We start from the raw sequence: 56,311 nt of genomic DNA, 5'->3' as shown, positions 1-56,311 counted from the left end.
GGAGGGCGGCATCGACTGGCTCGGCGACGCCGACGTCACCCGCCCGGCCGTCGCCTTCGTCGTGTTCTGGCGCTACCTGGGCTGGAACCTGGTGCTCTACCTGTCGGCGCTGCAGGTCATCGACAAGGACCTCTACGAGGCCGCGACGCTGGATGGCGCGAGCGAGTGGCAGCAGTTCCGCCATGTCACGCTACCGCTGCTCAAGCCGATGATGTTCTTCGCGGTGACGCTGACGATCATCGGCAACCTGCAGCTGTTCGAGGAGCCCTTCATCCTGGTGGACGGCGAGAAGGGCGTGGCCTCGTCGGTGATGACGACGGCGATCTTCATGTACCGCACCGCCTTCTCCGACGGCGACTTCGGCACCGCCTCGGCGATGTCCTGGCTGATGTTCGTGCTGATCGCCGCGCTGACCTGGCTCAACGCGAAGCTGTTCGGCCGCGATCCGGGAGGCCGCCATGGCGCGCGCTGACGGCCTGCCGATGCGGCCCGCGCCGACGCGCGACGGCCCGCGCCGCCCCGCGGGCCGGCCCTGGCTCGCCTGGGGCCTGGTGATCGCGGGCGCGCTGGTGCTGGTCTCGCCGCTGTACTTCACCTTCGTCTTCGCGACGCAGGACCGCGCGGCCATCTTCGACACGCCGCCACCGCTGTGGTTCGGCGATGCGGCAGGGTCCAACCTGCGGCTGCTGCAGGAGCGCCTGCCGTTCTGGCGCAACCTCGGCATGAGCCTGTACGTCGCGTCGATGACGACGGCGCTGAACCTGCTGCTGTGCTCGCTGGCCGGCTACGCCTTCGCGATCTACGAGTTCCGCTTCAAGCGCGCGCTCTTCGCGATCGTGCTGGGCTCGATGATGCTGCCGGCCTTCCTGCACATGATCCCGAGCTTCATGGTCATGGACGCGCTGGGCTGGATCGATGAGCCGCGCGCGCTCTACGTGCCGGCGGCCGCCAGCGCGCTGGGCATCTTCCTGATGCGGCAGTACATCGGCTCGGCCATCCCGCCGGACCTGATCGACGCCGCGCGCATCGACGGCTGCGGCGAGTTCCGCATCTTCTGGTCCATCGTGCTGCCGCTGCTCAAGCCCGCGCTGGGCACGCTGGGCCTGATCACCTTCATCGCGAGCTGGAACAACTTCGTCGCGCCGCTGGTCGTGATGCGCTCGGCCGAGCACTACACGCTGCCGCTGGCGCTGCGCTCGATGCAGGCCCCCAACAACACCGAATGGGGTGCGCTCATGATGGGCAGCGCCATCGCGATGCTGCCGCTGCTGGTGGCCTACCTCTTCAGCGCCCGGCGGCTGGTCGCCGGGCTGACCTCCGGCGCCGTGCGCGGCTGACCGGCCTCGCCGCCAGTGACCCCCTCGCCATGACCACCGCCCCGACACCCACCGGACCCGCGACGCCCCCGGCGCTCCCGCCGTCCAGGGACCCTCGCGGCGACCCTCCTTCCACGATTCACACGACCACGACGCTGAACACCATGAACGCGAACGACGCCACCCCCGCCGCCGACACCGCCACCTTCCACGCGCTGATCCAGTCGCTGCCCGCGGACTTCCAGTGGGGCTCCGCGACCAGCGCCGCGCAGATCGAGGGCGCCGGCCGCGAGGACGGCAAGGGCGAGTCCATCTGGGACCGCTTCTGCGCCCAGCCGGGCCGCATCAAGGACAGCTCCAACATCGACGTCGCCTGCGACCATTACCGCCGCTATCCGGAGGACGTGAAGCTGATGCGATGGCTGGGGCTGGACGCCTACCGCTTCTCGTTCTCCTGGCCGCGGGTGCAGCCGCTGGGCCGCGGCGCCTGGAACGAGGCCGGCTTCGACTTCTACGACCGCCTGATCGACGAACTGCTCCAGGCCGGCATCAAGCCCAACGCGACCCTGTACCACTGGGACCTGCCGCAGGCGCTGGACGACTCGATCGGCGGGCTGCTGTCGCGCGAGGTGGTGCCGCTGTTCGCCGACTACGCCGCCGAGATCGCGCGCCGCTTCGGCGACCGGCTGGCGACGATCGCCACGCTGAACGAGCCGTGGTGCTCGGCGACGCTGGGCTACGAGACCGCGCAGTTCGCGCCCGGCCACACCAGCCGCGCCGAGGCCTACCAGGTCTCGCACCACCTGCTGATGATGCATGGCGCGGCGATGCAGGCCATGCGCGCGGTCGGCTCGAAGGCGCAGCTGGGCATCGTGCTCAACCACACGCCGTCCTTCCCGGCCGACCCGCTCAGCGAGGAGGACCGCCGCGCCGCGCGCATCGACGACGGCACCAACGTGCGCTGGTACATGGACCCGGTGTTCCGCGGCCAGTACCCGGCCGACATCGTCGAGTACCTCGGCGCCGACGCGCCGCGCGTGCAGGACGGCGACCTGGCGCTGATCCAGCAGCCGCTGGACTTCCTGGGCATCAACTTCTACACCCGCAGCGTGCTCAACGGCCGCCAGCAGTTCGTGACGCCGCCCGGGGAACTGGGCTTCACCGACATGGGCTGGGAGATCTATCCGCAGGCGCTGACCCAGCACCTGCTGCGCATCACCCGCGAGTACACGCCGCCGCCGCTGGTCATCACCGAGAACGGCATGGCCAACGCCGACAGCATCGTCGACGGTCGCGTGCCCGACGCAGCGCGCATCGCCTACCTGCGCGGCCACCTCGAGGCGCTGGCCCAGGCGGTGGCGCTGGGCGCGGACGTGCGGGGCTACTTCTACTGGAGCCTGCTCGACAACTTCGAATGGAACTCGGGATACCAGAAGCGCTTCGGCCTGTTCCACGTCGACTACGCGACCCAGCAGCGCCTGGCCAAGGACAGCGCCCACTGGTACCGCGACGCGATCGCCGCCTTCAAGGCCGGGCGTTGAGCGCCAGGGACTGAACCTCGGGCGCGGCGACACCGTCCGGCCCGAGGCCGGGACGGACTGTGGCAGCATCCGAGGCTTTCGCGCACGGGGCGGGCACGGCTCCTGCCGCGTCGCGGAACGGAGGCATCGGTGAAGGAGCAGAAGGCATGAGTCAGGGCGGAACGGCGCCAATGCGGTTGCTGGCGGACGTGGGCGCGACGCATGTGCGCTTCGCCAGCCAGGGCGGTGCGGCGGAGCCGCTGCAACACGTCGCGCGCTACGTGTGCCGCGACTTCGACACGCTCGCGGACGCTATCTTCTATCACCTGCATCGCGAGGGCCTGCCCCGTCCGCGCAGCTGCGCGATCGGCATCGCCACCGCGGTCACCGGCGACCATGTCCGCATGACCAACCACCACTGGAGCTTCTCCACGCGGGCGCTGCAATCGGCGCTGGGCGCGGAGCGGGTCCTGGTGATCAACGACTTCACCGCGCTGGCGCTGGCGTTGCCGGTGCTGGGCCCGCAGTCGATGCGCAAGGTCGGCGGCGGCGAGCCGGTGGCCGGCGCGGCCAAGGGACTGGTCGGGCCCGGGACCGGGCTGGGGGTGTCGGGGCTGCTGCGGTCCGACGACGGCAACACGCAGGTCGCGGTCGGCGGGGAGGGCGGGCACGCCACGCTGTCGTCCTACGAGCCCGAGGAGCGGGCCGTGCTCGACCTGCTGCACCGGCGCTTCGGGCATGTGTCGGCGGAGCGGGCGGTGTCGGGGCCCGGCCTGGAAAACCTCTACATGGCGCTGGCCGAGTTGCGCGGGCTCAAGCTCGCTCCCGGCGAAGGCCGCGCCGCGCCGGCGATCACGGCGGCGGCGCTGGCGGGCGAGCCCTTCAGCAGCGAGGTCGTCACCATGTTCTGCGCGCTGCTGGGCGACATCGCGGGGCATGTCGCGCTCACGCTGGGCGCGCGCGGCGGGCTCTACATCGGCGGCGGCATCGTGCCGCGACTGGGCGAGTGGTTCGACCGCAGCCCGTTCAGGGCGCGCTTCGAGTCCTGCGGCCGGCTGACGTCCTATTTGCGGGCGATCCCGACCTACGTCGTGCAGGAGGCGGATCAGGCGCCGTTGCTCGGGGCCAGTCGGGCGCTGGATCGGGATGTGCTGACGCACTGAGGTCAGCTGGCGCTGAGACCGCCTACCTGCGCCGACCAGCGCGTTGGCCGCCAGGGCGCAGGATTCCCGCGGCAAGCGCCGGAACCCCGCGCCCTGCCGTCCCCGATCACCGGCTCACTGCGCTGGGGCGGTGGCGGGCGGGGGGCTGGGCTCTGAAATGAAAAAAGCGGCCGGGATGGCCGCTTTGTCGGGAGGTCCGGGTTACCAGATCCGGATGCGGTCCTCGCTGGGCTTGAACATCTTGTCGCCCGGCTTGGTCTTGAAGGCCTCGTGGAAGCCGTCGTGGTTGACGGCGGCGCCGTTGGCCCGGAACTCCGGCGGCGAGTGCGGGTCGATGGTCAGCAGCTGCAGCTTGCGCTCTTCGCGCGCCTTCTCTCGCCAGGCCTGCGACCAGCCCATGAAGAAGCGCTGCTCGCCGGTGTAGCCGTCGATCACCGGCGCCGGCTTGCCGCCCAGTGAGCGCAGGTAGGCCTTGTAGGCGATCTGCAGGCCCGAGAGGTCGGCGATGTTCTCGCCCAGCGTCAGCTTGCCGTTGAGGTGCTTGCCCGGGATCGGCTCGTAACCCTCGTACTGCGCGACCAGCTTGGCGCCGATGGCGTCGAAGGCCTTGCGGTCGTCGTCGGTCCACCAGTTGCGCAGCTTGCCGTCGCCATCGAACTGGCTGCCCTGGTCGTCGAAGCCGTGGCTGATCTCATGCCCGATGACCGCGCCGATCGCGCCGTAGTTCACCGCGTCGTCGGCCTTCGTGTTGTAGAAGGGCGGCTGCAGGATGGCGGCGGGGAAGACGATCTCGTTGAGGGTCGGGTTGTAGTAGGCGTTGACCGTCTGCGGCGTCATCAGCCACTCGCGGCGATCGACCGGCTTGCTGGCCTTGGCGGCCTGGCGCTTCCACTCGAAGGTGGCCGCGCGCAGGTTGTTGCCCACCGGGTCGCCGGCCTTGACCTCCAGCGCGCCGTAGTCGCGCCAGACATCCGGGTAGCCGATCTTGACCATGTACTTGGACAGCTTGTCCTGGGCTTGCGCCTTGGTGGCGGGCGTCATCCAGCTGAGCTTGTCGATGGACTCCTTGTAGGAGGCCAGCAGGTTGTTGACCAGCTGCAGCATCCGGGCCTTGTCGGCGGCCGGGAAGTAGCGCTTGACGTAGACCTCGCCGACCGCCTCGCCGAGCGCGCCGTTGACGTTGCCCACCGCCTGCTGCCAGCGCGGCAGCGGGCTCTTCGCGCCGGTCAGTGCCGCGCCGTGGAACTGGAAGTGGGCGTCGCGGTAGACCTTGGGCAGCGTCGGCGCATTGGCGTCGATGGCGCGGAAGCTGAGGTAGAGCTTGAGGTCCTCCAGCGGCGCCTCGCCCAGGAGCTTGGCCGCGCCGGTGAGGTAGCTCGGCTGCGAGGCGGACAGCTTGTCCAGGCCCGGCAGGGAGGCCGCGGTGAAGAAGGCGTTCCAGTCGAAGCCCGGCGCCTTCTGCGCCAGCTCGGCCGGCGTCATCGGGTTGTAGGTCTTCTGCGGATCGCGCAGCGAGACCTTGTCCCACTGCACCTCGGCCAGCCGCTCCTCGAGCGCCAGCACCCGCTGCGCGCTGCCGGCCGGATCGGCGATGCCGGCGGCCTTGGCCAGCGTCTGCAGGTAGTCGACGTAGGCGGCGCGGGCCTTGGCCAGGCGCTCGTCGTCCTTCTTGAGGTAGTAGTCGCGGTCGGGCAGGCCCAGGCCGCCCTGCCAGGTCTGCAGGCGGTTGATGGTGGGGTCCTGGTAGTCGGCCTCGATGCCCAGCGGCACCGGGGTGTCGAGGACACCGGTCTGCGCGCCCAGCCAGGTCGCGAGCTGCGTCCGCGTCTGGATGGCGGCGATGCTGTCCAACAGCGGCTTGATCGGGGCCAGGCCAGCCTTGTCGATCGCCGCGGTGTTCATGTAGGCGGCGTAGTAGTCGCCGATCTTCTGCTCGACGCTGCCGCCCTGGGCCTTCTTCTTCGACAGGTCCTCGATGATGGCGCGGGCACGCTTGTCGGAGAGGTCCGCCAGCAGGTGGAAGGCGCCGTAGGAGGCCTTGTCCGCGGGGATCTCGGTGGTCGACAGCCAGTGGCCGTTGGCGGCGCGGAACAGGTCGTCCTGGGGACGCACGGTCTTGTCGTAGCCCTTGAGGTCGAGGCCCGATTGCGGCTGCGCCGCCATCGCGAGGCCGCCCAGCTGCATCAGCAGGGCGAGGGTGGTGAGGCGGAGGACGTTCTTCATCGCAAGCAGATCTGGAGTGCGGGCCGGGCCCGTCGGAGCCGGAAGCCTATGCCACAAGGCAGACCCGTGACAAAAGCCATGAGGCCGCTTGTGGCGGCCGTCGCACCGGGGCTTTCCAGCTTGCCGGCAGGCCCTTCAAGTGGCTGGACAACGCCCGTCGGCACCGGCCGCCGCCCGCGTCTTCACGCCCTCTTGAGGCAATGGGCGCGGGGCCGGCGCGGGAGCGCGCGTGCTCAGGGTCAGCGCCGCGATCACCAGCGCCGCGCCGATCCACTCCTGCGCCGCCGGATGCTGGCCGAGCGCGACGCTCATCAGCAGCGCCGAGACCGGGACGCCATTGAGGAACAGCGTGCCGCGCGACGCGCCGAGTTGCCGCACGCCGAAGTTGAAAGCCACGACCGCGGCGACGGTCGGCACCGCGGCGATGTAGAGCAGGTGCGGCGCGACCGGCGTCAGGTCCTGCCAGCTAGGCGCCTCGACCCAGCCGCCGGCCGTCATGGCGACGGCGAAGAGCAGTTGCCACGGCAGCGCCGCGATCGCGGTCAGGCCGGTGTATTCCAGTGGGCTCAGCGCGGGCAGCCGGGCCGCGCCTCGCGTGTAGAGCACCCAGCCGATCGTGCCCAGCAGCGTCAGCGCGTCGCCCAGCAGCATGTGGGGCGGACCGTCGCCGCGACCGAGCACGCCCGACACCATCACCACGCCGCCCAGCGCCAGCACCGCCGCGCCGGCCACGCCCAGTCCGGGCCGGTGGCCGTCCAGCAGCCAGCGCAGCAGGATCGTCGTCATCGGCATCGTGGCCATCAGCACCGCGCCGTGCGAGGGCAGGGACAGCTTCAGGCCCTCCAGCACCAGCACGCCGAAGAAGCCGTAGCCCAGCACGCCGTGGCCGGTGAGCGTGACCCAGTGCGTCCTCAGCTTGTCCCAAGGGCGCTGGCCGAAGCGCATCACCAGCAGCGTCATGCCGACGCCGGCCAGCAGGTAGCGGACCGCGGTGAACCAGACCGGGTCCAGCCGTCCCAGCACCGGCTTGCCGACGAGGAACAGGCTGCCCCAGGAGATCGCCGCGAACAGCATCGCGACGGTGGCGGCAATGGGAGAGGAGGTGGGCGTCATGGCGACCGGCCTTCTTGGCAACTGCGATGGGAGGGCAGTCTGGGCGCCGTCCCGCGCGCGGTCCATGCGCTTGTTTGGAACAGGCGTTTGAAGAATCCGAACGCGGCCGGCCCGGCGGCTGGTCACAATCCCGCCCCATGGAGCTGTACCAGCTGAAGAGCTTTCTGGCCGTCGTGGCCGAACGGAACCTGACCCGCGCCGCGGAGAAGGTGTTCACCAGCGTGCCCGCCGTGAGCGCGCAGATCAAGGCGCTGGAGGAGGAGCTGGGCGTGCAGCTGTTCGAGCGCAGCTCGCGCGGCATGACGCTGACGGCCGCGGGCGAGAAGCTGGCCGAGGAAGCGCGCCGCACGCTCGACGCGGCGCAGCGCCTGCGCCAGGCTGCCGCGCAGATCCGCGGCGAGGTGCAGGGGCGGCTGCGCATGGGCACCGTCACCGACCCGCTGGCGCTGCGCCTGGGCGAGGTGCTGGTGAAGCTGGCGGAGCGCCATCCCGGCATCGGGTTGCAGCTGATGCAGCGCCTGTCGCTGCACAGCGTGCAGGCGCTGCGCCGCGGCGAGGTCGACTGCGCTTACGTGCTTTACGACGGCGAGGTGGCCGACGGGCTGGTGGTCGAGCGCCTGCGCCGGATGGAACTGGCCGTGGCGGTGCCGCGCCGCTTCGCCGACCGGGCGTGGCCGGTGTCGCGGGAGGCGCTGCTGTCGCTGCCCTGGATCGGCACGCCGCCCGACTGCGGCCTGCGTCCGGCGGCCGAGCGGCTGTTCCAGAGCGCCGGCCGCGAGCCGCCGCACAGCCTGATGGCGGAGACCGAGGCCGCCGTGCGCGGCATGGTCGCCAGCGGCCTGGGCGCCGCGGTGCTACGCAAGGACCAGGCGCAGGCGGCGGTCGACGCCGGCGAGCTGCGCATCTGGCCGCATTGGCAGGACGAGACCTGGCTGTGCTGGCTCCAGCAGGAACAGGCCGAGGACCACGCGCTGCAGGCGCTGCGCGAGCTGGTGCACGAGGTCTGGCAGGACTGATCCCGCCGTGGCGCTCGACGCGTCGCCATTCTTCTGAGGCCCACCGGGGCGCTCCCGCGGCACGGCTCGGCTCGGCGGGTCCGAGTCCGAGTCCGAGTCCGAGTCCGAGTCCGGGTCCGGGTGGACGTGAGGGGCTTTTTCGACCGACCGGTCGGGCTGCGATACTCCGCCGATCACAAGGAGACTCGCACGTGGAAACCCTGCAGATGGCGACCGATGCGCGCGGCGTGACGCGCGTGACGATGAACCGGCCCGAGGTGTTCAACGCCTTCGACGAGGCCATGATCGCGGACCTCGACGCCGCCTTCGACCGCCTGGGCCGGGACCCCGCCGTGCGGATCGTCGTGCTCGAAGGCGCCGGCAAGGCCTTCAGCGCCGGCGCCGACCTCCAGTGGATGAAGCGAGCGTCGGAAGCGACGCAGGACTGGAACGTCGAGGACGCGCGCCGCTTCGCCGCCATGCTGGACCGCATCGCGCGCTGCCCCAAGCCGACGATCGCCAAGGTCCACGGCGTGGCGCTGGGCGGCGGCGTGGGCCTGACCCTCGCCTGCGACATCGCCGTCGCCGCGGCGGGCGCGCAGTTCGCGGTCAGCGAGGCGCGCTTCGGGATCTTGCCGTCGGTCATCGGCCCCTACGTGGTCAATGCCGTGGGCCCGCGCGAGGCGCGCCGGCTCGCGCTCACCGCCAGCCGCATTCCCGCCGCCGAGGCGCTGCGCATCGGCCTGCTGCACGAGGTCGTGGAGAGCGATGCCGCCGGCGGGCTCGACGCGGCCGTCGAGCGCTGGGTCGCGGAGCTGTTGATGAACGGCCCGCAGGCGCAGGCCGAGATCAAGGCGCTGTTCGCGCAACTCGACGTGGGGCCGGTGGACGGCGAGGTGCGTGAACTCACCGCGCAGACCATCGCCCGCGTGCGCATGGGGGCCGAAGCCAAGGAAGGCTTCGCGGCCTTCCTGGGCAAGCGCCCCGCAGCCTGGGTGCCGAAGACCGACGCGGCGTCCTGAAGGCGAGGCAGCGCCGCGCACAAGATTCGAAACAGATGATGGAGACAGCAATGACGGCATCGACGGGAACCTGGCGCATCGCGAGCGCCGACGCGGCGCAGGCACCGGTGGCGGTGATCGGCGCCGGCGTGATGGGCGCGGGCATCGCGCAGGTGGCGGCGCAGGCGGGCCATCCGGTCCGGCTCATGGACCTGCGCGAAGGCGCCGCCGCGGCGGCGATCGCGCAGATCGGCAAGGCGCTCGACGGCCTGGTGGCGAAGGGCCGCCTGGAACAGGACGCGCGCGACGCGGCGCTGGCGCGCCTGTCGCCGGCGGCCTCGACCGCGGAGCTGGCGGACGCCGCGCTCGTCATCGAGGTGATCGTCGAGAAGCTCGAACCCAAGCAGGCGCTGCTGCGCGAGCTCGACGCGCTGCTGCCGCCCGACGCGCTGATCGCGTCCAACACCTCGTCGATCAGCATCACCGCGCTGGCCAACGGCATGGCGAATCCGCGCCGGCTCGTCGGCATGCACTTCTTCAACCCGGTGCCGCTGATGAAGCTGGTCGAGGTCGTCTGGGGCGCGGAGACGGATGCCTCCGCCGCGCGGGCGATCGAGGCGCTGTCGCGCCGCTGGGGCAAGACGCCGGTGCATGCGAAGTCGACGCCCGGCTTCATCGTCAACCGCATCGCGCGCCCCTATTACGCCGAGACGCTGCAGTTGCTGCAGGAGCAGGCCGGCAGTCCGGCCCAGCTCGATCGCGCGCTGCGCGGCGCCGGCTTCCGCATGGGTCCTTGCGAGCTGATGGACTTGATCGGCCACGACACCAACTACCTGGTCACGCAGTCGGTCTTCGAAGCCAACTTCGGCGACAAGCGCTATCAGCCCTCGCTGGTGCAGAAGGCGCTCGTCGATGGCGGACGCCTCGGACGCAAGGCAGGGAAGGGCTTCTACGAGGGCACGCCCGAGAGCGCCGCGCCTGTCGCGGTGATCGATGGCGACGTCGGCGCGGTGACCTTGTCGGGTCGCGGCCCGCTGGTGGAGTTGCTGGGCGGCTGGATGGCGACCCGAGGCCTCACGTTCGAGCGCGACGAGACGGCTGACTGGCAGGGCGTCGCGGTCGAAGGCGTTCAACTGCATTTCACGCGCGGACGCTGCGCCGCCCAGCTCGCGCGTGAGCGCAGCCAACCCGGCCTCGCGGTGATCGACTGGCCGCTCGCGCCCGATCGGATCGAGGGGCTGGCGATCGCCTTCGGGCCGCGCGTGGACAACGTCCAGCAGACCCATGCCGAGACGCTGCTGCGGCGCCTCGGCTGGGAGCCGCTGGTGCTGCGCGACCTGCCGGGCCTGGCCGTCGCCCGCACGATCGCGATGCTGATCAACGAGGGCGCCGATGCCGTCTGGCAGGGCGTCTGCGACGAGGCCGGCGCCGACACCGCGATGAAGCTGGGCGTGAACTATCCCGCCGGGCCCTTCGAGTGGCTCGCGCAACTGGGCGCGCCGCTCGTGGTCGATGCGCTCGAGGGGCTCTTCGAGGCCTATCGCAGCGAGCGCTACCGGATCAGTCCGCTGCTGCGCCAGCGTCTCTGGGCCTGAACGCGACCCTTGCGGTCGCACAAGCAAAAAGCGCCCCTCGGGGCGCTTCTTCGTTGAGCCGCAACGGCCTCAGAGCAGCATGCGCAGATGCGCTTGCGCCTGCAGCAGCGGGGGCAGGCAGTGCTCGACCATCTGCTCCATGCTCATGCGGGTGGCGTGGACGCTGATGGCCATCGCGGCGACGGTGTCGCCCTTGTAGTTCTTCAGCGGCACGGCCACCGAGCGCAGGCCTTGCTCCAGCTCCTGGTCGATCAGCGCGTAGCCCTGGGCGCGGGCGCGGGCGATCTCGATGCGCAGGCGCTCCGGGTGCGTGATCGTGTGCGGGGTCAGCGCGGTCAACTCCTGGCGGGCGATGAAGGCATCGACTTCCGCCTGCGGCTGCGCCGCCAGCAGCACGCGGCCATTGCCGGTGCAGTAGGCCGGCACGCGGGTGCCCGGCTGCAGCGTCGGCGAGACCACGCGGCCCGCGCTCGTCGCGGAGATGCAGATCACGTCGTTGCCATCGAGCACGCCGGCCGAGGAGGCTTCCTTCATCGCATAGGCCAGCTTGTGCAGCTCGGGCTCGATGATGCGGGGCAGGCGGGCGGAGTGCATGTAGCTCTGGCCCAGGCGCAGCACCTTGGGGGTCAGCGCGAACATCTTGCGGTCCTGCGAGACGAAACCCAGGTGGGTCAGCGTCAGCAGGTAGCGGCGGGCGGCCGCGCGGGTCAGGCCGGTGCGGCCGGCGACCTCGCTGATGGTCAGGCGGGGACGTTCCTGATCGAAGGCTTCGATCACGGCCAGGCCTTTTTCCAGGCCGGCGACCAGGTCGCGTTTCAGCGGACCGGTGCGGACTTCAGCTTCGGGGGAGGGGGCGACCACCGGAATGGCGGTCAGGTCTTCATCGTGGGCTCGAGCAGCGGACATGGTGGGGAGGTGGTCGTGCGTTTGACGCCCAAATCTGCTGGGCGTAAGCAGGTGATGTCCAAAACTATAGGGACAACCCTGTGAAGAATGTTTGCCAGGGCAATTGTTTTGTTCCGCTATTCGCACCTCAATGCATTATTTTGGTGCATTTGCTGCGCACAGCGCCCCACCGGCTGCGGGAAGCGGTGTGGTCGGGCGGTCAGCGGGGAAAAGGTGCGCGGAATCGCGATCGGAGCGTCGCTAAGCAAGCCGTCAATAGTCAGACATCATGCCTGTGACGATGCCGCCCTACATATATGAGCGGTATGCGCCATCAAACTCGGTCAGTATCCCACGCGATGTGCGATTGGCGCCTACGTGGTCCTACGGGCGCCCATGACTATTTCTTTAGCGCCCCCAACTTTTGGATATGGGCGAAACGCCGCACAAGGCCGCTCTTGGCGGGGTTGGATGCACCAAAAAGAGGTCAGACAACCGAGGGCGGCGAAGTCAATCGTCTGACTATTGAAAACGGCCGCCCCGTATCGATCCGGGGTGGCCGTTGATTGGCGCCTGGGCCCGCGCTCAGGCGCCGGGCCGAAGCGGAGAGGCTCAGACGCGTTCGACGACGACCGCGATGCCCTGGCCGACGCCGATGCACATCGTGCACAGCGCATAACGGCCATTCGAGCGATGCAACTGGTTGATCGCCGTCATGACCAGCCGGGCGCCGCTGGCGCCAAGCGGATGGCCCAGCGCGATCGCGCCGCCATTGGGGTTGACGCGCGGATCGTCGTCGCGAAGGCCCAGGTCGCGCAGCACCGCCAGGCCCTGCGCCGCGAAGGCCTCGTTCAGCTCGATGACGTCCATCTGCTCAAGTGTCAGGCCGACCTGCGCCAGCACCTTGCGCGCCGCCGGCGCCGGGCCGATGCCCATGATGCGCGGCGCCACACCGGCGGTGGCCATGCCGAGCACCCGCGCGCGCGGGGTCAGGCCGTGCCGGGCGATCGCCGCCTCGCTGGCCATCAGCAGCGCGCAGCTGCCGTCATTGACGCCCGACGCGTTACCAGCGGTCACGCTACCGTCCGGTCGGACGACGCCTTTCAGCTTGGCCAGCGCCTCCAGGCTGGTCTCGCGCGGATGCTCGTCCTGGCGGACGACCACCGCCTCGCCCTTCTTCTGGGGGATCGTCACCGGGCAGATCTCGGCATCGAAGAATCCGCTGCGCTGCGCGGCCAGCGCCTTGGTCTGGCTCGCCAGCGCCATGCGGTCCTGCGCCTCGCGCTCGATGCCGAAATCGACGGCGACGTTCTCCGCCGTCTCCGGCATCGCGTCGACGCCGTACTGGGCCTTCATCTTCGGATTGACGAAGCGCCAGCCGATGGTGGTGTCGTAGATCGCATTCGCCCGCGAGAAGGCGCTTTCCGCCTTGGGCATCACGAACGGTGCGCGGCTCATGCTCTCGACGCCGCCGGCGATCAGCAACTGCGCCTCGCCCGCGCGGATCGCCCGGGCCGCGGTGCCGACGGCATCCATGCCGGAGCCGCACAGGCGGTTCAGCGTCACGCCCGGCACCGCGATCGGCAGGCCGGCGAGCAGCGCCGACATCCGCGCCACGTTGCGGTTGTCCTCGCCGGCCTGGTTGGCGCAACCGTAGAACACGTCGTCGAGCGCCTCCCAGTCCAGCCCCGCATGGCGGGCCATCAAGGCCTGGATGGGCACCGCGCCCAGGTCATCCGCCCGGACCGCCGACAGGGCGCCGCCGTACCGCCCGAAAGGGGTGCGCTGCGCATCGCAAACAAAGGCATGCATGAAAGTCTCCTGAATATTTATGAGAATGCGGGCTGCGCGGGATCATAGGGGTCCTCAGGAAAAACCCGTGACAAGTTGCACGCACAGTCCGGGATCATGCGCGGCGCCGCGCGATGGACGCGCTTTTCATTTAAGTTGCGGCCCTGGGCAGCCGAAGCTGCTGACGAGGGCGTCTGAACCGGGCGCGGAACTACAAGAATGAAGGACAGATCGGCCGATCCGCTCATCGATGTGAACCAGCTGAAAGTGGGGATGTTCATTCATCTCGACCTCGGCTGGATGTCGCATCCCTTCCCGCTCAGCAGCTTCAAGCTGAGTTCGGAGGAGCAGTTGCTGATCCTGCGCCGGCTGGGCCTGAAGCAGGTGCGCTGGAGCCCGGGCAAGAGCGAGCTCCCGCTGGAAGCCACGCCGATGCCGCCGACGGCCGCCGCTCCGGCCGTGGTCGCCGAGGCCGCTCACGACGCCGAGGACGATGCCCGCGAGCGTCATCGTCGGCTGCTGGCCGAGCAGCGCGAGGCGCTGCTGCTGTGCGAGCGCCAGTACGCCGAGGCGGCCACCGCCCTGCGCGACCTGATCGACCTGGTGCCGCGCGAGCCGACCGACGCCCGCGACCGGTCCGCCGCGCTGTCCCGCGCGCTGCTGGACAAGATGCTGGTCGAGGGCGACATCAACATCCGCCTGCTCAACGAGGGTGCCGGCGACCGCGGCACCGCGCATGCGCTGAACGTCGCGGTGATCGCGATGCTGCTGGGCCGGGCCTTCGGCCTGGGGCGCGACGAGATGCTGGACCTCGGCCAGGGCGCGCTGCTGCACGACATCGGCAAGATGGAGCTGACGCCCCGCTTCCGCCATCGCGACGACAGCTTCACCGCCGCCGAGGTCGCCGCGTACCAGCAGCACGTCGCCAAGGGCGTGATGGTGGGCCAGAAGATGGGGGTGGGCGCCGGCCCGCTGCTGATCATCGCCCAGCACCATGAACACGCCGACGGCAGCGGCTTCCCGCAGCGCCTGAACGCCGACCGCATGAGCATCGGCGCCCGCATCGTGGCACTGGTCAACCGCTTCGACGGGCTGTGCAATCCGCTGCTCAGCTCCAAGGCGATGACGCCGCACGAGGCGCTCTCGCTGATGTTCGCGCAGGGGCGCAGCCGTTTCGACGCCACGATGCTCAATGCCTTCATCCGCATGATGGGGGTGTACCCGCCGGGCTCCGTCGTGCAGCTGACCGACGACCGCTATGCGCTGGTCGTGGCGGTGAACTCCTCGCGGCCGCTCAAGCCCCGGGTCATGGTCCATGACGCCAAGGTGCCGCGCGAGGAGGCCCTGGTCCTGAACCTGGAAGAACTGCCCGACCTCGGCATCCGCCGCAGCGTCAAGCCGCAGCAACTGCCGCGGGCATCGCTGGACTACCTCAGCCCGCGCAGCCGCATCGCCTATTTCTTCGAGTCGGCCGGCCCGCAGCCCATGCCGCCCGGGGAGATGGCCGCGTGAACTTCCCCGCCCGATCACCGGTCGCAGCGCCCGCCGCGTTCAACACCGCTTTCCTGCCGTTGATCGACGGCCTGCAGGAAGCGGTGTGGCTCGTCGATGCGCGCACCCATTGCGTGGTCGCGGTGAATGCGGCGTCGCAGCAGCTGCTGGGCATGGCATCGAAGGATCTGGTCGGCGCGAGCGTCGAGTCGCTGGCCTCGACGCCGGAGGATGCGCTGTTCTGGATGGACGCCGCCGTCGGTCGCCGCGAGAGCCTGCACACCGACACGATGATGCGTCACGCCGATGGACGCATGCTGTGGGTCTCGCGTCGCATCAGCCACGTGGCGCAGCCGCAGGGCGACGGGCTGTGGCTGGTCGCCATGCGCGACCAGACCCAGCAGCGCCAACACGACGAGGAGCGGGAGACGCTGCTCGCCGAACTGCGCGCGACGCTGGAATCCACCGCCGACGGCATCCTGGTGACCGACCTGGCGGGACGCATCCGCAGCTTCAACCAGCGGCTGGCGTCGCTGTGGGGCATTCCCGAAGACCTGCTCAACGACCGCAACGACGAGGCCGTGCAGGCCTGGATGCGTCGCAGCGTCGTCGACGGCGCCGCCTACGCGATGCGCCTGGGCGCGATCCAGGAATCGCCGCTGCTGCACACCAGCGACAACCTCAAGCTGATCGACGGCCGCGTGCTGGAGCGCGTGTCGCTGCCGCAGTGGAGCCGCGGTCGGCCGATCGGCCGCGTCTACTCGTTCCGCGACCTGAGCGAGAAGCTCGCGGCGCACCAGCGCATCGAGGAGCTGTCCCACAACGACATGCTCACCGGCCTGCCCAACCGGCGCGCGCTGATGGAGCGCGTCGACTACGCGCAGGCCATGGCGCGGCGCGAGACGAGCCCGTTCGCGCTGCTCAACGTCGACCTGGACCGCTTCAAGCAGATCAACGACACGCTGGGCCATGCCTATGGCGACCGCGTGCTCAAGGAAGTCGCGCTGCGTCTGAAGGAGTCGCTGCGCGAGGTCGACACGGTCGCCCGCCTGGACGGCGACGAGTTCGCGCTGCTGATCCATCAGGCCGATGCCCGCGGCGCGGAGCACGCGGCGCGTCGCGTTCAGGAGGCGATGTCGCGCCCCTTCTGCTTCGACACCCTGAGCTTCACCGTCACCTGCAGCACCGGCATCGCGCTGTTCCCGGGCGACGGCGCCAGCGCCGAGGAACTGCTCGCCAGCGCCGAACGCGCGATGCACTGGGTCAAGGAAAGCGGCCGCAGCGCGTTCCGCTTCCACCAGCCGCGCAAGGACGTGGACCTGCTGTCGCGCATGCGGCTGGACCACGCGATGCGCCAGGCGCTGCAGGAACACGAGTTCCGGCTGCACTTCCAGCCGCAGGTGTCGCTCGAGACCGGCGAGCTGATCGGCGCCGAGGCGCTGATCCGCTGGCGCGACCCGCTGCGCGGCGACGTGCCGCCGTCCGAGTTCATCCCGGTCGCCGAGGAGAGCGGCTTCATCGTCGCGATCGGCCAATGGGTGCTGCAGCAGGCGGTGGCGCAGGCGGCGGCATGGCTGGAGAAAGGCCTGCGCGTGCCGGTGGCGGTCAACGTGTCGGCGCTGCAGTTCCAGCAGACGCAGTTCGTCGAGCAGGTCGCCCAGGCGCTGCGCGCCTATGACCTGCCGCCGTCGCTGCTGGAACTGGAACTGACCGAATCCGTGCTGCTGCGCGACGCGGACGAGGCGCTGCATCGCATGCAGGCGCTGTCGGAGCTCGGCGTGCTGATGGCGATCGACGACTTCGGCACCGGTTATTCCAGCCTCGGCTACCTGAAGCGCTTCCCGATCCAGCGGCTCAAGATCGACCGCAGCTTCGTCAAGGGCCTGCCGGGCGACGCCAGCGACGCCGGCATCGTCAACGCCATCGTGCAGATGGGCCGCGCGCTGAACCTGCAGGTCATCGCCGAGGGCGTGGAGACCGAGGCGCAGCGCGACTTCCTCGCCCGCTGCGGATGCCACGAGTACCAGGGCTTCCTGTGCGCGCCGGCGCTGGAGACGCGGGCCTTCGAAGAGCGCCATGCCCAGATCGCCGCGCAGGCCCAGGCCGGGCAGGCGGCGCGCGCGCAGACCGCGGTGCTGCGTCCGGCGCGCGCGTCGGTGCACCTGCTGCGCGGCGCCTGACGCGGACGGCCGCGCGCGGGCGCGGATCGGGAGACCTCTCCACTGGCGTTCCAACGACGACGGCACAATGCGCCGGTGGCCGCCGTCGACGGCCGGGAGACAAGCGTGCTGTACAAGTTCAAGTCGAAGGCGGGCGCCGACGTCATCATGCTGGCGGCCCATGGCGATCAGGCGCTGAAGGCGCTGGGACGCGAGCCCGCGGCGCAGGGCATCTTCCAGGCCGGGGACCTGCCGGCGCTGATCGCGCGCGGCGAGGCGGCCATCGCCGAGGAACAGCAGGCGCTGGACCGCGCCGCGCAGGAGGCGCAGGCCGAGGGCCGCAAGGCGCCGCCCAAGCCGGAGGTGATGCTGCGTCAGCGGCTGTGGCCGCTGCTGGAGCTGCTGCGCGCCGCGCAATCCGCCAATGCCGATGTGGTCTGGGGCGTCTGAGTGGAATCGACCCAGATCCTGGCGATCCGGCACGGCGAGACCGCGTGGAACCGCGAAGGCCGGCTGCAAGGCCACCTCGACCTGCCGTTGAACGCGATGGGGATGCGCCAGGCCGAGCGGCTCGGCGCCGCGCTTGCCGAGCACGCGATCGACGCGGTCTACGCCAGCGACCTCGCCCGGGCCGCGGTGACCGCCCGGCATGTCGCGGCGCCGCATGGGTTGGAGGTCCGCCACGATAAGCGCCTGCGCGAGCGGGCGTTCGGCGTCCATGAAGGCAAGCTCTGGACCGAGGTCGAGGCCGCGTTCCCCGAGGACGCGCTGCGTTGGCGCCGCCGCGATCCGGACTTCGAGCCGTCCGGCGGCGAGAGCCTGACCGCGCTCTATGCGCGCTGCATCGCCGTGGTGTCCGAGCTGGCCGCGGCGCACGCCGGGCAGACGATCGCCATCGTCGCGCACGGCGGCGTCCTGGACTGCCTCTATCGCGCCGCGACCCGCATCGACCTGCAGGCGCCGCGCAGCTGGGTCCTGGGCAATGCCAGCATCAACCGGCTGCTGCATTCACCGCAAGGCTTCAGCCTGGTGGGCTGGAACGACGACCATCACCTGCACGGCCTGGCGCTGGACGATCCCGGCGTGCCCGGATTCATGCCCACCGCGCCGCAGACGGCCAAGGCCTGAGCCTGCGGACCGCGGCGACCGGACGCCTCAGGCGTCGGACCGTGGCCGCGACATCGACAGAAGCGCCGCATCGAGCGCTCATCGAGGAGACACATGACCGACGCACAGATCATCGTGCTGGCCACGCCGGTGTTCTTCGCCCTGATCGGGCTGGAGTACTGGATCGGCCTGCGCCGCGGCCGCAACACCTACCGGCTCAACGACGCGATCAGCAGCATCGCACTGGGCATGCTCAGCCAGGTCGTGGGCGTGCTGACCAAGCTCTTCACGCTGGGCATCTACACCTGGGTCTTCGAGCATGCCGCGCTGGCGAAGCTGGACGCGGGGGCCTGGTGGGTCTGGCTGCTGGGACTGCTGTTCTACGACTTCCTCTATTACTGGCATCACCGGCTCGGCCACACCACGGCGCTGCTGTGGGCGGCCCATGCGGTGCATCACCAGAGCGAGGACTACAACCTGTCCACCGCGCTGCGCCAGACCGGCAGCGGCTGGCTGGTCGGATGGATCTTCTACATGCCGATGGCGATCCTGGGTTTCCCACCGCTGGTCTACGCCGTGGTCGCCCTGGTCGACCTGCTCTACCAGTTCTGGGTGCACACCCAGCAGATCGGCAAGTTGGGCTGGTTCGACCGCTGGTCCTGCTCCCCGTCGAACCACCGCGTGCATCACGCCGTCAACGACCCCTATCTCGATCGCAACTACGGCGGAATCCTGGTGATCTGGGACCGCTTGTTCGGCAGCTTCCAGGAGGAACTGGACCACGAGCCCTGCGTCTACGGCACCCGTGACGCGCTGCGGAGCTGGAATCCCTGGACGGCGAACGTCCAGGTCTACGCCCGGCTGATCGGCAAGATGCGACGCACGCTGCGCTGGCGGGACAAGCTGCGGCTCTGGTGGGAGCCGGCGCATTGGGAGCCCGGCCTCGGTGCTCGCATAGCGCCCGGCTACGACCCCCGGGCGCGGGCGCTCTTCGACCCGGCGGTCGCGCCCTCGCGCGCGTGGGCGGCCGCGGCGATGTTCCTGTTGATGCTCGGCGCGGTGGCGCTGTTCCTCTGGAACGCCCACAGGCTCGGGGCCGCAGGGCAGCTTGCCGTGCTGGTCGGACTGCTCGCCGGACAGGTGCTGACGGCCCGTCTGCTTACACCTTTGCCGCCTGGATCCCACCCCTAACGGGGAACTGTTGCAATTTCGCGTCGAGTGTTATGGGTGCGTGCAACGCACTTCTATACTCCGCACACCTTGCAGTACCGCCATTGAGCCAGACCGGCTGAAACCTCCAACTGATGAAGGTGGATATGAAGAAGATTGCAATCGCTGCGGCCATCGCGGCTCTCTCCGCACCGGTGTTCGCGCAAAGCTCCGTCACGCTCTGGGGCCGCATCAACACCTCGGTGGAAAGCATCAAGACCGGCAACCGCGACCGCGTTGCCTCGGTGATCAACAACAACTCCCGTCTGGGCTTCAAGGGTACGGAAGACCTGGGTGGCGGCCTGAAGGCCAGCTTCGCCCTGGAGCACGGCCTGAACTCGGACGACGGCCGCCAGACCAACTCGGCGTTCTGGAACCGTGAAGCCAGCGTGCAGCTGTCCGGTGACTTTGGCGCCGTCCGTCTGGGCCGCTGGACCCCGGGCTCCTACTACGCCACCGCCGACTACGTGTCGATGCACAACCACGACACCGGCACGTCGGAAGACAAGCTGTACTCGGGCGCCGGCTTCACGCAGACCAACAAGGTCGGCTACTTCACCCCGAACGTCAGCGGCTTCAACGCCGAGTTCGCGCTGCACGCCGGTGAAGGCGTCGATCCGCGCGGCTACGACGTGGCGCTGAACTACGACCAGGGCCCGCTGCACCTGGGCGCTGGCTACAGCAAGCAGGGCGACGCCAACCAGTGGGCCATCCGCGGCCTGTACGAACTGGGTGCCTTCACCTTCGGCGGCTACGCGCAGCGTGAAGACGACTCGCGTTCGCTGGGCAAGGACAAGCGCTGGATCGGCCGCGCCGCCGTGATGTACACGATGGGCCAGTCGGAATTCCACCTGAACGTCGGTGGCACCAAGGCCGGTGGCTCCTCGTTCAACAGCGGCCGCAACGGCGGCAAGCAGTACACGCTGGCCTACAACTACAACCTGAGCAAGCGCACCAAGCTCTACGCCTTCTACACCGCCGTGGACGCCACCACCGCGAACAAGGCCGACGACCTGAACTCGTTCGCTCTGGGCATTCGCCACAACTTCTGATCCCCGGATCAGGAACGACAAAGGCGCTCTTCGGAGCGCCTTTTTCATTGGTGCCGTCGTTCGGTGGCGCGGCGCTCGCCGCCGCGTGCCTTGCCCGGTCCCCTGATTCGATTACTCGAGGTCGAACAGCTGCCCCGCCTGCTTGGGCGGCGCCACGCCGAGGTGGCGATAGGCCGCCAGCGTCGCGATCCGTCCCCGCGGCGTGCGCTGCAGGAAGCCCTGCTGGATCAGATAGGGCTCGATGACGTCCTCGATGGTGCCGGGCTCCTCGCCGATCGCGGCGGCGACGTTGTCCAGACCCACCGGCCCGCCGTCGAAGCGATGCACCACCGCCTCCAGCAGCTTGCGGTCCATCAGGTCGAATCCCAGCGGATCGACATCCAGCATCGCCAGCGCCTTCTCCGCGATCGTGCGTGTGATGGTGCCGTCGGCCTTGACCTCGGCGTAGTCGCGCACGCGGCGCAGCAGCCGGTTGGCGATCCGCGGCGTGCCCCGCGAGCGCCGCGCCACCTCCAGCGCCCCGGCCGGCTCGATCGCCGCGCCGAGCAGCGAGGCCGAGCGCGTCACGATGCGCTGCAGCTCGTCGGCGGTGTAGAACTCCAGCCGCGCCACGATGCCGAAGCGATCGCGCAGCGGGTTGGTCAGCATGCCGGCGCGCGTCGTGGCCCCGACCAGCGTGAAGGGCTGCAGGTCCAGCTTGATCGAGCGGGCCGCCGGGCCCTCGCCGATCATGATGTCGATCTGGTAGTCCTCCAGCGCCGGGTACAGGATTTCCTCGACGACCGGCGACAGCCGGTGGATCTCGTCGATGAAGAGCACGTCGTTGCGCTCGAGGTTGGTCAGGATGGCCGCCAGGTCCTTGGGTTTCTCCAGCACCGGCCCGCTGGTCTGGCGCAGGTTCACGCCCAGCTCCGCGGCGACGATGTGGCTCAGCGTGGTCTTGCCCAGGCCGGGGGGGCCGAACAGCAGCACATGGTCGAGCGCCTCGCGCCGCTTCTTGGCGGCGCCGATGAAGATCTCCAGTTGCTCCCGCGCCTTGGCCTGGCCGACGTATTCATCGAGCAGCTTGGGCCGCAGCGCACGCTCGATCGCGTCCTCGTTGGGCGAGGCGGGATGGGCGCTGATCAGGCGGGCCTGCTGCGGCGCGGGGGTGAAGTCGTCGGTCTGGATGCTCATGGCGAGGGGCAGGGCGGCTGGGGGCCGATCATGACAGGTGCTTCATCGCCAGCTTGATGCCGTCGCTGACGCCGACGTCCGCCGGCAGCGTCTTGAGCGCGGCGCCGGCTTCCTTTTCGCTGTAGCCCAGGGCCACCAGCGCCTGCAGGATGTCCGCCTGCGCGTCGTTCGCGATCGCCACCGGTTGCGACAGGTCGGGGCTGAGCTTGCCCTTGAGTTCCAGCAGCAGCCGCTCGGCGGTCTTCTTGCCGATGCCCGGCACCTTGACCAGCCGTCCGGCCTCCTGGCGTGACACCGCCTGCGCCAGGTCGCCGACCGACATGCCCGACAGCAGCGACAGCGCCATCTTCGGTCCCACGCCGCTGATCTTGATCAGCAGGCGGAAGGTGGCGCGTTCCTCGGCGGTGAGGAAGCCGAACAGCACATGGGCGTCCTCGCGGATGCTGAGGTGGGTCAACAGCGTCGCGCGCTCGCCCAGGTTCGGCAGGTTGAAGAAGGTGCTCATCGGCACGTCGACTTCGTAGCCGACGCCTTGCACGTCGATGAGAACCTGCGGGGGCGACTTTTCCGCGATGACGCCGGTGAGCTTGCCGATCATGGGCGCGGATTATCCGCGTTCGGCGGCGCCCGGCGGGCGTTTCGCTGGATGTTTGTCCAGTATTTTCCCGAGGCCGGCGAACCCCGCCCGGCGCGCGGCCGGCGCGGCGCTCAGTTGCGGCCGAACAGGCCCAGGCGCTGCGCTTCGAGAGCCGCCTCGGCGCGCGAGCTCACGTTGAGCTTGCGATAGATCTGCTTGACGTAGTCCGCGATCGTGTGGCGCGACAGGCCCAGCTGCACGCCGATCTCCGGCAGCGTGAAGCCCTTGGCCACGCGCAGCAGCACCTCGGTTTCGCGGTCGGTCAGCGAGACCTCGTGCAGCACCTGCGCCGCCTGCGGCCGGCGCTGCGAGGTGAAGTAGGCGATGACCTTGCGCGCGATCGACGGCGACAGCGGCGGCTCGCCCTGGCTGATGCGCTGCAGCTGCTCGACCAGCAGCTCGCGCGACTGTTCCTTGAGCAGGTAGCCGAAGGCGCCGGCCTGCAGCGCGGGGAAGAGGTGCTCGTCGTCGTCGTGGATGGTGACGATGACCGACTGGACCTCCGGCTGCTTCTCGCGCAGCGCCGAGATCACGTCGACGCCGGAGCCGTCGGGCAGGCCCAGGTCCAGCAGCGCCAGCGTGAAGCGCTGCGTGCTGACCTGCTGCAGCGCGTCCTGCACCCGCGAGCATTCGGTGACCACCGCGTTGGCGAAGACCTGTTTGACCAGGACCTTGAGCCAGGCGCGGATTTCGGGAATGTCTTCGAGCAGCAGGATGTGGTTCATGGCGCGGGATTCTTGCTCAGGAATGAGGCGCCGGCAGCCTGCCTGGCGGGTGTTTGCAACGGTACGGCTTTCTCGGCGGGCTGACCATCCGGATCGGCGCCGGAGTGTGGCGTCGTCGGCAATGGATCACGCCGCGGGCGGCTTTGCAGCCAGCGCGCCTCAAAGCGGGATGGTCAGCCGGATCACCGTGCCCCAGCCGGGGCCGGACTCGACCAGGCACTGGCCATGCATCTGCTTGGCGCGCGCCTTCATGCTGGCCATGCCGTGTCCCTTGTCCAGGCGACCTTCCAGCTCGAGCGGGATGCCCTGGCCGTTGTCCTGGATCACCACCGAGAAGTAGCCGTCCTGGGCCGAGCAGCTGATCACGCAGTGCGTCGCGCCGCTGTGCTTGATGATGTTGCTGACCGACTCGCGCAGGATGCGCGTGGTCTGCACGTAGGCGCGCGCGGGGAAGGTGTGCTCGATGTCCTCGGCCGGCGATTTCCATTCCGCCAGGATGTTGGCCTGGGCCAGGCGGGACACCACCTCGGCGCGCCAGTCGCCGAGCGCGTCCAGCAGCTGGACCGGCTTGCCGGTCAGGCCGCGCACCGACAGCCGCATTTCCTCGAGCGCCTCGCGCGCCAGCGTCGAGATGCGGTCCGACTCGCTGGTGTGGACGATGGTGAGCAGCTTGGCGCCGAGGTCGTCGTGCAGGTCGGCGGCGATGCGCTTGCGCTCGCGCTCGGTGACCTGCTCCAGCTTGGCCTCGGCGACCTGGTCGAAATGGCGCTCCAGTTCCGCGATGCGCTCCTGCAGGCGCAGTTCCCCCTGCAGCACGGCGAGCTCGGCCTGCGTCAGCGCGCGGGCGAACTCGCGCACGCGATGCAGGCCCAGGCCCAGCAGCGACAGCGGGCCGAGGATGCCGGCCAGCCCGCTGCCCGGCAGGAACCAGGCCGACAGCACCGCCAGCGCGCCGAAGCCGATCAGCACGCAACTCAGGACGAAATCGAAGCGCGGGTAGCGCTCCTCGAGCGTCGGCAGGAACATGTCCTGCCACAGCTGCCAGAGATGCCATCCCATGGTCACCAGCAACTGGGCACCCAGCCACCACAGCGCGAAGCCGGCCACGCGCGAAGCCGGCACCGGCAGCAGCAGGGCGGCGGGGAAGAGCAGGGCCTGCGCCAGCAGCAGGCGATGCAGGCGCCGGTCGCGGCGCCGCGTGCGACGCATCAGGTAATGGACCGCGCACCAGAGCAGCCACGGCGCCAGGACCACCGCGATCGCCGTCTGCCAGGAGGACAGCGGCGACAGGCCGACCATGACCACCCAGCCCGGCATCAGCGCCAGCAGCCAGGCGATGTGGCGCTGGGCGCGGCGCTGCCAGATCAGCAGGCCCAGCGCGAAGGCCATCAACACCAGCGCGGACTGCAGGCCGTAAGCCAGCTGCGGCGCGAGCTTGCTCCAGAGCGTCGCGAAGGACCAGGTGGAGATGCCCTCGCCACCGGCGGCCGCGGCGCCCGCCACCTGGGCGAGGCAGACCGGCACCGCCAGGGTCAGGGCGGCCGCGGTGCCGGCGGCGAACTGCCTCGCGGCGCCCGGTGCCGCCGCGGCCGAGTTACGGCCGGCGGCCTCCCCGTGTTGTTCTGTGGTCCGGTGCATGGGGCGCGATTGTGCAGGCGCGGCACGCGCGTGGCACATCGACGCGCGACAATACCGCCCTCAACCCCCCTGAATACGGAGCTTCCTCCGCCTTGAACCTGCGCCACGCCTTCACCCCCGCCGACAACCGGCGCCTGTCGCACCTGTGCGGCCCGCTGGACGAGCACCTCCGCCAGATCGAGGCGGCCCTGTCCGTGCGGATCACCCATCGCGCCGAGCACTTCAACATCGAGGGCGAACGCGCCGCGGCGCAGCGCACGCTGGCCTTGATGGAGGCGCTCTACGCGCGGGCCGACCGGGCCATTCCCGGCGAGACGTTGCGGCTGGCGATCGTCGAGGCGGCCAACGACGTGGGCGCGCCGGCCCGGTCCGGCCCGGCCACGCCGGACGACGAGGACAACGTGGTGCTACGCACGCGCCGCGCCGACCTGGCCGGACGCACGGCCAACCAGCATCACTACCTGCGCCGGATCCTGTCGCATGACATCAGCTTCGGCATCGGCCCGGCGGGCACCGGCAAGACCTTCCTCGCGGTGGCTTGCGCGGTGGACGCGCTCGAGCGTTCGACGGTGCAGCGCATCATCCTGACGCGTCCGGCCGTGGAGGCCGGCGAGCGGCTGGGTTTCCTGCCCGGCGACCTGACCCAGAAGGTCGATCCCTACCTGCGCCCGCTGTACGACGCGCTCTATGACCTGATGGGTTTCGACCGCGTCACCAAGGCCTTCGAGAAGGGCCAGCTCGAGATCGCGCCGCTGGCCTTCATGCGGGGCCGCACGCTGAACCATGCGTTCGTCATCCTCGACGAGGCCCAGAACACCACGCCCGAGCAGATGAAGATGTTCCTGACCCGCATCGGCTTCGGCAGCAAGTGCGTGGTGACCGGCGACACCAGCCAGATCGACCTGCCGCGCGGCATGCACAGCGGGCTGGTCGATGCCGAGCAGGTGCTGGACGGCGTCGACGGCATCGCGATCACGCGCTTCAACCGGACCGATGTGGTGCGCCATCCGCTGGTGGCGCGCATCGTCCAGGCCTACGAGGACCGGGACGAAGTGGCGGCCCGCGAGGAGGCCCGCGAGCAGCAGGAGCGCGAAGCCCGCTTCGCCGAGGAGCGCGAGGAGCGCCGCCTGCGCGCCATCCAGCTGCGCGAAGCGTCGGCGGCCCGCTTTGACGACGCAGCCGCGCCGGGGCCTGCGCCTGCGAAGCCTGCTGCGAAGAAGGCGGCGGCAAGGCCGGCGGTCGCAAAGCCGGCGGTCGCCACGAAGGCCGTGGCCAAGGCGCCTGCCGTGAAGAAGCCCGCCATCAAGAAGCCTGCGCTGAAGAAGTCCGCGCCGAAGAAGCCGGCGGCGAAGACATCCGCCGCAAAGCCGGCTCGCAAGGGAGTCGCGCGATGAGCCGTCCGGAACTGAGCCTGTCGCTGCAATTCGCCGATCCGCGCCACAAGGCGCAGTTGCCGCGGCACAAGGTCATCCGCTGGATGCGCGCGGCGCTCGAGCTGCCGGGCGAGATCACGGTGCGCATCGTCGACGCGGAGGAAGGACAGGCGCTCAACCGCGAGTACCGGTCGAAGGACTACGCGACCAACGTGCTGACCTTCGACTACACGCACGAGCCGGTGGTCGCCGCGGACCTGGTGATCTGCGCCGAGGTCGTCGAGCGCGAAGCCAGGGAGATGGGACTGGACCTCGCCGCGCATTACGCGCACATGCTGGTCCACGGCACGCTGCACGCGCAGGGCTACGACCACGAGGAAGACGACGAGGCCGAGTGCATGGAAGCGCGCGAGACCGAGATCATGCTCGGCCTGGGTTTCGCCGACCCCTACGCGAAGCGCTGAGGCGGGGCGCCGAGGCCGGCGCCCGAGCGCTACTGCTCGCTACTGCTGGGAGCCGAGATAGCGCTTGCGCCAGAAGAAGGCGCCGAGCGCCAGCGCGGTGACCACCATCACGCCGACGGCGATCCAGAAGCCGGTGGCGGCGTGGATCAGCGGCAGGTTGTCGAAGTTCATGCCGAAGACGCCGGTGATCAGGTTCAACGGCAGGAAGATGGCCGTGAGCACGGTCAGCGTCCGCATGATGTTGTTGGTGCGCTCGCCGGTGAGCGAGAAGTGCATCTGCACCGAGGTCTCCGCGGAGGTCTCCAGCCGCCGGACATGGGTCAGCACCCGCTCGATGTGCTCGAGCACGTCCCGCGAGCGCACGCGCAGCAGTTCGCGCTCGCGCTCCGCGCGGGCATCGCCGGCCGGCCATTCGCCCAGGGCGTCGATCCACTCCTGCACCGCGCTGCGCTGGTCCTCGCAGAGGTCCTCCAGCCGCGAGAGCGTGTCGCGCGCATGCAGCACGACGGACCAGTCCCGGAAGTGGCCGCGGCGGTCCAGCAGCAGGCCCTGCAGCGTCGTCAGCTGGCGGGTCAGCAGCCGGCGCAGGTCCAGGTAGCTGTCCACCATGTGGTTGACCATGCGCAGCATCAGCTCGGCCGGGCTGGTCGGGAGCCGCGTGCTGCCGCGCAGGTCGCGGCCCTCCTGCTGCGCGCCGAGCTTGCCGGCGAAGTAGTCGCGCAGCGAGCACTCGCCCGGATGCACCGTGATCAGGATGCGGTCGAAGACGGCGAAACCGACGGGACTGGTGTCGATCGCCTTCAGCGCGTCGTTGACGCCCGCGGCGTTGCGCGGTTCGTCGTCGGCCAGGAGCTGCTGGCTGCCCGGTATCGTCGCCAGCCGGCGGAAGACCATGAGGTCGTACCAGCTGGTGTAGTCGAAGTGCGAGGGCAGCTGCGGATTCATCAGGTCCGAGACATGCAGGTCGAGCAGCTGCGCGCCCGACCAGCGTGTCAGCCGCTGCTGCAGCGCGCCGAGTTGCAGTTCGAACTCGCGTCGCGGCAGGCCGATCCACAGGAAGCCCTCCGGGGGGAGGTCCTCGGGCAGCGCGGCCAGTTCCTCGTAGAGCGCGTCGCTGAGATGGAAGATGCGCATGCGTCGGTCGGGCAGGCCGCGTGCCGCGGCCTCAGGCACCGGCGCGCAGCAGACGCGCCGCGTCCATCGCGAAGTAGGTCAGGATGCCGTCGGCCCCGGCGCGCTTGAAGGCCAGCAGCGCCTCGAGCATCACCGCGTCGTGGTCCAGCCAGCCATTGGCGGCGGCGGCCTTGATCATGGCGTACTCGCCGCTGACCTGGTACGCGAAGGTCGGGACGCGGAATTCCTCCTTCACCAGGCGCACGATGTCCAGGTAAGGCATGCCGGGCTTGACCATCACCATGTCGGCGCCCTCGGCCAGATCCAGGCCGACCTCGCGCAGCGCCTCGGCGCTGTTGCCCGGGTCCATCTGGTAGGTTTTCTTGTCGGCCTTGCCCAGGTTGGCGCGCGAGCCCACCGCGTCGCGGAACGGGCCGTAGAAGGCGCTGGCGTACTTGGCGCTGTAGGCCATGATCCGCGTGTGGATGTGCTCGTCAGCCTCCAGCGCGGCGCGGATGGCGCCGATGCGGCCGTCCATCATGTCGCTGGGGGCGACGATGTCCACGCCCGCGCGCGCCTGGACCAGCGCCTGCGCCTTGAGCAGTTCCACGGTGCGGTCGTTCATGATGTAGCCCTGCTCGTCCAGCACGCCGTCCTGGCCATGGCTGGTGTAGGGGTCGAGCGCGACGTCGGTCAGCACGCCCAGGCCCGGGACCTGTTCCTTGAGCGCTCGCACGACGCGCGGGATGAGGCCGTCGGGATTGGTCGCCTCGATGCCGTCGGGCGTCTTCAGCGCCGGGTCGATCGCCGGGAACAGCGCTATCACGGGGATGCCCAGTTCCACGCATTCCTGGGCGACGGGGATCAGCCGGTCCAGGCTCAGCCGCGACACCCCGGGCATGGACGCGATCGGTTCGACGCGGTTGTCCCCCTCATGGACGAAGACCGGAAAGATCAGGTCGCTGGCGTGCAGGCGGTGTTCGCGGACCAGCGCCCGGGTGTAGGCATCGCGACGCAGGCGACGTGGGCGGCTGGCGGGATAAGGTGCGGGAAGTTGCATGGTTTCCGAGAAATACCACCGGGTTGGGGGGCGCTAGGGGAAAGCCGAGATTCCGAAATTCGGCAGATCTGTTAAAGTCGCTCCTGAATGATAGCCGTTCGGCTGTCGTTCCCTGCTTTTCCTCCCTGAGCAGGAGCCTTAGCGTGATGACAGCGATAAGGCTTTCCGACCCCGGCTGTGAAGCCGGGGTTTTTTTTCGCGCCATCCATAATGCCGCGATGCTCTGGATCAAAGCGCTTCATATCATTTTCGTCGCCGCGTGGTTCGCCGGCCTGTTCTACCTGCCGCGGATCTTCGTGAACCTGGCCATGGTGCCGGCCGACAGCCATGCCGAACGCGAGCGACTGCTGCTGATGGCCCTGAAGCTCTACCGCTTCAGCAGCGGGTTGATGCTGCTGGCGCTGCTCTTCGGCGGCATTCTCTGGCTTTATTACGGCATCGGTCGCGGTCCGGGCAATGGCTGGATGCATGCCAAGCTGGCGCTGGTGGTGGTGGTGATCGGCTACCACCACATGTGTCGCGCCTTCCTGCGCAAGTTCGAGCTGATCGCCAACCGCCGCAGCCACAAGTGGTTCCGCGTCTTCAACGAGGTCTCGGTGCTGCTGTTCGCGGCGATCGTGATCCTGGTCGTCGTCAAGCCTTTCTGATCCCGTGATGCAGCGGCGCAGCTCCGCCACCTGGCTGGCCCTGTGCTACGCCGTGCTGGTGGTCTACGCCAGCCTCTACCCCTTCTGGCCCTGGCGGATGCCGCCGAGCCTGCCCTGGCCCGGCGTCATCGGCCTGCCTTGGCCGCGCTACTGGGGCAAGTTCGACCTCTGGATCAACGTCGCCGGCTACTGGCCGCTGGGCCTGCTGTGCTTTTCCGCGGTGATCCGCAGTGGCGGCGGCCTGTGGCGCGCGCTGCTGCTGACGCTGGTCGGCCTGCCGCTGCTGTCGTTCGCGATGGAGACGCTGCAGTACTTCCTCCCTGGCCGCGTTCCTTCTCTGGCGGACTTCCTGCTCAACAGCGCCGGCGCCTGGCTGGGCGCGTTCTGCGCCTGGGGCGTGCTGCGACTGGACGGTCTGGCGCGCTGGAACGGTTGGCGCGAGCGCTGGTTCGTGCCGCACAGCGCCGGCGCGCTGGCGCTGCTGGCGCTGTGGCCGGTGGGCCTGCTGTATCCGGCGCCGCTGCCGCTGGGCCTGGGCCAGCTGTTTCCCCGCCTGCGCGAATGGGCGGAGCTGCTGCTCCAGAACACGCCCTGGGAGCTGGTGCCCCGGGAACTAGCCGACGATCCGCCGCTGCCACCCGGCCTGGAAGCGATCGCCATCGCGATGGGGCTGCTGGCGCCTTGCCTGCTGGCCTTGTCGGTGGCCCGGCCGGGCCGGCGGCGGGCGCTGCTGGTGCTGGGCGCGGTGGCGCTGGGCGTGACCACCACGGCCTGGTCGACGCTGCTGAACTTCGGACCCGACCACGCCTGGGCCTGGCTGACGCCGACGACCGAGCCCGGCCTGATCGCCGGCGGCGTGCTGGCGCTGCTGGCGGCGTTCATGTCCCGGCGCGCCAACGCGGCCTGGGGCCTGGTGGTGCTGACCGCGCTGATCGCGCTGATGGCCGAGGCCCCGTCCGACCCCTACCTGCTGGAGAGCCTGCAGTTCTGGGAGCAGGGGCGCTTCGTCAACCTGTACGGCCTGGCGCAATGGGTGGGCTGGTTGTGGCCCTTCGCGGCGCTGGCCTGGCTGCTGTACGGGGTCACGCAGAGCGACCGGCCCCTGCCGCCGCGACCGCCGGAACCACCGCCGGGCGGGCGCTCTGAAGGACAAGCAGGTCGTGACGAAACGCACGAACGGCCGGTCGGTGGAAACCCTGAAACTACAATCCCGCGATGAGCTCCACCAGCTACTACCAACGCCACATCTTCTTCTGCCTGAACCAGCGCGAGGGCGAGAACGCCTGCCTGCAGCACGATGCGCAGGCCGCCTTCGACCACTGCAAGCAGCGGGTGAAAGCGGAGAAGCTCGCCGGCAAGGGCGGCGTGCGCGTGAACAAGGCCGGCTGCCTGGACCGCTGCGCCGGCGGGCCGGTGGCGGTGGTGTACCCGGACGCGGTCTGGTACTCCTTCGTCGACAACAGCGACATCGACGAGATCGTCGAGCGCCATCTCAAGCACGGCGAAGTCGTCGAGCGCCTGGTGCTCGACGATTCGGTCGGCCGCTGAGCGGGAGCCCGACTCGATGAATGCACAGACCCAGCGCCGGCAGATCGCCGGCCCGGCCGGCGAGATCGAATGCGCCGTCGACGAACCCGCGGTCGACGCCGGTCCGCTGCGCGGCGTGGTGGTGATCTGCCATCCCAATCCGACGCAGGGCGGCACGATGGACAACAAGGTAGTGCAGACGATCGCGCGCGCCTTCGTGCACCTGGGCTATCGCACCGTGCGCTTCAACTTCCGCGGCATCGGCAAGTCGCAGGGCGGCTGGGACGAGGGCCGGGGCGAGGTCGACGACGCGCTGGCCGTGATCGCCGCCTTCCGCGACGCGGCGCTGCCGCTGGCGCTGGCCGGCTTCTCGTTCGGCGGCTTCGTCGCGTCGCAGGCGGCGCTCCAGCTCGAGCAGCCGGCCGAGCGCCTGCTGCTGGTCGGTCCCGCCGCCAGCCGCTTCGGCGTCGCGACGGTGCCGGCCGATACCGTCGTGATCCACGGCGAACAGGACGATGTGGTGCCGCTGAGCGCGGTGCTGGACTGGGCACGCCCGCAGGCGCTGCCGGTCATCGTGGTGCCCGGCGTCGGGCATTTCTTCCATGGGCAGTTGCCGCTGCTCAAGAACCTCGTGCTGCGCAGCTGGCATGCCGTCGGCGAAGCGCGCGCCTAAGGATTTCCCTCGAATGAAACGCTTCCTCGCTTCCCTGGCCCTCGGCGTGGGCCTGTCCAGCTTCCTGATGGTGACCGGCGCGTCCGCGCAGGCGCCGACGCCGCCCGAGATCGCGGCCCGCAACTTCGTCCTGCTGGACCTGACCACGAACCAGACGCTCGCCGAGCGCGACGCCGACACCCCGCAGGATCCCGCCTCGCTGACCAAGCTGATGACGGCCTACATCGTCTTCGACGCGCTCAAGGCCAAACGCCTGACGCTGGAGCAGACGCTGACCGTCTCCAAGCGCGCCTGGGACGAGCGCAAGGGCGATCCCTCGCTGATGTTCATCGACACCACGATGACGCCCAAGGTCGACGAGCTGATCCGCGGGATGATCATCCAGTCGGGCAACGACGCCTCGGTCGCGCTGGCCGAGGGCGTGGGCGGCACCGTCGAGCAGTTCGTCGCGATGATGAACAAGCAGGCGCAGGCCTGGGGCCTGAAGAACACCTCGTTCAAGAACGTCACCGGCATCACCGAGCCCGGCCACAAGACGAGCGCGCGCGACATCGCGGTCATCTTCTCGCACGTGATCCAGGATTTCCCGCAGTACTACGCGGAGTACTACTCCAAGCGCGAGTACACCTTCAACAAGATCAAGCAGTCCAACCGCAACATGCTGCTGGGCCGCGACCCGTCGGTGGATGGCGGCAAGACCGGCTACACCGATGCCGCCGGCTACTGCCTGGCGGCCAGCGCCCAGCGCGACGTGCCCAACGGCAAGCGCCGCCTGCTGAGCGTGGTGATGGGCACCGCCTCCAAGGAAGCCCGCGCGACCGAGAGCCAGAAGCTGCTGAACTGGGGCTACGCCGCCTTCGACGCGGTGCGCCTGTTCGAGAAGAACCAGCCCATCACCACCGTGAAAGTGTGGAAGGGCGCGGTGCCGGAAGCCAAGCTGGGCGCGGCGGACGCGGTGTTCGTGGCGGTGCCGCGCGGCGAGGGCGGCAAGCTCAAGACCGACATCCAGCGCACCGATCCGCTGGTCGCGCCGCTGGGCCTGAACCAGCGCGTGGGCACGCTGAAGGTGACGACCTCGGGCGGCGCGCCGGTGGCCGAAGTGCCGCTGGTCGTGCAGCACGAGGTGCCGCTGGCCGGCATCTTCGGCCGCGCCTGGGACGCGATCCGTCTCTGGATCAAGTAAGCCGCGCCTGAGATCCTGACCGGCCAAGGCCCCTCGCTTGCCGGGGTTGGCGGGCCGGGCCGGCGGCGTACAGTCGACGGCTTGGGCCTGACCACTTGCGGGAGCCACCGATGACGATGCCCTGGGCCGACCTGCCCTGCTACCTCAACGGCCATCTCGGTCGGCTCGGCGATGCCCGGGTGCCGGTGATGGATCGCGGCTTTCTGTTCGGCGATGGCGTCTACGAGGCCATCCCGGTCTACGGCCGGCGCCTGTTCCGGGTCGACGACCACCTCGACCGCCTCGGACGCAGCCTGAAGGCGCTGCGGATCGAGGATCCGTATGAACGCGAGGCCTGGCTCGACCTGCTTCGCAGCCTGGTGGCGCACCTGCCGGAGGTCGAGGACCAGTCGATCTACCTGCAGGTCACGCGCGGCGTCGCGGCGCGCGGCCATGCGATGCCCAAGGACCTGGAGCCGACGGTGCTCGCGTACACGCAGCCGATGCATGCGCTGACGCCGGAGCAGCGTCACCAGGGATTGAGCTGCGTGACGGCGCGCGACTTCCGCTGGCAGCGCGGCGACATCAAGAGCATCTCGCTGCTGGGCAACGTGCTGGCGCGGCAGGTGGCGGCGGACCAGGGCGCCGACGAGACGCTGCTGATCCGCGACGGCTGCCTGACCGAAGGTTCCAGCAGCAACGTCTGGATCGTGCGCGACGGCGCGCTGCTGACGCCGCCGCCGGGCGAGGCCCTGCTGGAGGGCGTGCGCGTGCGGCTGCTGCAGGAGCTGTGCGAGGAACTCGGCATCGCCTGCAACCTGCGACCGATCGCGGAGACCGAGCTGCCCACCGCGGACGAGATCCTGCTGACCTCGGCCAGCAAGGAGGTGGCCCCGGTCACGCGGCTGGACCGCGAGCCGGTCGGCCACGGCGCGCTGCGCGGCAAGCCGGGGCCGGTCTACGCGAAGCTTTATGAGGCGTACCAGCGGGCCAAGCGCTTGCAAAGCCTCTGAGCATCCCCATTTGGATTCCCCATCATGACCTCGTTCACCAACGCCCCGATCCCGCCCGAGCAGTCGCTCATCGAATACCCGTCGCGCTTCCCCATCAAGGTGATGGGCGCGCATGTGGACGGCTTCGTCGAGGCGATCGTGAGCGTCGCCCGGCAGTTCGACCCGGGCTTCGACGCGTCCACCGTCGAGCAGCGCCCGAGCAAGGGCGGCAACTACCTGGGCCTCACCATCACCGTCACCGCGACCAGCCGCGAGCAGCTCGACGAGCTCTATCGCACGCTGACCACGCACCCGATGGTGAAGGTCGTCCTCTGACGCCTTGAGCCGCGATCAGACCGTGCCGGCGTCCGCGGCCAGCGCGTCGTCGACAGCCTTGAGCTTGTAGGGCGCCGCCTCGTCGCCGTTGCGGGCGGCGATGTCGTACCAGTAGCGCGCCAGGCGCAGGTCGCGCTCGACGCCCAGGCCCGATTCATACATCGACGCGATCAGGTACTGCGCGCCCACATCGCCGCCCTTGGCGGCCTCGCGGTACCACTGTGCGGCCTGCGCGAAATCCTTCGCCGCGCCCCGGCCCAGGTAGAACGCCGTGGCCACCGCGACCTGCGCATCGACGCTGCCGTGTTCCGCCGCCTTCAGGTACCAGGACTGGGCCTGAACCAGATCGGGACGCCCATCCTCGCCCTGCTCGTGGAACTGGCCCAGCGCCAGCTCGGCGCGCACCAGGCCCCGGCCGGCGGCGCGCACGAGCAGCGAGCGCGCGAAACGCGGATCCGGCTTCGGCACTTCGGACCTCAGATGCATCATCGCGAGGTTGTAGTCGCCGAGCGCGAGGCCTTGCTGCGAGAGCAGCCGGAACTGGCGCTCGGCGGCGGGCAGGTCGCCGCGCTCGTAGGTGGCGAGCGCCTGTTCGAGCGTCACGCGCGCGGCCGGCGCGGAGGCCGCCACGGCGGGCAGCGCGAGTCCGAGGGCGATCGCCGCAGCGGCGAAGCGCATGAGGTGGCGCGACATGGCGCACTCCTGAATGTCCCGATGCGGCCGATGCTAGGTCCATCGCGGCTAGCATGCCGGCATGCTGATCAAGACCCTGGGCCGCGTCGACTATGCGGCCACGCTGGATGCCATGCGCGCCTTCACCGACGCGCGCGGTCCAGAGACGCCGGACGAGCTCTGGCTCTGCGAATTCGACCCCGTCTACACCCAGGGCCTGGCCGGCCAGGCCGACCACGTGCTCGACGCCCAGGGCATCCCCGTCGTGCAGACCAATCGCGGCGGCCAGGTCACGTACCACGGCCCGGGACAGGTGGTCGCCTATCCGCTGGTCGACCTCAAGCGGCTGGGTATCTTCGTCAAGGAATACGTCTTCCGCCTCGAAACCGCCGTCATCCAGACGCTGGACGGCTTTGGTGTGACCGGCCACCGCGTGGCCGGCGCCCCCGGCATCTACGTGCGGCTGGACGACCCCGGGGCGCATGCCGCCCTGACCGGACCGGCCGATCCGGCCGACCCGTTCCGGGGGCTGGGCAAGGTCGCGGCGCTGGGCATCAAGATCAGCCGGCACTGCACGTACCACGGCGTCGCGCTCAACGTGGCGATGGACCTGAAGCCCTTCCTGGGCATCAATCCGTGCGGGTACGCAGGGCTCCAGACGGTGGACCTCGGTACACTCGGGGTTTTCACGGACTGGGCCACGGTGGCCCAGCGGTTCGCTGAACGGCTCGCCGCGCAGCTGGAACCCTGAGGCTCGAACCCGGAACCGAAAGAGCGCCTGATGGCAACCGAGAACGTCACCCACGAAGCCAAGAGCGCGTCCGACTACGACGCGACCGCCAAGCAGAAGGCGCAAGCCAAGACGGCGCGGATCCCGATCAAGATCATCCCGGCCGAGCAGCTGAAGAAGCCGGACTGGATCCGGGTGAAGGCGGGCAGCCCGTCGACCCGCTTCTACGAGATCAAGCAGATCCTGCGCGAGCACAAGCTGCACACGGTCTGCGAGGAAGCCTCCTGCCCCAACATCGGCGAGTGCTTCGGCAAGGGCACGGCGACCTTCATGATCATGGGCGACAAGTGCACCCGGCGCTGCCCGTTCTGCGACGTCGGCCACGGCCGGCCGGATCCGCTGGACGTCGACGAGCCGCTGAACCTGGCCAAGACGATCGCGGCGCTGAAGCTGAATTACGTGGTGATCACCAGCGTGGACCGCGACGACCTGCGCGACGGCGGTGCCGGCCATTTCGCCGAATGCATCCGCAAGGTGCGCGAGCTCAGCCCCACGACGCAGATCGAGGTGCTGGTGCCCGACTTCCGCGGCCGCATGGACCGCGCGCTGGACATCCTGAAGGCGGCGCCGCCGGACGTGATGAACCACAACCTGGAAACCGCCCCGCGCCTGTACAAGGAAGCGCGTCCGGGCTCGGACTACCAGTTCAGCCTGAACCTGCTCAAGCGCTTCAAGGAAGCGGTGCCGGGCGTGCCGACCAAGAGCGGCATCATGGTCGGCCTGGGCGAGACCGACGAGGAAATCCTCCAGGTCATGCGCGACATGCGCGCCCACGACATCGACATGATCACGATCGGCCAGTACCTGGCGCCGTCGGGCCACCACCTGCCGGTGCGCCGCTACGTGCATCCGGACACGTTCAAGATGTTCGAGGAAGAGGCCTACAAGATGGGCTTCACGCACGCGGCGGTGGGCGCGATGGTGCGGTCGAGCTACCACGCGGACCAGCAGGCCCACGCCGCGCTGGAGAAGGCCGAAGCGGAGAAGGCCTCGGCGGCTTGAGTTGGTGAGGCCGCGCGCGGCTGACGCGCCGAACGAATGACGGCTCCTTCGGGAGCCGTCATTCGTTGCGAGGTCGAACCCGCAATTCAGGTGGCGGGAATCTGCAGCCTTTCGAAGAAGGCACGGTTGCGCTTCTTCGCATCGTTGAGCACCTTGTCGTAGGACACGATCTCGATGTAGCAGCCCTGGCTCTGGTGGTACTTGAAGTAGCCCTCGTTGTCAGGCGTCCGCACGAAGTCGTGGTCTTCCGCGATGGCGCGCATGCGGGGCGTGAGGCTGCACAGGATGTAGGCGTAGAAGGGGATCGCGCCGACGTTGATGGTTTTCAGGTCGCGGTCCTTGGCCTGGCCCTCCTTGATCTTGCGGACATAGCGCAGGACCTGCTCGACCGGGTTCTCCTCCCGGGCGGGGTACTCGTTACGTTCGGGACGCTTGAACTCGACGATGACGACCGACTGGTACGGGCTCTTGGTGTCGGCGAAGGCCCGCGGGGTGTTGAACACCACGAGATCCGGTTCATCGCGGTCCGCCACGGCGATGGGCGTGAGCCGGCTCATCGGCAGGTCCGACGCCAGGTGCGTGTGATACGCGAGCCGTTCATCGACGACCCACAAGTTCTGCCTCGTGAAGTCCACTTCATCCGACGTCGTCCGCATTGGAAAGATCAGGCCGTGGATGAGGTCCTCGCGCGCGTAGGCGCCGGAGTCCTGGATCTTCAATGCGCCCTCGAGCATCTCCAGGATCGTGCGGCGGTGCACGACGTAGCGCGCCAGCGCCGCCTTCCCGAGTTCGTTCTCCTCGTCCAGGTATTGCCGGTAGAGCGCTGCGTACTCGCTCGACCCGGTTGCGGAGTCCAAGGGCATCGACTGGATGCTGGCGGCTCGCTGGCGATGTTCCAGTTCAATGTCCTTCTGGATCTTGAACAGCTCGATGTCCAACTGCTCCTTGCCCAGGTCGGCGGGAATGGTGGACAGGCGCTCGCGGTACTGCGGGCGCAACTGGATCCGGTATTGCGGCGCGTGTTGGGTGATGTAGGTCTCGACGGCGTGATACCGCTCGAGATCCTCGGCCCTCGTCGGTGGGGGCAGGGCGCCGCGCACGGCCGCCCTCGCTGCGGGATCGATCTGCATGCCTGTTCCTTTCGCGGACGTCCGCCGCGGTCAGTCTCACGGGCGTCAAGGCGCCCAATGAGAGGCATGCTAGGAGCGCTCAATTCCGACTGAATTCAAGGGTCAGTCGCCTTGTTGCGCAGCGAAGACAACCGGACCACTCGCCCACTTGGGGGACGCCGCAGGCCGCCTCACGCCGCCTCGGGTCGCCTCAAGCCGGCGTCCACCGCCCCGCCACGTTCTTCAACAGCAGGCTGATCGCGGCCAACTGCCGGTTGCGCACCGACAGCAGCGAGGCCTCCGCATTGAACGCGCTGTTCTGCGCGGTCGTGACGTCCAGGAAGGACACCGTGCCCGCGCGGTACTGGTCCGTCACCAGTTCCAGGTTGCGCTGCGCTGATGCCAGCGCCTCCTGCTGCAGCCGCGCCTCTTCACGCAGGTGGTCGGCCAGGATCAGGTTGTCCTCGACCTCCTGCAGCGCCGTCAACACCGTCTGCCGGTAGGTCGAGGTCGCGACCTCCGCGCTGGTGCGGGCCTGCGCGCTCGCCAGCTTGCGCTGGCCGCCGTCGAAGATCGCCTGCGCCAGCGACGGGCCGAGCGACCAGAACAGGTTGGGCGCCGACAGCAGCTTGCTGAGCGTGCTGCTTCGGTAGCCGCCGCTGCCCGACAAGGTCAGCGACGGGAAGTAGGCCGCGTCCGCCACGCCGATCTGCGCATACGCCGAGGCCACCCGCCGCTGCGCCGCGGCGATGTCGGGCCGGCGCTCGAGCAGCTGCGACGGCAGCATCATCGGGACCTCCGGCGGCGTGGGCAGCGCGGCATTCTTCGAGAGCTCCAGCGCCGACGGCGGCAGACCGAGCAGCACCGCGATCGCATGCGCCAGCTGGGCGCGCGTGGACCGCGTCTCCAGCAGTTGCGCCTGCGCCGAGCGCAGCTGCGTCTGCGCCTGCAGCACGTCGCTGCGCGCGGCCACGCCGCTCTGGTAACGCGCCTGCGTCAGGTCCAGGAAACGCTGGTAGGCCTGCACGCTGCGGTCGTACAGCGCTTCCTGCGCCTCCGCCGTGCGCAGCGAGAAATAGCTCTGCGCCAGCGTCGCCTGCGCGCTCAGCCGCGCCGCCGCCAGGTCGTCCGCGGTGGCCTGCAGCGTCGCGCCCGCGCCCTCGCTGGCCAGCCGCAGCCGGCCCCACAGGTCCGGCTCCCAGCTCGCGTTGAGCGAGGCCTGCACGCTGTTGGTCGGGCCGCGGTTGATCGTCCCGTTGGTGACGTTGCCATCCGGGCTCGCGCTGCGCGTGCCCGACACGCCGACCGACAGCGTCGGCAGCAGCGCCGAACGGCTCGCCTCCAGCGCCGCGCGCGCGCCGGCCAGCTGCGCCACGGCGGCCTTCAGGTTCTCGTTGCCGATCACCAGGCGGCGCTGCAGGTCGTTCAGCACGGGGTCGTCGAACAGCGTCCACCACTGCTCCGGGACCGGCTCGGCGGTGGCGGGCCGGGCCTGCTTCCAGAGCCCGTCCTCCTTGTACTGCGCCGGCGCCGTCACCGGCGCGGGCGGATCGACGCGCGTCACCGCGCAGCCGCTCAGCAGTGCGACAAGCACCGCCGCCGCCACGGCCGGCAGCGAGGGACGGAGGAATGAAGTCGAGGTCATCGAGGTCATCGGGGTCGGCATGTCTCAGCCCTGCAGGGTCGGAGCCGCGGGCGGCTCGGGAGTCGTCGGGGGCGCCTCGTGCGGCGGCCGCGCGGCGCTGGCGGCGCGTTTCGCCGCGCGGCGCCGCATCACGCGCTGGCGCAGCCTTTCCATCATCACGAACACGACCGGCGTCGTGTACAGCGTCAGCAGCTGGCTCAGGATCAGGCCGCCGACGATCGCGATGCCCAGCGGCTGGCGCAGCTCGGCGCCATCGCCGCTGCCGATGGCCAGCGGCACCGCGCCGAAGATCGCCGCGAAGGTCGTCATCAGGATGGGCCGCAGCCGCAGCTTGGCCGCGCGGAAGATCGCCGCGCCCGCCGTCAGGTGCGCGGTGGTGCGCTGCCGCGCGATGGCGAAGTCGATCATCATGATCGCGTTCTTCTTCACGATGCCGATCAGCAGGATCACGCCGATCAGGGCAATGATCGAGAACTCCGTGTGGAACATCATCAGCGCCAGCAGCGCGCCCACGCCCGCCGACGGCAGCGTCGACAGGATGGTCACGGGATGCACCAGGCTCTCGTAGAGCATGCCCAGCACCAGGTAGATCGCGATGATGGCCGCGCCGATCAGGATGGGCTGCGACTTCAGCGCATCCTGGAACGCGTTGGCCGTGCCCGCGAAGGTGCCCCGCACCGACACCGGGATGCCCAGCTCCGCCATCGCGTTGTTGATCGCGTCGGTCGCCTGCGACAGCGACACGCCCTCGGGCAGGTTGAAGCTGATCGTCGAGGCCGGCGTGCCGCTCTGGTGGTTCACCGACAGCGGCGTGTTGGTGGTCTCGAAGCGGCTGAACGCCGACAGCGGCACCTGCGCGCCCGAGCTGCTGGTCACGTAGAGCTTGCGCAGCGTCTCCGGCCCCTGCAGGTACTCCGGCGCGAGCTCCATCACCACGCGGTACTGGTTCAGCGGGTTGTAGATCACGCCGACCTGGCGCTGGCCGAAGGCGTTGTTGAGCGTCGTGTCGATGGTGCTGACGCTGATGCCCAGCCGTGCCGCCGCATCGCGGTCGATCACCAGCGAGGTCTGCATGCCCTTGTCCTGCTGGTCGGTGTTGACGTCGGTCAGCTCCGGCAGGTTGGACAGCGCATTGCGCACCCGCGGTTCCCATTCGCGCAGCACCGCCAGGTCGTCGGCCTGCAGCGTGAACTGGTACTGAGCGTTGGCCTGCCGGCCGCCGATGCGGATGTCCTGCACCGGCACCATGAAGAGGTTGGCGCCCGGCTCGTGCGCCATCTTGTCGCGCAGCCGGTTCACCACCTGGTCGGCCGAGACCTTGCGTTCCTTCAGCGGCTTGAGGGTGATGTAGAAGTTCGCCGAGTTGCGCTGCCCGCCGCCGGTGCTGCCGTTGACGTTCTGCACGGCCGGGTCGGACAGGATGATCTCCATGAAGCGGTCGACGCGCTTGCGCATCATCTCGAAGGAGCTGCCCTGGTCCGCCTGCACGCCGCCGATGAGCACGCCGGTGTCCTGCTGCGGGAAGAAGGTCTTGGGGATCACGCCGTACAGATGCACGTTCAGGGCGATCACCGCCACCAGCGAGAGCAGGGCCACCGGCTGGTGGCGCAGCGTCCACATCAGCGAGCGCCGGTAGCCCCGCGCCAGCGCGCGGTTGAAGCGGCCGGCCGCGCGCGCGAGCCGGCCCTGGCGCCGCGCCGCCGCGCCGTGCGCGGGTTCCGGGCGGGCCCGGAGCACCCGCGAGGCCATCATCGGCGTCGTCGTCAGCGAGACCACCATCGACACCAGGATGGACGCCGACAGCACCACCGCGAACTCGCGGAACAGCCGCCCCACGACGCCACCCATCAGCAGGATGGGGATGAAGACCGCCACCAGCGACAGGCTGATCGAGATCACGGTGAAGCCGATCTCGCGCGCGCCGCGCAGCGCGGCCGCGACGGGTGTCAGGCCCTGCTCGATGTAGCGGGTGATGTTCTCCAGCACCACGATCGCGTCGTCGACGACGAAGCCGGTGGCCACCGTTAGCGCCATCGCCGACAGGTTGTCCAGGCTGTAGCCGCACAGGTACATCACGCCGAAGGTGCCGGCCAGCGAGACCGGCACCGCCACCGCCGGCAGCAGCGTCGCGCGCCAGCTGCGCAGGAACAGCAGCACCACCAGGATCACCAGCCCGACGGCGATCGCCATCGCGCGCTGCACCTCGTCCAGCGAGGCCCGGATCGTCGGCGTGCGGTCGCTGATGACCTTGAGCTCGATGGCGGGCGGGATCGAGGCCTGCAGGCGCGGCAGCAGCTCGCGCACATGGGCGACGGTCTCGATGATGTTGGCGCCCGGCTCCTTCTGGATGAACAGCAGGATCGCCGGCTGGCCGTTGGACGCGCCGTAGTTGCGCACGTCCTGGACCGAGTCGCTGACCTCGGCCACGTCGCGCAGCCGCAGCGCCGCACCGTCGCGGTAGGACAGCACCACCGGCGCGTACTCCGCGGCGGTGCGGGCCTGGTCATTGGCGCCGACCTGCCAGTAGCGGCCGCCTTGCTCGACCGCGCCCTTGGGCCGGTTCGCGTTGGTGTTGGTGATGGCCTGGCGCACCTGGTCCAGCGCGATGCCGTTGGCCGCCAGCTTGTCCGGATTGAGCTCCACCCGCACCGCCGGCAGCGCGCCGCCGCCGACGTTGACCTGCCCGACGCCGTCCACCTGGGCCAGCCGCTGCGCCAGCACCGTCGAGGCGGTGTCGTACATCTGGCCGCGCGTCAGCGTCTTCGAGGTCAGCGCCAGGATCATGATCGGCGCGTCGGCCGGGTTGACCTTGCGGTAGGTCGGATTGCTGGGCAGGCCCGAGGGCAGCAGCGTGCGCGCGGCGTTGATCGCCGCCTGGACGTCGCGCGCGGCGCCGTTGATGTCGCGGCTCAGGTCGAACTGCAGGGTCACGCTGCTCGAGCCCAGCGAGGAGCGCGAGGTGATCTCGGTCACGCCGGCGATGCTGCCCAGCGCGCGCTCCAGCGGCGTGGCCACCGTGGCGGCCATCGTGTCGGGGCTGGCACCGGGCAGCGAGGCGGAGACCGAGATCGTCGGGAAGTCCACCTGCGGCAGCGGCGCGATCGGCAGGAAGTGGTAGCCCAGCATCCCCGCCAGCGCGATGCCGATGGTGATCAGCGTCGTCGCGACCGGACGCGCGATGAACGGCGCTGAAATATTCATCGCGGCGCTCCGCCGTCATCGCCCGGTTGCCGGAGCAGGCTCGGACCGGCGGGCGCGAGCGGCGCGGCCGGATCGGCGATCTCCGGCGCGTCGGGACCGCGGTGCTGCGCCGCGGCGCGCGTTTCGCGCTTCACGCCACGGCGTTCGCGCCAGCGCTGCGCCATGCGCGCGAAGCCGAGGTAGATCACCGGCGTCGTGAACAGCGTCAGCAGCTGGCTCACGATCAGGCCGCCGACCATGGTCACGCCCAGCGGATGCCGCAGTTCATGGCCGACGCCGGTGCCCAGCATCAGCGGCAGCGCGCCGAGCAGCGCGGCCATCGTCGTCATCAGGATCGGACGGAAGCGCAGCAGCGAGGCCTGGTGGATCGCGGCGCGTGGATCGAGGCCTTGCTCGCGCTCGGCCTCGAGCGCGAAGTCGATCATCATGATCGCGTTCTTCTTCACGATGCCGATCAGCAGCACGATGCCGATGATCGCGATGATCCCCAGGTCCAGCCCGCCGATCAGCAGCGCCAGCAGCGCGCCGACGCCGGCCGAGGGCAGCGTCGACAGGATGGTGACCGGATGGATGTAGCTCTCGTAGAGCACGCCCAGCACGATGTACATGGTGACCACCGCGGCCAGGATCAGGAACAGCGTGCTGGACAGCGAATTGCTGAAGGCCTCGGCCGCGCCCTGGAAGCTGGTCTCGACGCTGATGGGCAGGTCCAGCTTCGCCTGCTCGGCCTTGATCGCCTGCACCGCGTCGCCCAGCGCGACGCCGGGAGGCAGGTTGAACGAGATCGTCGCGGCCGGGAACTGCGCCACATGGTTGATCGCCAGCGCCGCCGGCCGCTCGACGATCTGCGCCACCGAGCTCAGCGGCACCTGCACCGTCGTGGTGGCGGCCGTGCCGGTCGCACTGGTCGTCGTTGTGCTGCCCGGCACGTACAGCCCTTCGAGCGCGCGCGGGCCGCTGCGGAATTCCGACGCCGCCTCCAGCACCACGCGGTACTGGCTGGCCTGCGTGTAGATCGTCGAGATCAGCCGCTGGCCGAAGGCGTTGTAGAGCGCGGTGTCGATCGACGAGACCGTGACGCCGAGCCGGCCGGCCGCCTCGCGGTCGATCTGCACCCAGGCCTGCAGGCCCTGGTTCTGCAGATCGCTGGCGACGTCGGCCAGCTGCGGCAGCTGCTTGAGCCGCGCCAGCAGCGCGTCATTGGCCTTCTGCAGGTCGGTCGAGTCCGGCGAGCTCAGCAGGAACTGGTACTGCGTCTTGGAGACGCGATCCTCGATGGTCAGGTCCTGCACCGGCTGCATGTAGGCGGTGATGCCGGGCACCTGGCGGTTCAGGTCGCCCAGCCGCGCGATGACCTCGGTGGCCGACGCGTGGCGCTGCGCGAAGGGCTTGAGCGTGATCTGCATCCGGCCGGTGTTCAGCGAGGCGTTCGCGCCGTCCACGCCGATGAAGGACGCGATGTGGTCGACGTCGGGATCCTTCAGGAAGACCTCGGCGAGCCGCTGCTGGCGCTCGCTCATCGCATCGAAGGAAGTGCTCTGCGTCGCCTCGGTGATCACCTGCACCAGGCCGGTGTCCTGCACCGGGAAGAAGCCCTTGGGCACGACCACGTACAGCAGCGCGGTCAGCGCCAGCGTGGCGGCGAAGCCCAGCAGCGTCAGCACCGGGCGGTCCAGCACCCAGTCCAGCGCGCGGCCGTAGCCCTGGATCATGGCCTCGAATTTCTCGCCGAACCAGGTGCCGAGCCGCGAGTGCTTCTGCTCGGTCTCCGGCCTCAGCAGCCGCGCGCTCATCATCGGCGTCAGCGTCAGCGACACGAAGGCCGAGATCAGGATGGCCACCGCCAGCGTGATCGCGAATTCATGGAACAGCCGGCCCACCACGTCGCCCATGAACAGCAGCGGGATCAGCACCGCGATCAGCGACACCGTCAGCGAGATGATGGTGAAGCCGATCTGGCGCGAGCCCTTGAAGGCGGCCTCCATCGGTGAGTCGCCTTCCTCGACGTAGCGGGCGATGTTCTCGATCATCACGATCGCGTCGTCGACGACGAAGCCCGTGGAGATCGTCAGCGCCATCAGCGTCAGGTTGTTGATCGAGAAGCCGGCCAGGTACATCACGCCGAAGGTGCCCACCAGCGACAGCGGCACCGCGACGCTGGGGATCAGCGTGGCGCTGCCGCTGCGCAGGAACAGGAAGATCACCGCCACCACCAGCGCGATGGCGAGCAGCAGCTCGATCTCGGTGTCATCGACCGAGGCGCGGATCGTGGTGGTGCGGTCGGCCAGGATCTGCACGTCGATGGACGCCGGCAGCGTGCCCTGCAGCTTGGGCAGCAGCGCCTTCACCCGGTCGACGGTCTGGATCACGTTGGCGCCGGGCTGGCGCTGCACGTTCAGGATCACGCCCGGCGTCGTGTCGGCCCAGGCCGCCAGGCGCAGGTTTTCGGCGTCGTCGACGATCTGGGCGACATCGCTGAGCCGCAGCGGGTTGCCGTTCTTCCAGGCAATGATCAGGTTCTGGTACTCGGCGGCGGAGCGCAGCTGGTCGTTGGCGTCGATGGTGGAGGCGCGCTGCGCGCCGTCGAAGCTGCCCTTGGCCTGGTTGACGTTGGCCGAGGCGATGGCGCTGCGCACGTCGTCCAGCGACAGGCCCAGCGCGGCCAGCGTGCTCGGGTTGGCCTGGATGCGCACGGCGGGCCGGCGGCCGCCGGCGATGCTCACCAGGCCCACGCCGTCGACCTGCGACAGCTTGGGCGCGAGGCGGTTCTCCACCAGGTCATGCACCTTGATGACCGGCAGCGAGGGCGAGGTCACCGCGATCGTCATCACCGGCGCGTCGGCCGGATTGACCTTGCTGTAGACCGGCGGCATCGGCAGGTCGGAGGGCAGCAGGTTCGATCCGGCATTGATCGCGGCCTGCACCTCCTGCTCGGCCACGTCCAGCGACAGGCCCAGCGAGAAGCGCAGCGTGATCACCGAGGCGCCGCCCGAGCTCGACGAGGTCATCTGCCCCAGCCCCGGCATCTGGCCGAACTGGCGCTCCAGCGGCGCGGTGACGGTGGTGGAGATGACGTCGGGGCTCGCGCCCGGATAGAGCGTCGTGACCTGGATGGTGGGGTAGTCGACCTCGGGCAGCGCCGACAGCGGCAGCAGCCGGTAGGCCAGCAGGCCCGCCAGCAGGATGGCCAGCATCAGCAGCGAGGTCGCGACCGGCCGCTCGATGAAGGGACGGGACGGGTTCATGGCCATGGCCTTGCCCTCGTCGCGGTCAGCGGGCGTTGCCGGAGGCGGCCTGGCGCTTGGCGCGTTCGGCGCGTCGCTCGGCGATCCAGGCCTCGCGCTCGGCGGGACTCATCTTCATGACCTTGTCCTGCAGGTCCGGCGGCAGCCGGTCCAGCCAGGCCGGGCGCTCGCCGCCGGACTGGGCCGCGTCGTTGCGCGCCTCGGCGGTGGGCGCGCGCAGCGCCGCATCGGCCGGGTTGCCGCTGTCGCCGGGGGCCGCGGAAGTGGCGGGAGCGGAGGCGCCCGAGGCGTGACGGCTGCCGCCGCGCGCGCCGGAGGCCGCGCCGCCCGGTGCGCTCGCGCCGCGGCCGCGTCGCGGCGCCGCGTTGGCACCGGCGCGCTGCTTCGGGTCGTTGGCGATGACCTCGACCTTGGCGCCCTCGCGCAGGCGGTCGACGCCGTCCACGACGATGCGATCGCCGGGCTGCAGCGGGCCGTCCACCGCCATCCAGTCGCCGTCGACCGCGCCGGTCTGCACGACGCGCGTGCTCACGGTGTTGTCCGGGCCGACGACGTAGACGTAGAAGCCCTGCGCGCCGCGCAGCACCGCGGCGGCCGGCACGGCCAGGCGGTTGGCCTCGGTGGCGAGCTGCAGCTTCACGCTGACCGACTGGTTGGGGTAGAGCGCGTCGTCCTCGTTCGGGAACAGCGCCTTGAGCTTGATCGTGTCGGTGCTCAGGTCGATGGCGTTGTCGGCGGTCGCGAGTCGGCCGGTCGCCAGGCGCGTCTTGCCGTCGCGGCTCCAGGCTTCCACCGTCAGCGACGCCTTGTCCTTCAGGCCGGCGGTCACTTGGGGCAGCAGCGCCGACGGCACGGCGAAGGTCAGCGCGATGGGCCGCGTCTGCGTGATGCTGACCACGCCGTTGGCGTCGCTGGTCTGCACGACGTTGCCGATGTCGACCTGCTTCAGGCCGACGCGGCCCGAGATCGGCGCCAGCACCCGGGTGTAGGTGACCTGCAGCCGGGCGCTGTCCACGGCGGCCTGGTCGGCCTTCACCGTGCCATCGAGCTGGCGGACCGTCGCCTGCTGCGTGTCGACCTGCTGGCGGGCGATCGCGTCCTTGGCGAGCAGGTCCTGGTAGCGGGCGAGGTCGATGCGCGCGTTGTCCAGCGTGGCCTTGTCGCGGGCCAGCTGGCCCTCGGCCTGGCCCAGCGCGGCCTGGAAGGCGCGTGGGTCGATCTGCGCCAGGGGCTGTCCGGCCTTGACCTGCTGGCCCTCGGTGAAGTGCAGCTGCTGCAGCACGCCGCTGACCTGCGCGCGCACGACGGCGGTGTTGGAAGCGCTGATGGTGCCGATGGCGGAGGCGGTGTGCCGGATGTCCTGCAGCCGCGCGGGCGTCACGGAGACGGGCTGCACCCGGTTGGCGGCGAAGCGGCCGCCCCGTCCGCCGGCGCCGGCCGGGCTGGCGCCGCCCGGACCGCTGGCGGCGCGCGCGGGTCCGCCGCCGGCCTCGCCGTCCGCGGCGCGGCCCTTCCACCACCACCAGCCGCCGGCGGCCGCGGCCAGCACGACGAGGGCGACGATCCACGGCGTCGCGCGGCCTTGTTGTCGGCGGCGCCTCGGGACGCCAGGGATGCGGACGGGGCCGGGGACCGGCGGGCAGGGCAGCTTGTTGTTGGTGTTCATGCGGGTCGGTCGCTGGTGCGGAGGGCCTCTGGCGGGCCGGGAGCGGGACGCGGGCTGGCCGTCGCGGCGCCGTCAGGGCGCAGGGTCGGCGGGCATGTCGACACCCTAGTATCTGGCGACAGCAGCCTGGTGTCGCCGACGAAAAGAATCGCAAAGCGTCCGGCCCCGCCCGAGGAGCGGCCAAGAAAAATGCCGCTCGAGGAGCGGCATGCTTCGGGGCGGCGAGGGCGGATCAGCTCTCGGCGAGCAGCTTCTCGATCGTGCCGTGCAGCGCAGCGAAGTCGGGCTCGCCGACGAAGCGCTTGACGATCTCGCCACGCTTGTTGATCAGGAAGGTGGTGGGCGTGAGTTGCACCTTGCCGAAGCGGCGCGCGATCTCGCCGGTGCTGTCCATCGCGACGCCGAAGGGCAGCTGGCGGGTCTCGGCATAGTTCGCGACATAGGCCGGCGGGTCATAGCTCATGGCCACCGCCAGCGTGTCGAAACCCTTGTCCTTGTACTTCTGGTGCGTCGCGATGACGTTGGGCATTTCCTTGACGCAGGTGGTGCAGGACGTGGCCCAGAAGTTGACCAGCATCACCTTGCCGGACCAGGCCTGCGCGGACGCGTGCTTCGAACCGTCGAGCAGCACGTAATCCACCTGGGGGGCGGGTTCGGGCTTCAGGCCCTCGTAGGCGAGGCCGGCGCCGACACCGACGGCGGCGACCAACAACAGGAGTCCGGTCCAGCGAGGCAGCTTCATGGGGGGCGAGTGTATGCCGGTCGTCCGTGGCCCGTCACCCGGCAGGGGCTTGGGTGGCAGGTCGCCTCACAGCGCCTTGGACAGCTCGAAGAGCAGCACCGACGGCAGCGCGTCCTGCAGGTTCTGCCGCGAGATCCGCGCCATATGGTCGGCCGTCGCGGTCGAGAGCTGCGTCTGCTGGTCGCCTTCCATCACCTCGACGAAGCTGAAGTTGGGCACCTCGCCGGTGATGTCGGCGCGCAGGCGATCGAAGTCCGCGTCACGCAGCGACTGCTCGAAGGCGATGCCGTGCGGCAGGCCTTCCTCGCAGAACTGCAGGGCTTCGTCCATCGAGCCCACGGCGTCGATGATCAGCCCCATGTGGCGCACCGCGGCCTGGATCTCCTGCCGCAGCTCGCGGCGCGGCGAGACGATCAGCAGGTGGCAGCCCGCCAGCGGCTTGGAGTTGTGCGACGGCGTCGGATCGTCGAGCTCGGGCCGGTCCGGCGGCGCGACCGGCGCGGGGCCGTGCTGCGCGCCGGGCTCGTCGCCGGCCAGGTGCGGGAACTCCAGCGTCAGCATCGTGATGCCGGCCTCGTCCTCGCGCAGCGGCAGCGCGCCGATCGTCAGCGCGGTCTGCTCGATCAGGCGCCAGGTCAGCGAGTTCAGCGATTCGGGCGGTTCATTGATCGCCGACGAGGGCGCGCTGCCCAGGTCCAGCGAGCGGTGGGCGAAGCGGCACATCAGCCGCGCCTTGGCGGGCCAGGGCGTCAGGTCCAGCCGCATCTCCAGCGAGGAATGCGTGTTCGTGAGCGCCCAGTCCATCACCGCGTTCAGCAGCGAGAACAGCAGCGACGCGTCGGTCATCACCTCGATCGGCTGCAGCAGCTGGCGGATCTGGATGCCGCGCGCCTGGGTCTCGCGGCTGCGCTGCGCCAGCACGCCGCGCAGCACCTGCGTCAGCGACACCTGCTCGCGCGACAGCCGCAGCCGGCCCGACGCCAGCCGGGCCAGTTGCTGGCTGACCATCCCGGCCTCGCGGGCCTGCGCCACCGCGTCGCGCAGCGCCCGCAGGCCCTGGCGGTCGATCTGGCCGCTGCTGATCAAGGCGTGGATGCGCTCCAGGGCCCCGCTCAGCGGGCCGGCGATCTCGGCGCCGAGCTGCTGGACGATGTCGCCCCATTGGGAATCGCTGGGGCGCTGCACCATGTCATTGGCGGCCAGCGGCGCGGCCACGGTGGGGGGCGGGCGGGACATGCTCTCTCGTTCGGGTGGGCCGCCGGCGGCATGCCGGGGCGGGGAGGCGCCATGGTTCCGCGCGGTCCTGGGGGAGGCCATCCCGTGAGTCGGGGGCAACCGCCCCCCTGGGGGGATGCCGTGAAATGGCTCACGTTTCCCAGGGGGACGGGGGCGGATGGCGGACGATCCGTCAGCCCTGGGCCTGGCGGTCGGCCAGCATGAGCAGGCGCTCGATGAGCGCCTCGGGCGCCGAGATCATCACCTGGTGGCCGGTCGGGATCTCGAAGCGTTCCCAGCCGGGCTGACTGCGGGCGCGCTCGCGTGCGGCCGCGATGGTGAGCAGGGCCGGCCGGTTGCAGTCGATGAAGGTGCGCGGCCGCGCCAGCCAGGCCTTCTTGTCGAAGTCCAGCGGGCTGTCGTAGACGCCGCCCGGCTGCGGGCGCTGGCAGCGCATCATCCAGTCGAAGTCCTCCGGCTTGAGCCCCATGCCGTGCGGCTCGGTCACCGGCAGGTGGCCGAATTTCGCGATCAGCTCGCGCCGCTGCGCCTGCGTCTCCGGCGTGTGGCGGCTGGACCAGGACTCGCCCGGTTCCGGCACCACCGCGTCCAGGTAGACCAGCCGCGCGATGCGGGTCGGCAACTGGTCGGCCACGCCGGTGATCACCATGCCGCTGTAGCTGTGGCCGACCAGTAGCACGTCGCTCAGTTCTTCGCACTCGATGACGGCCTTGACGTCGTCGATGTGGGTTTGCAGGCGGATGCCCTCGTGGGGCTGGTGCGCCCGCTCGCCGACGCCGCTCAGCGTCACCGGGAAGACGCGATGGCCGGCCGCCCGCAGCGGCGCCAGCACCCGCCTCCACGCCCAGGCGCCCAGCCAGGCGCCGTGCACCAGGACGATGTCCACGCCCCGCGCTCGATCCGCGCCGTCTCGATCGGTGCTGCTCATGCGATGACTCCTTCCTCGCGCCAGGCGGCGATGGCCTCGGGGCCGTGGCCGAGCTCGGCCAGGACCTCGTCGGTGTGTTGTCCCAGCAGCGGCGGGGGCAATCGGTAGGCCACCGGCGTGCCGGACAGCTTCATCGGGCTGGCGACGACGCGCAGCGCGTCGCTCAGCGGATGCGCCATCGGCACGACCATGCCGCGATGTCGCACCTGCGGATCCTCGAAAACCTCGGCCAGGTCGTTGATCGCGCCGCCCGGCACCTTGGCCGCCTCCATCGCGTCGAGCCAATGCTGGCGCGGGCGCGCGGCGATGCGCTCGGCCAGCAGCGGGACCAGCGCCTCGCGGTGCCGCACCCGCTGGGCGTTGGTCGCATAGCGCGGATCGCGGGCCAGCTCGGGCACGCCGAGCAGTTCGCAGAACTTGACGAACTGGCCGTCGTTGCCGACCGCGACGATCAGGTGGCCGTCACTGGCCTGGAAGACCTGGTAGGGCACGATGTTCTGGTGGGCATTGCCCATGCGGCGCGGCGCCTGGCCGGTGCTCAGGTAGTTCGCGCCCAGGTTGGCCAGCATCGCCACCTGCGTGTCCAGCAGCGCCATGTCGACGACCTGGCCCTCGCCGGTCGCGTCGCGGTGGCGCAGCGCGGCCAGGATCGCCACCGTCGCATACATGCCGGTGAACAGGTCGGCCACCGCCACGCCGACCTTCTGCGGTCCGCCGCCGGGCAGCGCGTCGGCCTCGCCGGTGACGCTCATCAGACCGCCCAGGCCCTGGACCGCGTAGTCGTAGCCGGCGCGGTCCCGGTAAGGGCCGGTCTGGCCGAAGCCGGTGACCGAGCAGAACACCAGCCGCGGATTGAGCGCGCGCAGCGCCGGCGCATCCAGGCCGTAGCGGGTCAGGTCGCCGACCTTGTAGTTCTCGACCACCACGTCCGCGCGCAGGGCCAGTTCCCGGATCAGCGCCTGGCCCTTGGGACTGGCGATGTCGACGCCGATCGAGCGCTTGTTGCGGTTCGCGCCCAGGTAGTACGCCGCCTCGGCGGTGTCCTGGCCGTCGCGGTCCTTCAGATAGGGTGGCCCCCATCCGCGGGTGTCGTCCCCGCCGGGATGGCCGCCTCTGGGGGGGCGTTCGACCTTGATGACGTCGGCGCCGAGGTCCGCCAGGGTCTGCGTGCACCAGGGTCCGGCCAGCACGCGGGAAAGATCCAGAACGCGCACGCCCTGCAGGGCCATGGCGGAGGGACGGGGGGAGTTCGCTTCGCTCATCGGGGCATTGTGGGGGATGCCGCCGGGGTCGCCCGCGAGGCAGGCGCCGGTCGCACGGCCGCCATAATCGCCCGATGCGACGACTGGCCCCGCTCGTTCCGATCCTGCCGCTGGTGCTGGCCGCCGGCTGCAGTCCCGCGTTGAACTGGCGCAAGGTCGATCCGGAAGGCGCGCAGGTCTCGCTGATGTTCCCCTGCAAGCCCGAACGCGAGGAACGCACCCAGCCCGGACCCGCCGGCCAGCCGGTCGTCGTGCGCTCCATGAGCTGCAAGGCCCGCGGCGGGCAGTTCTCCTTCACCTGGACCGATCTGGGCGACGCGCGCGCGACCTCCGCGGCGATGCGCCGCATGCACGACGGCATCGCCCGGCAGATGGCCCCCGGCGCCTCGGCGCCTCTCGGCGTCCGCGGGATCGCCGTCGATCCGGAAGCGTTCCAGCAGGCCTTCGAGGCCCGGCCGGGCCAGCCGGCCCAGCAGGTGCGCCAGGCCGTGTTCTCCCGGGAGGGGCGCCTGTACCAGCTGCTGCTGCAGGGCGAGCGCCTGGACGCGGAAGCCTGGGACGTGTTCCTGGGGTCGGTGCAACTGCCCCTCTGAGGGACCACCAAGGCGTCCTCCCCCGGATTGAGGATTTGTGCGGGCCCCGCCCGCGCCATGCTGCGCCGCACGATAATGCGGCCCATGTCCGGCCTGCTGCTGATCGCCCATGCTCCGCTGGCCACCGCGCTCAAGCAGGTGGCCGAGCACACGTTCCCGCACTGCGCGCTGCAGCTCAGCGTGCTGGACGTGACGCCGGAGATGAGCGCCGACGATGTCGAGTCGCTGGCGCGGGCGCTGATCAGCGCCTCCGGACATCTGCAGACCCTGGTGCTGACCGACGTCTATGGCGCCACACCGACGAATGCCGCGCTGCGCCTGCAGGGCGAGCAGGTCAAGGTGCTGACCGGCGTCAACGTGCCGATGTTGTGGCGCTCGCTGTGCTACGCCGGCGAAGGACTGGATGCGCTGCTGCAGCGCGCCAGCCAGGGCGGTACCCAGGGGATCCTGTGCGACGCGACGGCGCCGTGCTCCACCCACTCCTCGTCCCAACCTTCCTGCTCATGATCAAGTCGACCCTCACCATCAGCAACAAGCTGGGCCTGCATGCCCGTGCCTCGGCGAAGCTGACCAAACTGGCGGGGGGATTCAAGGCGGAGGTGTTCATGACCCGCAACGGCCGGCGCGTGAACGCCAAGAGCATCATGGGCGTGATGATGCTGGCCGCCGGGATCGGCGCCGAAGTGGAACTCGAGACCACGGGCGAGGACGAGCAGGCCGCGCACGAGGCGATCACCGCGCTGGTCAACGACAAGTTCGGCGAAGGCCAGTAAGGCGGCCACGTCACGAGAAAGGGCTGCCGAGGCAGCCCTTTTCATTTCTGCATGGACGGGCGTCCTCAAAGACCGCCGAGGAAGTGCTTGCGGTAGCGCGCCGGCAGGTCCGCGATGCGCATGATCATTGGCAGGTCGGCGGTGTTGAAGTCCGGATCCCAGGCGGGACGGCCCAGGATGCGCGCACCGACGCGCAGGTAACCCTTGATCAGTGGCGGCGGCTCGACGACCAGGTCCTGGCGCAGGTCGTCGACCGGCAGCGGCAGGCGGGGGCGCACCTGCCACGCGATGTCGGCCAGATGGCTGCCTTCGAGCTGGCGCCACAGGCTGGCCGCGTAGTGGCCGCCGTCGCGCATGCTGATGGAGGCGCAGCCGATCATCGTGTCCAGGTCGTTGCGGACCATGAATTCGGCCAGCGCGCCCCAGAGCGCCATGATGGCGCCGCCATGGCGGTGGTCCGGATGCACGCAGGAGCGGCCCAGCTCGACCATGCGGGGGCGCAGCGAACGCAGCCGGGTCAGGTCGAACTCCGTCTCGCTGTACAGGCCGCCGGCGCGGCGGGCCGCCTCCGGCGTCAGCACCCGGTAAGTGCCGATCACCTCGGCCGGTTGGCCGTGCTCGTCGAGCGTGCGCACCAGCAGGTGCTCGCAGAAGGGATCGAAGAGGTCGATGTCATGACCGGCGGGCGCACCGGCGGGCACGCTCAGCCGCGCGCCCATTTCGTCGACGAAGACCTGGTACCTCAGGCGCTGGGCCTGCCGGACCTCGTCCTCCGTGCGCGCCCAACCCACATGGAAGCGAGCGCGCGCAGCGTCGACAACGACGTCTTGGGAGCTGGCTGGAAGTGACCTCCGGGGCGCCTCGGCGGGGCGCAGATCGGAGAAGGGCAGGGTGGGCAGCGGCAGATCCCTCATGGCAAAGCCTCGCTGAAGTGATGCCGGGATGCTGAGCGGCGGCGGTGACGCGTCGGTGACCCTCAAGTGAACGAACCATGACAGTCGTGCCGTCGTCACGCTCGCCCGCACGGACGATTGACGCCGGGCTCACAGGGGTTTTCGCAAGTTCACCTGCGGCTCAAGAGGGCTTCGACACCCGCTGCTAAAGTCGGCGCATGAGTTTCCAGGTCTTCGGCATTCCCGTTTCCCGCGGCGTGGCGATCGGCCGAGCCGTGCTGGTCGCGTCCAGCCGCGTCGACGTCGCCCACTACTTCATTGGCGCCGCCGACGCGGAGCAGGAATATGCGCGGCTGGTCCGCGGTCGCGACGCGGTGACGCGCGAGCTGCAGGCCCTCAAGGCCGAGCTGCCGGAGGACGCGCCGCATGAGCTCGACGCGCTGCTGGATGTCCACCTGCTGCTGCTGAACGACGAGGCGCTCGTCGATGCCGCCCGCGACTGGATCGTCGACCGCCACTACAACGCCGAGTGGGCGCTGTCGGCGCAACTCGAGGTGCTGGCGCGCCAGTTCGACGAAATGGAGGACGACTACCTGCGCGAGCGCAAGGCCGACCTGGAGCAGGTGGTCGAGCGCGTGCTGGCTGCGCTCGCCACCGAGCAGGACGAGTCGCCCAGTGGCGCCTCGGCCGTGGTCGCGCGCGACTTCGCCGGCGAGGATCCCTTGCTGCTGGTAGCCGCCGACATCGCGCCGGCGGACATGATCCAGTTCAAGCGCAGCGTCTTCCAGGGCTTCATCACCGACATCGGGGGGAAGACCTCTCACACCGCCATCGTGGCTCGCAGCATGGCCATTCCCGCCGTGGTGGGAACGCGCGAGGCCTCGCGGCTGATCCGCCAGGACGATTGGGTGATCATCGACGGCGATGCCGGGACGGTCATCGTCAATCCTTCCCCCATCGTGCTGGAGGAGTACCGGTTCAGGCAGCGCCAGGCGGAGCTCGAGAACGCGCGGCTGGCCCGATTGCGCCACACGCCGGCGATCACGATGGACGGGCAGCGCATCGAGCTTCACGCCAACATCGAACTGCCGGGCGACACCGTGGCGGCGCTGGCCTCGGGCGCGACCGGCGTCGGCCTGTTCCGCAGCGAGTTCCTGTTCATGAACCGCGAGGGCGACCTGCCCAGCGAGGAAGAGCAGTTCGCTGCCTACAAGAGTGCCGTCGAGGCGATGGCCGGCCTGCCGGTGACGATCCGCACGGTGGACATCGGCGCGGACAAGCCCCTGGATCGGATGTCGGTCAATGAACTCCGCCACGAGCATGTGCTCAATCCGGCGATGGGCCTGCGAGCGATCCGCTGGAGCCTGGCGGAGCCGAGCATGTTCCGTCAGCAATTGCGGGCCATCTATCGGGCAAGCGCCTTTGGCAAGGTGAAGCTGCTGGTGCCGATGGTGGCCCACCTGGGGGAGATCCGTCAGATCCAGGAAACCATCAAGCGGGTCAAGGGCCAACTGGACGAGACCGGCCAGGCGTACGGCGAGGTGCAACTTGGCGTCATGGTGGAGGTGCCGGCGGCGGCCATCATGCTGCCGCAGTTGCTCAGGCACGTGGACTTCGTGTCCATCGGGACCAACGACCTGATCCAGTACACGCTGGCCATCGATCGCGCCGACGAGGCGGTCGCGCATCTGTATGACCCCTGGCATCCCGCGGTCCTTCACCTGCTGGCCAATGCCATCGCCCAGGCTCGGGCGGCCGGCAAGGAAGTCAGCGTGTGCGGCGAGATGGCGGGGGACTCGGCCTTCACCGACCTGCTGTTGGCCATGGGGCTGACCTGCTTCTCGATGCACCCTTCCCAGATCCCGTCGGTCAAACAGCGGATCCTCCGGGCGGACGTGCCGCGTCTGTCGGCGGCGCTGCCGCGGATCCTGGAGAGCGATGAGCCCGCGAAGGCGGCGCTGGAAGCGCTGGCGCCGCAGTCACGGCTGCATTGACGCAGGACGACCGGCGCTCCCTATATAGGAGGGCCCGTCAAACACGCGCCATGACGATCAGATGACGAGAGAGTTGCGCGAGCGAAAAAACTCGTGCTAGACTCTCGGTCTTCGCTGCTCACGACAACGTTTTGAGCGGCGGCCTCGGAGGATATGCCGAGGTAGTCAAATGATTGGACTGGGTTTCCCGGTTTTCATTTGGCGGCGAGATTCTCGCAGTCGACGCTGAAAATAATTTCGCAGACTGCTTGACGGATTCAAAAAGAATCGTTCATAATCTCACTTCTGCGCTGCTGACGACAAATCAGCGACGCGACGAAGTTGGCGAAAGCGGCTTCGATGTTCTTTAAGAATTTACAGCCGATAAGCGTGGGCGTCTGAACGAGCGACCTGAGAAGGTTAAATCTTTAGACGCTC

General features: G+C 69.7%; 48 protein-coding genes and 1 pseudogene (1 of these 49 cut by a window edge). 28 read left to right on the top strand and 21 right to left on the bottom strand.

Features of this window, described 5'->3' with window-relative positions:
• The 4 genes from FHT37_RS24815 to glk form a co-directional block, all read left to right on the top strand.
• Positions 1-472 carry the end of a carbohydrate ABC transporter permease gene (locus FHT37_RS24815; RefSeq protein ID WP_183485877.1) on the top strand. It extends 518 nt beyond the left edge of the window, so only the last 472 of its 990 coding nucleotides appear in the window; its start codon lies off the left edge, out of view; the stop codon is at positions 470-472.
• Positions 459-1,337, top strand: a complete 879-nt coding sequence (locus tag FHT37_RS24810; protein ID WP_255489996.1) for a carbohydrate ABC transporter permease — start codon at positions 459-461, stop codon at positions 1,335-1,337. Before FHT37_RS24815 ends, FHT37_RS24810 begins: the two co-directional genes overlap by 14 nt.
• A 143-nt stretch (positions 1,338-1,480) precedes the next feature.
• Positions 1,481-2,857 carry a GH1 family beta-glucosidase gene (locus FHT37_RS24805; RefSeq protein ID WP_183485874.1) on the top strand — a complete coding sequence of 459 codons (1,377 nt, stop codon included), beginning with the start codon at positions 1,481-1,483 and terminating at the stop codon, positions 2,855-2,857.
• Positions 2,858-3,003: 146 nt separating this feature from the next.
• Positions 3,004-3,999, top strand: a complete 996-nt coding sequence (glk, locus tag FHT37_RS24800; RefSeq protein ID WP_183485871.1) for a glucokinase — start codon at positions 3,004-3,006, stop codon at positions 3,997-3,999.
• Positions 4,000-4,200: 201 nt separating this feature from the next.
• Here glk and FHT37_RS24795 read toward each other — a convergent pair whose 3' ends face one another.
• Together FHT37_RS24795 and FHT37_RS24790 are read right to left on the bottom strand one after the other, a co-directional pair.
• Positions 4,201-6,222 carry a M13 family metallopeptidase gene (locus FHT37_RS24795; RefSeq protein ID WP_183485868.1) on the bottom strand — a complete coding sequence of 674 codons (2,022 nt, stop codon included), beginning with the start codon at positions 6,220-6,222 and terminating at the stop codon, positions 4,201-4,203.
• 135 nt (positions 6,223-6,357) lie between these two features.
• Positions 6,358-7,335 carry a DMT family transporter gene (locus FHT37_RS24790; RefSeq protein ID WP_183485865.1) on the bottom strand — a complete coding sequence of 326 codons (978 nt, stop codon included), beginning with the start codon at positions 7,333-7,335 and terminating at the stop codon, positions 6,358-6,360.
• Between the two features lie 137 nt (positions 7,336-7,472).
• Between FHT37_RS24790 and FHT37_RS24785 the strand changes: the two genes are divergently transcribed.
• From FHT37_RS24785 to FHT37_RS24775, 3 genes are all read left to right on the top strand, one after another.
• Entirely contained in the window at positions 7,473-8,351 is an 879-nt protein-coding gene (locus FHT37_RS24785; RefSeq protein WP_183485861.1) for a LysR family transcriptional regulator, read from the top strand.
• A gap of 206 nt (positions 8,352-8,557) precedes the next feature.
• Positions 8,558-9,352: an enoyl-CoA hydratase-related protein gene (locus FHT37_RS24780; protein WP_147239802.1), complete on the top strand. Its 795-nt coding sequence runs from the start codon at positions 8,558-8,560 to the stop codon at positions 9,350-9,352.
• Between the two features lie 50 nt (positions 9,353-9,402).
• The gene (locus FHT37_RS24775) at positions 9,403-10,926 is read left to right on the top strand and encodes a 3-hydroxyacyl-CoA dehydrogenase (protein WP_183485858.1); all 1,524 of its coding nucleotides are present in this window, start codon (positions 9,403-9,405) and stop codon (positions 10,924-10,926) included.
• Between the two features lie 69 nt (positions 10,927-10,995).
• Here the strand turns inward: FHT37_RS24775 and FHT37_RS24770 are convergent, their stop codons facing one another.
• On the bottom strand, positions 10,996-11,832 hold the full coding sequence (locus FHT37_RS24770) for an IclR family transcriptional regulator C-terminal domain-containing protein (RefSeq protein ID WP_091731190.1): 837 nt from the start codon (positions 11,830-11,832) through the stop codon (positions 10,996-10,998).
• Positions 11,833-12,423: 591 nt separating this feature from the next.
• Positions 12,424-13,623 (bottom strand): 3-oxoadipyl-CoA thiolase, encoded by a 1,200-nt coding sequence (gene pcaF, locus FHT37_RS24765; protein ID WP_183485855.1) that lies wholly within the window; start codon positions 13,621-13,623, stop codon positions 12,424-12,426.
• A gap of 198 nt (positions 13,624-13,821) precedes the next feature.
• Between pcaF and FHT37_RS24760 the strand changes: the two genes are divergently transcribed.
• The 6 genes from FHT37_RS24760 (at position 13,822) to FHT37_RS24735 (ending at position 20,620) form a co-directional block, all read left to right on the top strand.
• On the top strand, positions 13,822-15,114 hold the full coding sequence (locus tag FHT37_RS24760; RefSeq protein WP_147240327.1) for an HD-GYP domain-containing protein: 1,293 nt from the start codon (positions 13,822-13,824) through the stop codon (positions 15,112-15,114).
• Positions 15,111-17,273 (top strand): EAL domain-containing protein, encoded by a 2,163-nt coding sequence (locus FHT37_RS24755; RefSeq protein ID WP_310739789.1) that lies wholly within the window; start codon positions 15,111-15,113, stop codon positions 17,271-17,273. The genes FHT37_RS24760 and FHT37_RS24755 overlap by 4 nt, the downstream gene beginning before the upstream one ends.
• A gap of 105 nt (positions 17,274-17,378) precedes the next feature.
• Entirely contained in the window at positions 17,379-17,702 is a 324-nt protein-coding gene (locus FHT37_RS24750; RefSeq protein WP_183485852.1) for a DUF1840 domain-containing protein, read from the top strand.
• Complete coding sequence (locus FHT37_RS24745; RefSeq protein ID WP_183485850.1) at positions 17,703-18,380, top strand: histidine phosphatase family protein; 678 nt, start codon at positions 17,703-17,705, stop codon at positions 18,378-18,380.
• A 93-nt stretch (positions 18,381-18,473) separates the two neighbouring features.
• The gene (locus FHT37_RS24740; protein ID WP_183485847.1) at positions 18,474-19,550 is read left to right on the top strand and encodes a sterol desaturase family protein; all 1,077 of its coding nucleotides are present in this window, start codon (positions 18,474-18,476) and stop codon (positions 19,548-19,550) included.
• A 125-nt stretch (positions 19,551-19,675) separates the two neighbouring features.
• Complete coding sequence (locus FHT37_RS24735; RefSeq protein ID WP_183485844.1) at positions 19,676-20,620, top strand: porin; 945 nt, start codon at positions 19,676-19,678, stop codon at positions 20,618-20,620.
• Positions 20,621-20,731: 111 nt separating this feature from the next.
• On the opposite strand, the gene ruvB is transcribed toward FHT37_RS24735, so the two are convergent.
• From ruvB to FHT37_RS25760, 4 genes are all read right to left on the bottom strand, one after another.
• Entirely contained in the window at positions 20,732-21,796 is a 1,065-nt protein-coding gene (gene ruvB, locus FHT37_RS24730) for a Holliday junction branch migration DNA helicase RuvB (protein WP_183485841.1), read from the bottom strand.
• A 28-nt stretch (positions 21,797-21,824) separates the two neighbouring features.
• Entirely contained in the window at positions 21,825-22,394 is a 570-nt protein-coding gene (ruvA, locus tag FHT37_RS24725) for a Holliday junction branch migration protein RuvA (RefSeq protein WP_091731218.1), read from the bottom strand.
• Between the two features lie 110 nt (positions 22,395-22,504).
• Positions 22,505-23,158 (bottom strand): response regulator transcription factor, encoded by a 654-nt coding sequence (locus FHT37_RS24720; RefSeq protein WP_091731221.1) that lies wholly within the window; start codon positions 23,156-23,158, stop codon positions 22,505-22,507.
• Between the two features lie 159 nt (positions 23,159-23,317).
• Positions 23,318-24,796 carry an ATP-binding protein gene (locus tag FHT37_RS25760; RefSeq protein ID WP_310739788.1) on the bottom strand — a complete coding sequence of 493 codons (1,479 nt, stop codon included), beginning with the start codon at positions 24,794-24,796 and terminating at the stop codon, positions 23,318-23,320.
• Positions 24,797-24,888: 92 nt separating this feature from the next.
• On the opposite strand from FHT37_RS25760, the pseudogene FHT37_RS24710 reads away from it, so the two are divergent.
• Both FHT37_RS24710 and ybeY read left to right on the top strand, forming a co-directional pair.
• A pseudogene (locus FHT37_RS24710) lies at positions 24,889-25,836 on the top strand (PhoH family protein); the annotation flags it as partial.
• Positions 25,837-26,186: 350 nt separating this feature from the next.
• Positions 26,187-26,633, top strand: coding sequence for an rRNA maturation RNase YbeY (ybeY, locus tag FHT37_RS24705; RefSeq protein ID WP_147240334.1), 447 nt, complete (start codon positions 26,187-26,189; stop codon positions 26,631-26,633).
• A gap of 39 nt (positions 26,634-26,672) precedes the next feature.
• Here the strand turns inward: ybeY and FHT37_RS24700 are convergent, their stop codons facing one another.
• On the bottom strand, positions 26,673-27,767 hold the full coding sequence (locus FHT37_RS24700) for a magnesium transporter CorA family protein (RefSeq protein ID WP_183485831.1): 1,095 nt from the start codon (positions 27,765-27,767) through the stop codon (positions 26,673-26,675).
• Positions 27,768-27,798: 31 nt separating this feature from the next.
• Entirely contained in the window at positions 27,799-28,806 is a 1,008-nt protein-coding gene (gene hemB / locus FHT37_RS24695; protein WP_183485829.1) for a porphobilinogen synthase, read from the bottom strand.
• A gap of 218 nt (positions 28,807-29,024) precedes the next feature.
• Here hemB and FHT37_RS24690 point away from each other — a divergent pair, with 218 nt between their 5' ends.
• The 7 genes from FHT37_RS24690 to FHT37_RS24660 all read left to right on the top strand — a co-directional run bounded on the left by FHT37_RS24690 (position 29,025) and on the right by FHT37_RS24660 (position 34,143).
• On the top strand, positions 29,025-29,453 hold the full coding sequence (locus tag FHT37_RS24690) for a CopD family protein (RefSeq protein WP_091731235.1): 429 nt from the start codon (positions 29,025-29,027) through the stop codon (positions 29,451-29,453).
• Between the two features lie 7 nt (positions 29,454-29,460).
• Positions 29,461-30,672 carry a VanZ family protein gene (locus tag FHT37_RS24685; protein WP_091731238.1) on the top strand — a complete coding sequence of 404 codons (1,212 nt, stop codon included), beginning with the start codon at positions 29,461-29,463 and terminating at the stop codon, positions 30,670-30,672.
• Positions 30,669-31,001: a ferredoxin gene (locus tag FHT37_RS24680; protein ID WP_091731244.1), complete on the top strand. Its 333-nt coding sequence runs from the start codon at positions 30,669-30,671 to the stop codon at positions 30,999-31,001. Before FHT37_RS24685 ends, FHT37_RS24680 begins: the two co-directional genes overlap by 4 nt.
• Positions 31,002-31,017: 16 nt before the next feature.
• Positions 31,018-31,653 carry an alpha/beta hydrolase gene (locus FHT37_RS24675; RefSeq protein WP_183485826.1) on the top strand — a complete coding sequence of 212 codons (636 nt, stop codon included), beginning with the start codon at positions 31,018-31,020 and terminating at the stop codon, positions 31,651-31,653.
• A 13-nt stretch (positions 31,654-31,666) separates the two neighbouring features.
• A complete protein-coding gene (locus tag FHT37_RS24670; protein ID WP_091731251.1) occupies positions 31,667-32,836 on the top strand; it encodes a D-alanyl-D-alanine carboxypeptidase family protein in 1,170 nt (389 codons plus the stop codon).
• Positions 32,837-32,946: 110 nt separating this feature from the next.
• On the top strand, positions 32,947-33,828 hold the full coding sequence (locus FHT37_RS24665) for a D-amino acid aminotransferase (RefSeq protein WP_091731254.1): 882 nt from the start codon (positions 32,947-32,949) through the stop codon (positions 33,826-33,828).
• Between the two features lie 24 nt (positions 33,829-33,852).
• The gene (locus tag FHT37_RS24660) at positions 33,853-34,143 is read left to right on the top strand and encodes a DUF493 family protein (RefSeq protein ID WP_091731258.1); all 291 of its coding nucleotides are present in this window, start codon (positions 33,853-33,855) and stop codon (positions 34,141-34,143) included.
• Between the two features lie 15 nt (positions 34,144-34,158).
• Here FHT37_RS24660 and FHT37_RS24655 read toward each other — a convergent pair whose 3' ends face one another.
• Positions 34,159-34,836 carry a tetratricopeptide repeat protein gene (locus tag FHT37_RS24655; protein ID WP_183485823.1) on the bottom strand — a complete coding sequence of 226 codons (678 nt, stop codon included), beginning with the start codon at positions 34,834-34,836 and terminating at the stop codon, positions 34,159-34,161.
• A 61-nt stretch (positions 34,837-34,897) separates the two neighbouring features.
• Between FHT37_RS24655 and lipB the strand changes: the two genes are divergently transcribed.
• Both lipB and lipA read left to right on the top strand, forming a co-directional pair.
• Entirely contained in the window at positions 34,898-35,566 is a 669-nt protein-coding gene (lipB, locus tag FHT37_RS24650; protein ID WP_147241840.1) for a lipoyl(octanoyl) transferase LipB, read from the top strand.
• Positions 35,567-35,596: 30 nt separating this feature from the next.
• On the top strand, positions 35,597-36,607 hold the full coding sequence (gene lipA / locus FHT37_RS24645) for a lipoyl synthase (protein ID WP_147241839.1): 1,011 nt from the start codon (positions 35,597-35,599) through the stop codon (positions 36,605-36,607).
• An 86-nt stretch (positions 36,608-36,693) separates the two neighbouring features.
• Here the strand turns inward: lipA and FHT37_RS24640 are convergent, their stop codons facing one another.
• The 9 genes from FHT37_RS24640 to FHT37_RS24600 form a co-directional block, all read right to left on the bottom strand.
• The gene (locus FHT37_RS24640; RefSeq protein ID WP_147241838.1) at positions 36,694-37,737 is read right to left on the bottom strand and encodes a hypothetical protein; all 1,044 of its coding nucleotides are present in this window, start codon (positions 37,735-37,737) and stop codon (positions 36,694-36,696) included.
• 190 nt (positions 37,738-37,927) lie between these two features.
• Positions 37,928-39,382: an efflux transporter outer membrane subunit gene (locus FHT37_RS24635; RefSeq protein WP_255489991.1), complete on the bottom strand. Its 1,455-nt coding sequence runs from the start codon at positions 39,380-39,382 to the stop codon at positions 37,928-37,930.
• Positions 39,383-39,385: 3 nt separating this feature from the next.
• Positions 39,386-42,562, bottom strand: coding sequence for a multidrug efflux RND transporter permease subunit (locus tag FHT37_RS24630; RefSeq protein ID WP_183485820.1), 3,177 nt, complete (start codon positions 42,560-42,562; stop codon positions 39,386-39,388).
• Positions 42,559-45,807 carry an MdtB/MuxB family multidrug efflux RND transporter permease subunit gene (locus tag FHT37_RS24625; protein ID WP_183485818.1) on the bottom strand — a complete coding sequence of 1,083 codons (3,249 nt, stop codon included), beginning with the start codon at positions 45,805-45,807 and terminating at the stop codon, positions 42,559-42,561. The genes FHT37_RS24630 and FHT37_RS24625 overlap by 4 nt, the downstream gene beginning before the upstream one ends.
• A gap of 25 nt (positions 45,808-45,832) precedes the next feature.
• Complete coding sequence (locus tag FHT37_RS24620; RefSeq protein ID WP_183485815.1) at positions 45,833-47,473, bottom strand: MdtA/MuxA family multidrug efflux RND transporter periplasmic adaptor subunit; 1,641 nt, start codon at positions 47,471-47,473, stop codon at positions 45,833-45,835.
• Between the two features lie 232 nt (positions 47,474-47,705).
• Positions 47,706-48,215, bottom strand: a complete 510-nt coding sequence (locus FHT37_RS24615) for a TlpA disulfide reductase family protein (protein ID WP_091731282.1) — start codon at positions 48,213-48,215, stop codon at positions 47,706-47,708.
• A 66-nt stretch (positions 48,216-48,281) separates the two neighbouring features.
• Positions 48,282-49,451 carry a hypothetical protein gene (locus FHT37_RS24610; protein WP_183485812.1) on the bottom strand — a complete coding sequence of 390 codons (1,170 nt, stop codon included), beginning with the start codon at positions 49,449-49,451 and terminating at the stop codon, positions 48,282-48,284.
• Positions 49,452-49,623: 172 nt separating this feature from the next.
• Positions 49,624-50,379 carry an alpha/beta fold hydrolase gene (locus FHT37_RS24605; RefSeq protein ID WP_183485809.1) on the bottom strand — a complete coding sequence of 252 codons (756 nt, stop codon included), beginning with the start codon at positions 50,377-50,379 and terminating at the stop codon, positions 49,624-49,626.
• Positions 50,376-51,641 (bottom strand): CaiB/BaiF CoA-transferase family protein, encoded by a 1,266-nt coding sequence (locus FHT37_RS24600; protein WP_147240370.1) that lies wholly within the window; start codon positions 51,639-51,641, stop codon positions 50,376-50,378. The genes FHT37_RS24605 and FHT37_RS24600 overlap by 4 nt, the downstream gene beginning before the upstream one ends.
• 74 nt (positions 51,642-51,715) lie before the next feature.
• On the opposite strand from FHT37_RS24600, the gene FHT37_RS24595 reads away from it, so the two are divergent.
• From FHT37_RS24595 to FHT37_RS24585, 3 genes are all read left to right on the top strand, one after another.
• Positions 51,716-52,234, top strand: a complete 519-nt coding sequence (locus FHT37_RS24595) for a hypothetical protein (RefSeq protein WP_091731295.1) — start codon at positions 51,716-51,718, stop codon at positions 52,232-52,234.
• An 84-nt stretch (positions 52,235-52,318) separates the two neighbouring features.
• Positions 52,319-52,741: a PTS sugar transporter subunit IIA gene (locus tag FHT37_RS24590; protein WP_254783511.1), complete on the top strand. Its 423-nt coding sequence runs from the start codon at positions 52,319-52,321 to the stop codon at positions 52,739-52,741.
• A complete protein-coding gene (locus FHT37_RS24585; protein ID WP_091731299.1) occupies positions 52,738-53,007 on the top strand; it encodes an HPr family phosphocarrier protein in 270 nt (89 codons plus the stop codon). The genes FHT37_RS24590 and FHT37_RS24585 overlap by 4 nt, the downstream gene beginning before the upstream one ends.
• A 65-nt stretch (positions 53,008-53,072) precedes the next feature.
• On the opposite strand, the gene FHT37_RS24580 is transcribed toward FHT37_RS24585, so the two are convergent.
• Positions 53,073-53,921, bottom strand: a complete 849-nt coding sequence (locus tag FHT37_RS24580) for a GNAT family N-acetyltransferase (protein WP_147240369.1) — start codon at positions 53,919-53,921, stop codon at positions 53,073-53,075.
• A 197-nt stretch (positions 53,922-54,118) separates the two neighbouring features.
• On the opposite strand from FHT37_RS24580, the gene ptsP reads away from it, so the two are divergent.
• A complete protein-coding gene (gene ptsP / locus FHT37_RS24575) occupies positions 54,119-55,894 on the top strand; it encodes a phosphoenolpyruvate--protein phosphotransferase (protein ID WP_091731309.1) in 1,776 nt (591 codons plus the stop codon).
• Positions 55,895-56,311 lie beyond the last annotated feature (417 nt).

Source organism: Mitsuaria sp. BK037 (genome assembly GCF_014193045.1).
Classification (GTDB): Bacteria; Pseudomonadota; Gammaproteobacteria; order Burkholderiales; family Burkholderiaceae_C; genus Roseateles.
Note: the sequence above shows the minus strand (reverse complement) of the source record. Positions and strands in the feature narration are given on the sequence as shown.

Excerpts from the sequence above, each read along its gene's own strand:
- FHT37_RS24810 (WP_255489996.1), top strand. The coding sequence starts at position 459 with ATGGCGCGCGCTGACGGCCTGCCGATGCGGCCCGCGCCGACGCGCGAC.
- FHT37_RS24805 (WP_183485874.1), top strand. The coding sequence starts at position 1,481 with ATGAACGCGAACGACGCCACCCCCGCCGCCGACACCGCCACCTTCCAC.
- glk (WP_183485871.1), top strand. The coding sequence starts at position 3,004 with ATGAGTCAGGGCGGAACGGCGCCAATGCGGTTGCTGGCGGACGTGGGC.
- FHT37_RS24795 (WP_183485868.1), bottom strand. The coding sequence starts at position 6,222 with ATGAAGAACGTCCTCCGCCTCACCACCCTCGCCCTGCTGATGCAGCTG.
- FHT37_RS24790 (WP_183485865.1), bottom strand. The coding sequence starts at position 7,335 with ATGACGCCCACCTCCTCTCCCATTGCCGCCACCGTCGCGATGCTGTTC.
- FHT37_RS24785 (WP_183485861.1), top strand. The coding sequence starts at position 7,473 with ATGGAGCTGTACCAGCTGAAGAGCTTTCTGGCCGTCGTGGCCGAACGG.
- FHT37_RS24780 (WP_147239802.1), top strand. The coding sequence starts at position 8,558 with ATGGCGACCGATGCGCGCGGCGTGACGCGCGTGACGATGAACCGGCCC.
- FHT37_RS24775 (WP_183485858.1), top strand. The coding sequence starts at position 9,403 with ATGACGGCATCGACGGGAACCTGGCGCATCGCGAGCGCCGACGCGGCG.
- FHT37_RS24770 (WP_091731190.1), bottom strand. The coding sequence starts at position 11,832 with ATGTCCGCTGCTCGAGCCCACGATGAAGACCTGACCGCCATTCCGGTG.
- pcaF (WP_183485855.1), bottom strand. The coding sequence starts at position 13,623 with ATGCATGCCTTTGTTTGCGATGCGCAGCGCACCCCTTTCGGGCGGTAC.
- FHT37_RS24760 (WP_147240327.1), top strand. The coding sequence starts at position 13,822 with ATGAAGGACAGATCGGCCGATCCGCTCATCGATGTGAACCAGCTGAAA.
- FHT37_RS24740 (WP_183485847.1), top strand. The coding sequence starts at position 18,474 with ATGACCGACGCACAGATCATCGTGCTGGCCACGCCGGTGTTCTTCGCC.
- FHT37_RS24735 (WP_183485844.1), top strand. The coding sequence starts at position 19,676 with ATGAAGAAGATTGCAATCGCTGCGGCCATCGCGGCTCTCTCCGCACCG.
- ruvB (WP_183485841.1), bottom strand. The coding sequence starts at position 21,796 with ATGAGCATCCAGACCGACGACTTCACCCCCGCGCCGCAGCAGGCCCGC.
- ruvA (WP_091731218.1), bottom strand. The coding sequence starts at position 22,394 with ATGATCGGCAAGCTCACCGGCGTCATCGCGGAAAAGTCGCCCCCGCAG.
- FHT37_RS24720 (WP_091731221.1), bottom strand. The coding sequence starts at position 23,158 with ATGAACCACATCCTGCTGCTCGAAGACATTCCCGAAATCCGCGCCTGG.
- FHT37_RS25760 (WP_310739788.1), bottom strand. The coding sequence starts at position 24,796 with ATGCACCGGACCACAGAACAACACGGGGAGGCCGCCGGCCGTAACTCG.
- ybeY (WP_147240334.1), top strand. The coding sequence starts at position 26,187 with ATGAGCCGTCCGGAACTGAGCCTGTCGCTGCAATTCGCCGATCCGCGC.
- FHT37_RS24700 (WP_183485831.1), bottom strand. The coding sequence starts at position 27,767 with ATGCGCATCTTCCATCTCAGCGACGCGCTCTACGAGGAACTGGCCGCG.
- hemB (WP_183485829.1), bottom strand. The coding sequence starts at position 28,806 with ATGCAACTTCCCGCACCTTATCCCGCCAGCCGCCCACGTCGCCTGCGT.
- FHT37_RS24690 (WP_091731235.1), top strand. The coding sequence starts at position 29,025 with ATGCTCTGGATCAAAGCGCTTCATATCATTTTCGTCGCCGCGTGGTTC.
- FHT37_RS24685 (WP_091731238.1), top strand. The coding sequence starts at position 29,461 with ATGCAGCGGCGCAGCTCCGCCACCTGGCTGGCCCTGTGCTACGCCGTG.
- FHT37_RS24680 (WP_091731244.1), top strand. The coding sequence starts at position 30,669 with ATGAGCTCCACCAGCTACTACCAACGCCACATCTTCTTCTGCCTGAAC.
- FHT37_RS24675 (WP_183485826.1), top strand. The coding sequence starts at position 31,018 with ATGAATGCACAGACCCAGCGCCGGCAGATCGCCGGCCCGGCCGGCGAG.
- FHT37_RS24670 (WP_091731251.1), top strand. The coding sequence starts at position 31,667 with ATGAAACGCTTCCTCGCTTCCCTGGCCCTCGGCGTGGGCCTGTCCAGC.
- FHT37_RS24665 (WP_091731254.1), top strand. The coding sequence starts at position 32,947 with ATGACGATGCCCTGGGCCGACCTGCCCTGCTACCTCAACGGCCATCTC.
- FHT37_RS24660 (WP_091731258.1), top strand. The coding sequence starts at position 33,853 with ATGACCTCGTTCACCAACGCCCCGATCCCGCCCGAGCAGTCGCTCATC.
- FHT37_RS24655 (WP_183485823.1), bottom strand. The coding sequence starts at position 34,836 with ATGTCGCGCCACCTCATGCGCTTCGCCGCTGCGGCGATCGCCCTCGGA.
- lipB (WP_147241840.1), top strand. The coding sequence starts at position 34,898 with ATGCTGATCAAGACCCTGGGCCGCGTCGACTATGCGGCCACGCTGGAT.
- lipA (WP_147241839.1), top strand. The coding sequence starts at position 35,597 with ATGGCAACCGAGAACGTCACCCACGAAGCCAAGAGCGCGTCCGACTAC.
- FHT37_RS24640 (WP_147241838.1), bottom strand. The coding sequence starts at position 37,737 with ATGCAGATCGATCCCGCAGCGAGGGCGGCCGTGCGCGGCGCCCTGCCC.
- FHT37_RS24635 (WP_255489991.1), bottom strand. The coding sequence starts at position 39,382 with ATGCCGACCCCGATGACCTCGATGACCTCGACTTCATTCCTCCGTCCC.
- FHT37_RS24630 (WP_183485820.1), bottom strand. The coding sequence starts at position 42,562 with ATGAATATTTCAGCGCCGTTCATCGCGCGTCCGGTCGCGACGACGCTG.
- FHT37_RS24625 (WP_183485818.1), bottom strand. The coding sequence starts at position 45,807 with ATGAACCCGTCCCGTCCCTTCATCGAGCGGCCGGTCGCGACCTCGCTG.
- FHT37_RS24620 (WP_183485815.1), bottom strand. The coding sequence starts at position 47,473 with ATGAACACCAACAACAAGCTGCCCTGCCCGCCGGTCCCCGGCCCCGTC.
- FHT37_RS24615 (WP_091731282.1), bottom strand. The coding sequence starts at position 48,215 with ATGAAGCTGCCTCGCTGGACCGGACTCCTGTTGTTGGTCGCCGCCGTC.
- FHT37_RS24610 (WP_183485812.1), bottom strand. The coding sequence starts at position 49,451 with ATGTCCCGCCCGCCCCCCACCGTGGCCGCGCCGCTGGCCGCCAATGAC.
- FHT37_RS24605 (WP_183485809.1), bottom strand. The coding sequence starts at position 50,379 with ATGAGCAGCACCGATCGAGACGGCGCGGATCGAGCGCGGGGCGTGGAC.
- FHT37_RS24600 (WP_147240370.1), bottom strand. The coding sequence starts at position 51,641 with ATGAGCGAAGCGAACTCCCCCCGTCCCTCCGCCATGGCCCTGCAGGGC.
- FHT37_RS24595 (WP_091731295.1), top strand. The coding sequence starts at position 51,716 with ATGCGACGACTGGCCCCGCTCGTTCCGATCCTGCCGCTGGTGCTGGCC.
- FHT37_RS24590 (WP_254783511.1), top strand. The coding sequence starts at position 52,319 with ATGTCCGGCCTGCTGCTGATCGCCCATGCTCCGCTGGCCACCGCGCTC.
- FHT37_RS24585 (WP_091731299.1), top strand. The coding sequence starts at position 52,738 with ATGATCAAGTCGACCCTCACCATCAGCAACAAGCTGGGCCTGCATGCC.
- FHT37_RS24580 (WP_147240369.1), bottom strand. The coding sequence starts at position 53,921 with ATGAGGGATCTGCCGCTGCCCACCCTGCCCTTCTCCGATCTGCGCCCC.
- ptsP (WP_091731309.1), top strand. The coding sequence starts at position 54,119 with ATGAGTTTCCAGGTCTTCGGCATTCCCGTTTCCCGCGGCGTGGCGATC.